The 57,671-nt window shown below is 66.2% G+C and carries 49 protein-coding genes and 1 tRNA gene (1 of these 50 running past the window's edge); 27 read left to right on the top strand and 23 right to left on the bottom strand.

The window, feature by feature from the left end:
• The 4 genes from Q0105_RS11465 to Q0105_RS11450 form a co-directional block, all read left to right on the top strand.
• Positions 1-2,120 carry the 3' portion of a TonB-dependent siderophore receptor gene (locus Q0105_RS11465; RefSeq protein ID WP_298211826.1) on the top strand. Its footprint begins 61 nt before the window's first position, so only the last 2,120 of its 2,181 coding nucleotides appear in the window; the start codon falls outside the window, past its left edge; the stop codon is at positions 2,118-2,120.
• Positions 2,121-2,318: 198 nt separating this feature from the next.
• Entirely contained in the window at positions 2,319-2,963 is a 645-nt protein-coding gene (locus Q0105_RS11460; RefSeq protein ID WP_298211825.1) for a trimeric intracellular cation channel family protein, read from the top strand.
• 84 nt (positions 2,964-3,047) lie between these two features.
• Positions 3,048-3,734 carry a transglutaminase family protein gene (locus Q0105_RS11455; protein ID WP_298211824.1) on the top strand — a complete coding sequence of 229 codons (687 nt, stop codon included), beginning with the start codon at positions 3,048-3,050 and terminating at the stop codon, positions 3,732-3,734.
• Positions 3,734-4,192 carry a PaaI family thioesterase gene (locus tag Q0105_RS11450; RefSeq protein ID WP_298211823.1) on the top strand — a complete coding sequence of 153 codons (459 nt, stop codon included), beginning with the start codon at positions 3,734-3,736 and terminating at the stop codon, positions 4,190-4,192. Before Q0105_RS11455 ends, Q0105_RS11450 begins: the two co-directional genes overlap by 1 nt.
• A gap of 52 nt (positions 4,193-4,244) precedes the next feature.
• Here Q0105_RS11450 and Q0105_RS11445 read toward each other — a convergent pair whose 3' ends face one another.
• Entirely contained in the window at positions 4,245-5,132 is an 888-nt protein-coding gene (locus tag Q0105_RS11445) for a LysR family transcriptional regulator (RefSeq protein ID WP_298211822.1), read from the bottom strand.
• A gap of 110 nt (positions 5,133-5,242) precedes the next feature.
• Between Q0105_RS11445 and Q0105_RS11440 the strand changes: the two genes are divergently transcribed.
• Complete coding sequence (locus tag Q0105_RS11440) at positions 5,243-5,845, top strand: short chain dehydrogenase (protein WP_298211821.1); 603 nt, start codon at positions 5,243-5,245, stop codon at positions 5,843-5,845.
• A 98-nt stretch (positions 5,846-5,943) separates the two neighbouring features.
• Here Q0105_RS11440 and Q0105_RS11435 read toward each other — a convergent pair whose 3' ends face one another.
• The 5 genes from Q0105_RS11435 to Q0105_RS11415 all read right to left on the bottom strand — a co-directional run bounded on the left by Q0105_RS11435 (position 5,944) and on the right by Q0105_RS11415 (position 10,570).
• Positions 5,944-6,945: a tripartite tricarboxylate transporter substrate binding protein gene (locus Q0105_RS11435; RefSeq protein ID WP_298211820.1), complete on the bottom strand. Its 1,002-nt coding sequence runs from the start codon at positions 6,943-6,945 to the stop codon at positions 5,944-5,946.
• A gap of 135 nt (positions 6,946-7,080) precedes the next feature.
• Complete coding sequence (locus Q0105_RS11430) at positions 7,081-7,824, bottom strand: SDR family oxidoreductase (RefSeq protein ID WP_298211819.1); 744 nt, start codon at positions 7,822-7,824, stop codon at positions 7,081-7,083.
• Positions 7,821-9,029 carry a 3-oxoadipyl-CoA thiolase gene (gene pcaF, locus Q0105_RS11425; protein ID WP_298211818.1) on the bottom strand — a complete coding sequence of 403 codons (1,209 nt, stop codon included), beginning with the start codon at positions 9,027-9,029 and terminating at the stop codon, positions 7,821-7,823. Before pcaF ends, Q0105_RS11430 begins: the two co-directional genes overlap by 4 nt.
• A gap of 138 nt (positions 9,030-9,167) precedes the next feature.
• A complete protein-coding gene (locus Q0105_RS11420) occupies positions 9,168-9,824 on the bottom strand; it encodes a 3-oxoacid CoA-transferase subunit B (protein WP_298211856.1) in 657 nt (218 codons plus the stop codon).
• 29 nt (positions 9,825-9,853) lie between these two features.
• On the bottom strand, positions 9,854-10,570 hold the full coding sequence (locus tag Q0105_RS11415; RefSeq protein ID WP_298211817.1) for a 3-oxoacid CoA-transferase subunit A: 717 nt from the start codon (positions 10,568-10,570) through the stop codon (positions 9,854-9,856).
• A 91-nt stretch (positions 10,571-10,661) separates the two neighbouring features.
• Between Q0105_RS11415 and Q0105_RS11410 the strand changes: the two genes are divergently transcribed.
• Positions 10,662-11,462 (top strand): IclR family transcriptional regulator C-terminal domain-containing protein, encoded by an 801-nt coding sequence (locus Q0105_RS11410; protein WP_298211816.1) that lies wholly within the window; start codon positions 10,662-10,664, stop codon positions 11,460-11,462.
• Positions 11,463-11,527: 65 nt separating this feature from the next.
• On the opposite strand, the gene Q0105_RS11405 is transcribed toward Q0105_RS11410, so the two are convergent.
• Positions 11,528-11,749, bottom strand: coding sequence for a hypothetical protein (locus Q0105_RS11405; protein ID WP_298211815.1), 222 nt, complete (start codon positions 11,747-11,749; stop codon positions 11,528-11,530).
• Positions 11,750-11,940: 191 nt separating this feature from the next.
• Between Q0105_RS11405 and Q0105_RS11400 the strand changes: the two genes are divergently transcribed.
• Positions 11,941-12,375 (top strand): DUF1841 family protein, encoded by a 435-nt coding sequence (locus Q0105_RS11400; protein WP_063458898.1) that lies wholly within the window; start codon positions 11,941-11,943, stop codon positions 12,373-12,375.
• Positions 12,376-12,391: 16 nt separating this feature from the next.
• On the opposite strand, the gene Q0105_RS11395 is transcribed toward Q0105_RS11400, so the two are convergent.
• A complete protein-coding gene (locus Q0105_RS11395; RefSeq protein WP_298211814.1) occupies positions 12,392-13,654 on the bottom strand; it encodes a putative Na+/H+ antiporter in 1,263 nt (420 codons plus the stop codon).
• 211 nt (positions 13,655-13,865) lie between these two features.
• Entirely contained in the window at positions 13,866-14,528 is a 663-nt protein-coding gene (locus Q0105_RS11390) for a c-type cytochrome (RefSeq protein ID WP_298211813.1), read from the bottom strand.
• 106 nt (positions 14,529-14,634) lie between these two features.
• Between Q0105_RS11390 and Q0105_RS11385 the strand changes: the two genes are divergently transcribed.
• The 7 genes from Q0105_RS11385 (at position 14,635) to Q0105_RS11355 (ending at position 24,068) form a co-directional block, all read left to right on the top strand.
• Positions 14,635-15,489, top strand: a complete 855-nt coding sequence (locus Q0105_RS11385) for a MoxR family ATPase (RefSeq protein ID WP_298211812.1) — start codon at positions 14,635-14,637, stop codon at positions 15,487-15,489.
• A gap of 13 nt (positions 15,490-15,502) precedes the next feature.
• A complete protein-coding gene (locus tag Q0105_RS11380; RefSeq protein WP_298211811.1) occupies positions 15,503-15,739 on the top strand; it encodes a hypothetical protein in 237 nt (78 codons plus the stop codon).
• Between the two features lie 14 nt (positions 15,740-15,753).
• Positions 15,754-16,353 carry a GNAT family N-acetyltransferase gene (locus tag Q0105_RS11375; protein WP_298211810.1) on the top strand — a complete coding sequence of 200 codons (600 nt, stop codon included), beginning with the start codon at positions 15,754-15,756 and terminating at the stop codon, positions 16,351-16,353.
• 21 nt (positions 16,354-16,374) lie between these two features.
• On the top strand, positions 16,375-17,562 hold the full coding sequence (locus tag Q0105_RS11370) for a VWA domain-containing protein (RefSeq protein ID WP_298211808.1): 1,188 nt from the start codon (positions 16,375-16,377) through the stop codon (positions 17,560-17,562).
• A 273-nt stretch (positions 17,563-17,835) separates the two neighbouring features.
• Positions 17,836-19,686, top strand: coding sequence for a BamA/TamA family outer membrane protein (locus Q0105_RS11365; RefSeq protein WP_298211854.1), 1,851 nt, complete (start codon positions 17,836-17,838; stop codon positions 19,684-19,686).
• A gap of 5 nt (positions 19,687-19,691) precedes the next feature.
• Positions 19,692-23,939, top strand: a complete 4,248-nt coding sequence (locus Q0105_RS11360; protein ID WP_298211807.1) for a translocation/assembly module TamB domain-containing protein — start codon at positions 19,692-19,694, stop codon at positions 23,937-23,939.
• Positions 23,940-23,993: 54 nt separating this feature from the next.
• Positions 23,994-24,068: transfer RNA gene (locus tag Q0105_RS11355), tRNA-Arg, on the top strand.
• 145 nt (positions 24,069-24,213) lie between these two features.
• Here Q0105_RS11355 and Q0105_RS11350 read toward each other — a convergent pair.
• Entirely contained in the window at positions 24,214-25,104 is an 891-nt protein-coding gene (locus Q0105_RS11350; protein WP_298211804.1) for an EamA family transporter, read from the bottom strand.
• 87 nt (positions 25,105-25,191) lie between these two features.
• On the opposite strand from Q0105_RS11350, the gene Q0105_RS11345 reads away from it, so the two are divergent.
• Positions 25,192-25,683, top strand: coding sequence for an Lrp/AsnC family transcriptional regulator (locus tag Q0105_RS11345; protein WP_298211803.1), 492 nt, complete (start codon positions 25,192-25,194; stop codon positions 25,681-25,683).
• Here the strand turns inward: Q0105_RS11345 and Q0105_RS11340 are convergent, their stop codons facing one another.
• Genes Q0105_RS11340 through Q0105_RS11325 form a run of 4 tightly spaced genes read right to left on the bottom strand, consistent with a single transcriptional unit; the run spans position 25,684 to position 30,192 of the window.
• On the bottom strand, positions 25,684-26,676 hold the full coding sequence (locus Q0105_RS11340; RefSeq protein ID WP_298211802.1) for a 2-dehydropantoate 2-reductase: 993 nt from the start codon (positions 26,674-26,676) through the stop codon (positions 25,684-25,686).
• A gap of 44 nt (positions 26,677-26,720) precedes the next feature.
• Entirely contained in the window at positions 26,721-28,151 is a 1,431-nt protein-coding gene (locus Q0105_RS11335; protein ID WP_298211801.1) for a phospholipase D-like domain-containing protein, read from the bottom strand.
• Entirely contained in the window at positions 28,148-29,536 is a 1,389-nt protein-coding gene (locus Q0105_RS11330; protein WP_298211800.1) for an ATP-binding protein, read from the bottom strand. Before Q0105_RS11330 ends, Q0105_RS11335 begins: the two co-directional genes overlap by 4 nt.
• Positions 29,533-30,192 carry a response regulator transcription factor gene (locus Q0105_RS11325; RefSeq protein WP_298211799.1) on the bottom strand — a complete coding sequence of 220 codons (660 nt, stop codon included), beginning with the start codon at positions 30,190-30,192 and terminating at the stop codon, positions 29,533-29,535. The genes Q0105_RS11330 and Q0105_RS11325 overlap by 4 nt, the downstream gene beginning before the upstream one ends.
• A gap of 312 nt (positions 30,193-30,504) precedes the next feature.
• Here Q0105_RS11325 and Q0105_RS11320 point away from each other — a divergent pair, with 312 nt between their 5' ends.
• Positions 30,505-31,632: an ABC transporter substrate-binding protein gene (locus Q0105_RS11320; RefSeq protein ID WP_298211798.1), complete on the top strand. Its 1,128-nt coding sequence runs from the start codon at positions 30,505-30,507 to the stop codon at positions 31,630-31,632.
• A 32-nt stretch (positions 31,633-31,664) separates the two neighbouring features.
• Here the strand turns inward: Q0105_RS11320 and Q0105_RS11315 are convergent, their stop codons facing one another.
• The 8 genes from Q0105_RS11315 to Q0105_RS11280 form a co-directional block, all read right to left on the bottom strand.
• Positions 31,665-33,179 carry a DegQ family serine endoprotease gene (locus tag Q0105_RS11315; RefSeq protein ID WP_298211797.1) on the bottom strand — a complete coding sequence of 505 codons (1,515 nt, stop codon included), beginning with the start codon at positions 33,177-33,179 and terminating at the stop codon, positions 31,665-31,667.
• A gap of 119 nt (positions 33,180-33,298) precedes the next feature.
• Entirely contained in the window at positions 33,299-34,288 is a 990-nt protein-coding gene (locus Q0105_RS11310) for a catalase (RefSeq protein ID WP_298211796.1), read from the bottom strand.
• A gap of 74 nt (positions 34,289-34,362) precedes the next feature.
• Positions 34,363-35,937 carry a galactarate dehydratase gene (garD, locus tag Q0105_RS11305; protein WP_298211795.1) on the bottom strand — a complete coding sequence of 525 codons (1,575 nt, stop codon included), beginning with the start codon at positions 35,935-35,937 and terminating at the stop codon, positions 34,363-34,365.
• 44 nt (positions 35,938-35,981) lie between these two features.
• Positions 35,982-37,274, bottom strand: a complete 1,293-nt coding sequence (locus Q0105_RS11300) for a TRAP transporter large permease (protein ID WP_298211794.1) — start codon at positions 37,272-37,274, stop codon at positions 35,982-35,984.
• 58 nt (positions 37,275-37,332) lie between these two features.
• Positions 37,333-37,821, bottom strand: coding sequence for a TRAP transporter small permease (locus tag Q0105_RS11295; protein ID WP_298211793.1), 489 nt, complete (start codon positions 37,819-37,821; stop codon positions 37,333-37,335).
• 81 nt (positions 37,822-37,902) lie between these two features.
• On the bottom strand, positions 37,903-38,880 hold the full coding sequence (locus Q0105_RS11290) for a TRAP transporter substrate-binding protein (RefSeq protein ID WP_298211792.1): 978 nt from the start codon (positions 38,878-38,880) through the stop codon (positions 37,903-37,905).
• 43 nt (positions 38,881-38,923) lie between these two features.
• Positions 38,924-39,805: an SMP-30/gluconolactonase/LRE family protein gene (locus tag Q0105_RS11285; RefSeq protein WP_298211852.1), complete on the bottom strand. Its 882-nt coding sequence runs from the start codon at positions 39,803-39,805 to the stop codon at positions 38,924-38,926.
• A gap of 11 nt (positions 39,806-39,816) precedes the next feature.
• A complete protein-coding gene (locus tag Q0105_RS11280; RefSeq protein ID WP_298211791.1) occupies positions 39,817-40,635 on the bottom strand; it encodes an NAD(P)-dependent oxidoreductase in 819 nt (272 codons plus the stop codon).
• A gap of 120 nt (positions 40,636-40,755) precedes the next feature.
• On the opposite strand from Q0105_RS11280, the gene Q0105_RS11275 reads away from it, so the two are divergent.
• The 10 genes from Q0105_RS11275 to Q0105_RS11230 all read left to right on the top strand — a co-directional run bounded on the left by Q0105_RS11275 (position 40,756) and on the right by Q0105_RS11230 (position 55,334).
• Positions 40,756-41,484: a FadR/GntR family transcriptional regulator gene (locus Q0105_RS11275; RefSeq protein ID WP_298211790.1), complete on the top strand. Its 729-nt coding sequence runs from the start codon at positions 40,756-40,758 to the stop codon at positions 41,482-41,484.
• A 280-nt stretch (positions 41,485-41,764) separates the two neighbouring features.
• Positions 41,765-43,204 carry an aldehyde dehydrogenase family protein gene (locus Q0105_RS11270; protein ID WP_298211789.1) on the top strand — a complete coding sequence of 480 codons (1,440 nt, stop codon included), beginning with the start codon at positions 41,765-41,767 and terminating at the stop codon, positions 43,202-43,204.
• 148 nt (positions 43,205-43,352) lie between these two features.
• On the top strand, positions 43,353-44,711 hold the full coding sequence (locus tag Q0105_RS11265; RefSeq protein WP_298211787.1) for an SWIM zinc finger family protein: 1,359 nt from the start codon (positions 43,353-43,355) through the stop codon (positions 44,709-44,711).
• Complete coding sequence (locus Q0105_RS11260) at positions 44,708-46,276, top strand: DUF5691 domain-containing protein (RefSeq protein ID WP_298211785.1); 1,569 nt, start codon at positions 44,708-44,710, stop codon at positions 46,274-46,276. The genes Q0105_RS11265 and Q0105_RS11260 overlap by 4 nt, the downstream gene beginning before the upstream one ends.
• Complete coding sequence (locus tag Q0105_RS11255) at positions 46,273-47,364, top strand: AAA family ATPase (RefSeq protein WP_298211783.1); 1,092 nt, start codon at positions 46,273-46,275, stop codon at positions 47,362-47,364. The genes Q0105_RS11260 and Q0105_RS11255 overlap by 4 nt, the downstream gene beginning before the upstream one ends.
• Before the next feature lie 13 nt (positions 47,365-47,377).
• Positions 47,378-49,714: a DUF5682 family protein gene (locus Q0105_RS11250; protein ID WP_298211780.1), complete on the top strand. Its 2,337-nt coding sequence runs from the start codon at positions 47,378-47,380 to the stop codon at positions 49,712-49,714.
• Complete coding sequence (locus tag Q0105_RS11245; RefSeq protein ID WP_298211778.1) at positions 49,711-50,937, top strand: VWA domain-containing protein; 1,227 nt, start codon at positions 49,711-49,713, stop codon at positions 50,935-50,937. The genes Q0105_RS11250 and Q0105_RS11245 overlap by 4 nt, the downstream gene beginning before the upstream one ends.
• A gap of 139 nt (positions 50,938-51,076) precedes the next feature.
• Positions 51,077-51,436, top strand: coding sequence for a DUF2946 family protein (locus Q0105_RS11240; RefSeq protein ID WP_298211776.1), 360 nt, complete (start codon positions 51,077-51,079; stop codon positions 51,434-51,436).
• A gap of 116 nt (positions 51,437-51,552) precedes the next feature.
• Positions 51,553-53,787 carry a TonB-dependent receptor gene (locus Q0105_RS11235; RefSeq protein WP_298211774.1) on the top strand — a complete coding sequence of 745 codons (2,235 nt, stop codon included), beginning with the start codon at positions 51,553-51,555 and terminating at the stop codon, positions 53,785-53,787.
• Between the two features lie 17 nt (positions 53,788-53,804).
• Entirely contained in the window at positions 53,805-55,334 is a 1,530-nt protein-coding gene (locus Q0105_RS11230; protein ID WP_298211772.1) for a PepSY-associated TM helix domain-containing protein, read from the top strand.
• 59 nt (positions 55,335-55,393) lie between these two features.
• On the opposite strand, the gene Q0105_RS11225 is transcribed toward Q0105_RS11230, so the two are convergent.
• The gene (locus Q0105_RS11225; protein WP_298211770.1) at positions 55,394-57,028 is read right to left on the bottom strand and encodes an iron ABC transporter permease; all 1,635 of its coding nucleotides are present in this window, start codon (positions 57,026-57,028) and stop codon (positions 55,394-55,396) included.
• A 123-nt stretch (positions 57,029-57,151) separates the two neighbouring features.
• Between Q0105_RS11225 and Q0105_RS11220 the strand changes: the two genes are divergently transcribed.
• Positions 57,152-57,671, top strand: a 520-nt coding sequence (locus Q0105_RS11220; RefSeq protein WP_298211768.1) for an ATP-binding cassette domain-containing protein, incomplete at its 3' end; no start/stop codon positions are given.

Raw genomic sequence — 57,671 nt, 5'->3', positions numbered from 1 at the left:
TCGCCCCCTCGTCCACCCACAAAGTCAGCCTGTTCGCCCTGACACCATTGGCTCTGTGCCTCACGCAAGCCGCCCTGGCGCAACAAACCGGCGCTCCGGCCTCCGACGCCACAGCCCCCCAACTCCAAGAAATCCGCATCAACGCCAGCACCGAAAAGGACATGGGCTTTGCGCCCGTCGAGGCGCAGACGGCGGGCAAGGCACCTATGCGGCGGCTGGAGACGCCGCAGTCCATCAGCGTGGTCACGCGCGAGCAGATGGAGTCGCGCCAGATCGTGAACGTGCAGCAGGCGCTGCAGACCGTGGCGGGTGTGAGCCCCGTCAACTTTGGGCGCCGGGGGTTTGATGACCTCAACATCCGGGGCTTTCGCTCGACCGAATCCATCCTGGTCGATGGCCTGGTGCAAAGCCCTGGCATGTGGGCAAAGCTGCAGCCCTATGGCTATGAGCGCTTTGAGGTGCTCAAGGGCTCGGCTTCGGTACTCTATGGCCAGGTGCAGCCGGGCGGCATCGTCAACGCCATCAGCAAGCGGCCCAAAAAGGAAGCACTGAACGAAGTCGGCGTGGAGGTGGGCAGCTTTGGACAGCGCACGCTGCAGGCCGACTTCAACCGCCCGCTGTCTGAATCGGGTAAGACGGCGCTGCGCATTAACGCCATGGTGTCCAACAGCGACGACCCCACGCAGTTCGTATACCGCAAAGACCGCTGGTTCGCCCCATCGCTCTCCATCGACATGGGCCGCGACACCGATCTGGTGCTGTTTGCCACCTACAGCCGCAGTGAGTGGCTGCGCCAGCAGGGCATCACGCCCTATGGCACGGTGCTGCCCAACCGCAATGGCAAGCTGCCCGTCACGATGTTCACCGGCGACCCGGCCTTTGGTGTGTATGACGTGGAGAGCACCACGGTCGGCTACGCGCTGGAGCACCGGTTGTCGCAGGCCATGAGCCTGCGACAGAACGTGCGCTACGAGACCGAGAAGGGCACGGGCAACTTCGTGTCCAACCAGGCGCTTCAGGCCAACCAGCGGCTGCAAAACCGCCAAGCGTCGCGCCAGTACATGGATTTTGACCTGCTGGCCACCGACACCTCGCTGCTCTCGCGCTTCGAGGCACTGGGCGCCCAACACCAATTGGTAACGGGCCTGGACCTGCGCAGCGGCCATAGCCTGCAGGCCAGCCGCACCTGCCGCATCGGCGCGCTGGACCTGTTCAAGCCGGTCTATGGAACGCAGGCCACATGCCCCGAAGCGCTGACCAACAACGCCCCCGCCAAGCTCACCGTGGCAGGCCTTTATGCGCAGGACCAGATCAAGTTCGGCCAGGGCTGGACGGCCTTGGTGGGCCTGCGGCGCGACTGGTCCACCAACAACATCGACAATCGAGTGAGCGGCAAGCAAACACAGCAAAAAAACAGCGCCACCACCTTGTCGGCCGGCTTGGTGTACGAGTTCAAGCCCGGCTGGGCCGCCTACGGCAGCTACGGTGAATCCTTCCTGCCCGTGTCGGGTGTCAGCTTTGGCGGCACGCCCTTTGTGCCCGAGACCGGCAAACAGTGGGAGACCGGCGTGAAATACGAGGCCCCCGGCGGCCAGTTCACCGGCGCGCTTGCCCTGTTCGACCTGACCCGCCAGAACGTGAGCACCGCCGACCCGGTGAACACCGGATTCAGCGTGCAGACCGGCGAGCAGCGCGCACGTGGCCTGGAGCTGGAGCTGGGCGCAGACCTGAAAAACGGCTGGAAACTCACCAGCGCCTACACCTACACGCAGACCGAGGTCACGCGCGACAACAACGCCGCCATCGTAGGCCAGCCGCTCAACCTCACGCCGCGCCACACGCTCACGGCCTGGGCCACCTACAAGCTGCCGCAGTACCAGCGCGTCACACTGGGCCTGGGCGGGCGCTACGTGAGCGAGCAAATCGGCTCATACCCCTTCACGCTGCCTTCGTACTTCGTGGCCGATGCATCCGTCAGCTACGCGGGCGACAGCTACCGCATCACGGCGGGTGTGAAGAACCTGTTCAACAAGGCCTACTACGACGGCGCCATCAACGCCAATGTGGTGTCGCCCGCCATGCCGCGCAGCTTCAGCGTGGGGTTGACCTACTTCTTCTGATGCTCTGCCGCTCTGCCGCGCCGCCGCGCTACTGGCAATAGCTAACCCCAGGGGTTCTTGCGAACCCCTGGGGAAAAACCATTCATCAAATCTGGCCCTAGCGCTTTAAATACAAGCACAATAAGCTATTCATTTAATAGCAAAATAGCCTGAACCCGTTGCCACCACAGCCCTGCGCGCCACGGCACAATCGCGCCCATGGACCAGTTGCTTGACGCCCCTTGGGTGCACACCCTGCGCTTCCTGCTGGAAGTGGCCGCCACCATCGCCTTCGCGCTGTCGGGCATCATCGCCGCCGCGCACAAGCGGCTCGACGCCGTGGGCGTGTGCGTGGTGGCGTTCGTGGCCGCCTTTGGCGGCGGCACGCTGCGTGATCTGCTGCTGGACCAGCGGCCCTTTTTCTGGATACGCCACACCAGCTTTGTCTGGGGCATCCTGGCCCTCAGCCTGGGTGCGATGCTGTTCATGCGCCAACGCCACTTTCAGCCCACCGAACGCGCCATGCTGCTGCCCGACGCCATTGGCCTCGGGCTGTTCGCGGCGGTGGGTGTGGACATCGCCACCGCCATCGGCATGCCGCCCATCATCAGCGTGATGATGGGCGTGATCACCGGCGTCTTTGGCGGCGTGCTGCGCGATGTGCTGTGCAACGAGGTGCCCCAGGCCTTCAGCGACCACCGCCCCTACGCACTGTGCGCCTTCGCGGGCGGCTGGGCTGACGTGGCACTGCGCCACCTGCACGCACCCGACTGGGCGCCACTGCTCGCCTGCGTGGCGCTCACCGCCGGGCTGCGCGGCATTGCGCTGTGGCGCAACTGGCAATTGCCCGCCTGGCGGGTGTGAATCAAAGAACACAGCACCGGGTGGCGCCACCGTGACAGCCTTGTGCCGGGGCCGCCTGCACACTGGGTCCACAGGAGAGCCCTCATGACCGACCGCCCCACCCCCGCCCACCTGAGTACCACCACGCTCATCGACAGCAACGCGCCCACTGTCCAGGCATTCGCCGCCGAACACGCGCGCGGCAGCGATGACCGCGAACGCGCCGTGGCCCTGTACCTGGCAGTGCGCGACGGCTTTCGCTACGACCCTTATCGCATCGACCTTTCGTCCCACGGCATGACGGCCAGCACCGTGCTGGCCAATGGCCACGGCTGGTGCGTTCCCAAGGCCGCGCTGCTCACCGCCGTGTGCCGTGCGGCAGGCATCCCGGCGCGCATGGGTTTTGCCGACGTGCGTAATCACCTATCCACTGAACGCATGCGCGAGACCATGAAAACCGACCTCTTCATCTGGCACGGCTACGCCGATATCTGGCTGGACGGCGCCTGGCGCAAGGCCACGCCAGCGTTCAACATCGAGCTGTGCGACCGCTTTGGCCTGCTGCCACTCACGTTTGATGGTGTCGCAGATTCGATCTACCACCCGTTCGACAAGACCGGCCAGCGCCACATGGAATACGTGCACCAGCGCGGCGCCTTTGACGACATGCCGCTCGACCAGATCGTGGCCGACTTTCGCACCGTGTACGGCGGCTGGCTGGCGGGCGACGCCACCCGCAGCAGCCTGCAAGATGCCAGCTTTGCCCACGACATTGAAAAGGAAGCCCGCTGATGCAAGCCGCCGAAAAGCCCATCGCCACCGTCATCCCCGCAGGCTTTGCCGCCCTGCAGGCCGGTGGCCCCTACATCCAGCACAACGGCCCGCTGTATCTGCTGCACCAGGGCGAGGTGGTGAAGTTCGGCTTTCGTGTGGAGCGGCGGCACACCAACCCCATGGGCAATCTGCACGGCGGCATGATGGCCACCTTTTGCGACATGCTGCTGCCCCTGTCGGTGCACCGCAAAAACGCCCAGGTGGCCGACCGCTTCTTGCCCACCATCAGCCTTCAGATCGACTACCTGGCCCCCGCCCCGCTGGGCGCCTGGGTGGAGGGCGAAGCCGAGCCGCTGCGCGTCACGCGCTCACTGGTGTTTGCGCAGGGGCTGGTCACGGCCGATGGCGTGCCGTGCGCGCGGGTCAGCGGGGTGTTCAAGATCGGGCCGGAAGTGCCCCGCGATGCCGTGGAATGACGGACGGGCCGCCTTGCCCGCATTGATCGCATTAATTGCACTGAGCGAGATGCTATGGCGCGCCCAACGCCCCCACCACATGCTCCACAAACCGCGCCAACTTAGGCAACTGCCGCCTATCAGGCGCATAAACCAGGTGCATGGGCCGTGACGCGGGCAGGCACTGCGGCATCACGGGCACCAGGGCGCCGCTGGCCAGGTCTTCGGCCAATAGCACCTCGGGCTGCATGACCAAGCCCAGGCCGCGCAGCGCGGCCTGGCGCAGGCCGTCGCCCTGGTTGCACACAAAACGGGCTTGCTCGGGCCAGTAGAACTCTTGGTTGCCGTCGCGCAGCGTCCACTCCACGCGGCGCTGCCACACCGAATGGCTCAGGCACTGGTGGCGCGCCAGGTCGGCCGCACGCTCTGGCGTGCCGTGGCGCTGCAGGTAGGCGGGTGCGGCGGCAATCACCATGCGGTAGGGGCGCAGCGGGCGGGCCACCAGGCCCTCATCCACTACACCGCCAATGCGCACGGCTGCATCAAAGCCCTCGCCTGCCAGGTCCACCACGCTGTCGGTGAGCTGCAGGTCCACACGCACCTGCTCATGGCGCTGCAGAAATTCAGCCACCAACGGGGCGATCACATGGCTGCCCATCGTGAAGGGCGCACTCACGCGCAGCAGGCCCTGGGGCGTGGCACGGCTGCGCTCTACCGCTGACTCGGCCCAGCGCACCTGCTCCAGCACACGTTTGCTGTCCTCGTAAAACGCCGCACCCACCTCCGTCAGGCTGCTGCGGCGCGTGCTGCGCTGGAGCAGGCTTGCGCCCAGGTGGGTTTCGAGCTGCTGGATGTGCTTGCCCACCATCACCGCCGAGATGTCGAGCTGGCGCGCAGCGGCGGCAAAGCTGCCCGCCTCGACCACGGCCACCATGACCTCCATGCTGCGCAGCTTGTCCATGGCAATTCCTAATCAATGGTTATCACCAAAAGAACTTCAATGTACTTTATGCATTGATCGATTAGCAAAAGAATCAAGGCTCATCGATTCTTCAACCCAAGGAAAACACCATGTCCAAGATTCTTCTCATCGGCGCCAGCGGCACCATCGGCCAGGCCGTGCTGGCCAACTTGGGCGCCCGCCATGATGTGATCACCGTGGGCCGCAACAGCGGCATGCACCAGGCCGACCTCGCCCAACCCGCCTCGCTGGCCGCGCTGTTTGCGGCCGTTGGCAAGGTCGATGCCATCGTGAGCACGGCGGGCAATGTGCATTTCGGCCCCCTGGCCGACATGACACCCGCGCAGTTCAACCTGGGCCTGCAGGACAAGCTGCTGGGCCAGGTGCAGCTGGCGCTGCTGGGCCAACAGCACTTGAACGACGGCGGCTCCATCACGCTGATCAGCGGCATCCTGAGCACCGAGCCCATCCGCAACGGCGCCAGCGCCAGCGCCGTGAATGCGGCCATTGAGGGCTTTGTGGCCGCCGCCGCCATCGAGCTGCCACGCGGCCTGCGCATCAACGCCGTCAGCCCCACGGTGCTCACCGAATCGATGGGCAGCTACGCCCCCTTCTTCCCGGGCTTTGAACCCGTGCCCGCCGCACGTGCGGCCCTGGCCTACCAGCGCAGCGTGGAAGGCGCGCAGACGGGGCGGGTGTACCGCGTGCAGTGAGCGCAGCCCACCAGGGTTTAAGAAAAATAGCTGCTACCGCTTGTATATCAAGCGGTAGCAGCTATTAATTTAATAGCACCAACGAGCTGCAGCGGAGATCAATCCAAACTTGCCCCAGACTCCTTGACCACCTTGCCCCACTTCACCGATTCGGCCTGGATGAAGGCAGCGAACTGCTCGGGCGTTTCGCTGTAGGTCTCGGCGCCCTGCTCGTTGATCTTTTTCTTCACGTCGGCCTGGTTCAGCACCTTGACCAGCGCGGTGTTGAGCTTGGCCAGCACCGGCGCGGGCGTGCCCGCAGGCGCGAACATACCGAACCAGGAGGTGGCCTCGTAGCCGGGCACACCGGCTTCGGCAATAGTGGGAACGTTGGGCAGCTCGGGCGAGCGCTTGGCCGTGGTCACGGCAATCGGCACCAGCTTGCCGCTGCGCACATGCTGGATGGCCGAGGGCATGTTGTCGAACATGATGCCGATCTGGTTGCCCAGCAGATCGGTGACAGCCGGGGCGCTGCCCTTGTAAGGCACGTGCACCATGTCCACCTTGGCCAAGCTCTTGAACAGCTCGCCCGACAGGTGGATGGAGCTGCCGTTGCCCGAGGAGCCGAAGTCCACCTTGCCGGGGTTGGCCTTGGCGTAGGCGATCAGCTCTTTTACGCTTTTGTAGGGCCTGGCGGGGTTGGCCACCAGCAGGTTGGGCACGTTGGCCACGCGCGTGAGGGGCGCGAAGTCTTTGACCGGATCGAAGGGCATCTTCTTGTACAGGCTGGCGTTGATGGCGTGTGTGCCCACCGTGCCCATGAAGAGCGTGTAGCCGTCAGCAGTCGCTTTGGCCGCCAGCGCGCCGCCGATGTTGCCGCCTGCGCCCGCGCGGTTGTCCACGATGACGGATTGGCCCAGCTCGCTTGTGAGCGCCTGGCCGATGATGCGCGCCAGGATGTCGGTGGTGCCACCAGCCGCAAACGGCACGATGATGGTGACGGTTTTGCTGGGATAGGCCTGGGCCATGGCCGGTGCACCGGCCAGCAGGCCCGCGCCCAGAGCGGCAGCCGAGGCGATGGTGCCCAGGGCGAAGCGGCGGGTGGAGTGGGAATGTGGCATGGGGGTCTCCTTCAAAGATGGGGGTTGATTGAAATAGTGCACGGTGCGGGACGGCGCACGAGACTGGCGCAGCGCAAGCGCGGGACGCCGAGGAAGGGCCGCCCCGCACCGAGGGCGACTCAGGGGGTTGTCATCTCACACAGGAGCAATGCCCAGCGTGGTGCCGCCGCACACATACAGCACCTGCCCGGTCACAAAACCGTTGTCAGGCGAGAGGAAAAACAGCGCCGCGCGCGCCACGTCTTCGGGCGTGCCCATGCGGCCCACGGCAATGCTGCTGAGAATGCGCTGCGTTTGCGGCGCGCCCTCGGGGTTGCTCTGGCGGAAGAGTTCGGTAGCAATGGGGCCGGGGCCGATGGCGTTGACGGTGATGCCGTCACGCCCCAGTTCCATGGCCAGCGTGCGTGTCAAACCGATCATTCCGGCCTTGGTGGCCGAGTACACGATGCGCTCGCCTTTGCCCAAAGCGGCGCGTGACGACATGTTGACGATGCGCCCCTGGCCGCTGGCACGCAGCGTGGGCAAAAACGCCTGCACCAGCAGCATGGGCGCACGCAGGTGCAGGCCCACCACGTCATCCAGCTGCTGCGTGGTGGCGGTGTCGATGGTGCCGGGGCGCGTGGCGCCCGCGTTGTTCACCAGGGCCGTCACGTTGTGTTTGGCGGCGATCTCGGCGGCGCGTTCGCGGGTCGATGCCTCGTCGGTCAGGTCGCCCTGGTACGAGATGAGGCGTGGGTGGCTCCAGCTGGGCAGCACATAGTCCAGGTTGACCACCGCATGGCCCTGGGCCAACACGGCTTCGGCAATCGCGCGGCCAATGCCATTGCTGGCGCCGGTGATGACGGCGACCGGGGTGGGGTTGCGTTCCGTCACCGTCACACGCGCTCCAGAATGATGGCAATGCCCTGCCCCACGCCGATGCACATGGTGCACAGCGCGTACTGGCCCGCATGCTCGTGCAAGCGGTTCACGGCGGTGGTGACCAGGCGCGCACCGCTGGCACCCAGCGGGTGGCCCAGCGCAATGGCGCCGCCCCAGGCGTTGACGCGTGCGTCGTCGTCCTTCAAACCCAGCGCGCGCAGCACGGCCAGGCCCTGCGCGGCAAAGGCTTCGTTGAGTTCGATCACGTCCATGTGGTCGATGGTCAGGCCCGTTTGCGCCAGCACCTTCTGCGTGGCGGGCGTGGGGCCAAAGCCCATGATGCGCGGTGCCACGCCCGCCACGGCCATGCCCACCACGCGGGCGCGGGGCTTGAGGCCATATTTGGCGGCGTTGGCTTCGTCGGCCAACAGCAGCGCGCAGGCGCCGTCGTTCACGCCGCTGGCGTTGCCTGCTGTCACCGTGCCATCGGGCCGCACCACGCCCTTGAGCTTGGCCAGCGCTTCCAGGCTGGTCTCGCGCGGGTGTTCGTCCTGGCTCACCACGATGGCATCGCCCTTCTTTTGCGGGATGTGCACGGGCACGATCTCGCGCGCTAGGTGGCCCGCCTTGATGGCCGCCACGGCATTGAGCTGGCTGGCCAGGGCCATGCGGTCTTGCGCGGCGCGCTCGATGCCGAAGTCGGTGGCCACGTTCTCGGCGGTTTCGGGCATGGAATCGACGCCGTACTTTTCCTTCATCAGCTTGTTGATGAAGCGCCAGCCGATGGTGGTGTCATACACCGCGTTGTTGCGGCTGAAGGCGCTCTCGGCCTTGGGCATGACAAAAGGCGCGCGGCTCATGCTCTCCACGCCGCCCGCGATCATCAAGCCCGCCTCGCCCGCCTTGATGGCACGCGCCGCCGTGCCCACGGCATCGAGCCCCGAACCGCACAGGCGGTTGATGGTGGCGCCCGCGACGTCGATGGGCAGGCCCGCCAGCAGGCTGCTCATGTGGGCCACGTTGCGGTTGTCTTCACCGGCCTGGTTGGCGCAGCCGTAGAGCACGTCGGTCACTGCGGCCCAGTCCACGCCGGGGTTGCGGTCCATCAACGCCTTGATGGGGATGGCGCCCAGGTCGTCGGTGCGCACGCTGCTCAATGCGCCGCCGTAGCGGCCGAAGGGGGTGCGGATGGCGTCACAGATAAAGGCTTGGCGTGTGGTCATGGGGTTGTCTCCTCGGTTTCTACTCAGTGGAAATAGCGAGCCCCGCCGTTCGCCCTGAGCCTGTCGAAGGGCTGCTTGCGCAGCGCCCTGGCTTCGACAGGCTCAGCCCGAACGGGTGGGGCCTGGTGGCGAAATGACTCATTCAACAGCCGCAGCACGGATGGGCAGGCCCACCATTTGCTCCAGCTCGGCATGTGTGATGCCGGGCACGGCGTCGATCAGTTGCAGCCCGGTGGGCGTGCAGGCCAGCGTGCACAGGTCGGTGTAGATGCGCTTCACGCAGGCCACGCCAGTCAGTGGGTAGGTGCAGCGCTCAACGATCTTGCTGGCGCCCTGTTTGGTCAGCAGATCCATCATCACCCAGGTCTGCTTGGCACCGATGGCCAGGTCCATGGCACCGCCCACGGCCGGGATGGCACCGGGCTCGCCGGTGCTCCAGTTGGCGAGGTCGCCGGTGGCGCTGACCTGGAAGGCGCCCAGCACACAAATGTCGAGGTGGCCGCCGCGCATCATCGCGAAGCTGTCGGCATGGTGAAAGTAGGCGCCGCCGGACAGCAAGGTCACGGGCTGTTTTCCGGCGTTGATGAGGTCGTAGTCTTCCAGCCCTGCAGCCGGTGCCGGGCCCATGCCCAGGATGCCGTTTTCGCTTTGCAGGATGACTTCGCGCCCTGCCGGGATGTGGTTGGCCACCAGGGTGGGCTGGCCGATGCCCAGGTTGACGTAGGCGCCGTCGTGGATGTCCTGCGCCACGCGGCGGGCCAGTTCGTCTTTACTACGTTTTTGATAGCTGCTCACGCTTGATAGTTGTGCGCTAGATGGCATTTTTACTCCGATCTCTTGAAACCACCCGCCTGCGTGGCCGTGCGCCCGATCTTCACGACGTGGCTCACGTAGATGCCAGGGGTAACGATGGATTCGGGGTCCAGCGTGCCCAGATCCACTACCTCGTGCACGGTGGCGACGGTGGTCTTGGCGGCGGTGGCCATCACGGGGCCGAAGTTGCGCGCCGACATGCGGTAGGTGAGGTTGCCCCAGCGGTCGCCCTTCTCGGCCTTGATGAGCGCCACGTCGCCGTGGATGGGGTACTCGAGCACGTAGTGTTTGCCGTTGATCTCGCGCGTCTCCTTGCTGGACCCGTCTGCGTTGCGGGCCAGCTCGGTGCCATGGCCCGTGGGGCAGAAAAAGGCGCCAATGCCCGCGCCCGCTGCGCGCAGGCGTTCGGCCAGGTTGCCCTGGGGCACGAGTTCGAGCTCCAGCTTGCCGCTGCGGTACAGCTCGTCGAACACGTAGCTATCGGTCTGGCGCGGAAAGCTGCAGATGATCTTGCGCACCTGACCCGCCTTGAGCAGCGCGGCCAGGCCCTGGTCGGCGTTGCCTGCGTTGTTGTTCACCACGGTGAGGTCGCGCGCGCCGTGGGCGATGAGCCCGTCGATGAGCTCGCCGGGGATGCCGGCTGTGCCGAAACCCCCAATCAACACCGTGGCACCATCCTTCACTCCCAAAAGGGCCTGGGCCACCGAGTCCGCCAATTTGTTGATCATCGAAACGCTTTCGTGATGTCTCAGATTTCGGGTTAGAATTTGTTCGCTTATAGAACAAATGTTCGCATAAAGAATTATAGAGGGCCGCCGCATGAATCCCGAAACGCTCCCCACCAAAGACCCCAAACCCAGCGACAGCTATGTGCAGTCGTTCGCGCGTGGGCTGGAGGTAATCCGCTCGTTCAGCGCCAGCGCGCCGCAGCAAACGCTGAGCGAGGTGGCTGCGCGCACGGGCCTCACGCGGGCAGGGGCGCGGCGCATCCTGCTCACGCTGCAGACGCTGGGGTATGTAGAGACGGACGGCAAGCTATTTCGCCTGAGCCCGCGCATCCTGGACCTGGGGTTTGCCTACCTCTCGTCGCTGCCGATCTGGAACCTGGCCGAGCCGGTGATGGAAGACCTGGTGGAAGAGGTGCGCGAGTCGTCATCGGCCGCCGTGCTCGACGGCCTCGATATCGTCTATGTGCTGCGCGTGCCCACGCACAAGATCATGCGCACCAACCTGGGCGTGGGCTCGCGCCTGCCCGCCCCCTGGACGTCGATGGGCCGCGTGCTGCTGGCCGGGCTGCCCGATGAGGAATTGCAGGCGCGCCTGGCAGAGCACCCGCTCACGCGCCACACCGAGCACACGGCCACCGACCTGCCCACGCTGCTGGCACGCATCCGCGCTGCGCGCCAGCAAGGCTGGTGCCTGGTGAACCAGGAGCTGGAAGAGGGATTGATCTCGATCGCCGCGCCGCTGGCCGACCGCACAGGGCGCACCGTGGCCGCGCTCAACATCAGCGGCCAGGCCAACCGCACCAGCGCGGCCATGATGCAGGAGACGCTGCTGCCCGCCCTGCTGCGCGCGGCCAAGACCATCTCGCGCATGATGGGTGCGCCACGGGGTTGAGGGCGAACACTCAAAAAAAAGAAAAGACGAAGGGCGCATTCAGCGCCCTTCGTCTTTCATTCATGTCAGCGCTTGCGAAAGCCCAGCACCAGCACTACGCCACCCAGCACCATGGCGCCCAGGCTGATCCACTGCGGGATGTTGACGGATTCCTTCTCCTTCACCGTCAGCTCCAGCGGGCCCAACTTGGCCTGCGTGGTCTCCTTGGTGAAGCTAAAACCCCCGGTCAAAAAGCCCGCCAGGCCCAACACCAGCAGCAAGGCCCCGACGATTCGCATTGCAGTCATGACACATCTCCCACATGCCGGGTGGTTCGTAAAGAATCGGCAGAGCGGACCCGGCTTCCTCTGCGCACCGCCACTGTAGGAGCACCCAGGCCCCGCGCGCGTAGGACGCCGCCGCAGCACCACGTAGCGCAAGGTAGCGCAACCGTCCCCGCAGGCCATGGGCCCATGGCCTGCGTGCTAACCTTCCCGCCATGTTCAGCCCCTCTCAAGCCGACGTGCGCCGCTTTCTCTGCGGTGTGCACGCCAAGACCCAGAGCGGCGCTCCCATGGAGGCCATCGAGACGCTGGCCAGCCTGTGGATCGCCGAGCACCCCGAATACCACGCCGACCTGTCCGACGCCGACGCGGCCGTGGCGCGCAATTACGACGAAACACCTGGCCAGACCAACCCGTTTTTGCACCTGTCCATGCACCTGTCGATCAGCGAGCAGTGCAGCATCGACCAGCCCCGTGGCATCCGCCAGGCGGTGGAACTGCTGACGGCGCGCCTGGATTCGTTGCACGACGCGCACCACGCGGCCATGGACTGCCTGGGCGAAATGCTGTGGGAGAGCCAGCGCGCAGGCCGCCCACCCGACGGCGAGGCCTACATCGCCTGCGTGCAGCGGCGCGCTACGCGGGACTGACGCCCCGCGCACGGCGTCACAACAGCTTGAACGCCAGCACCGCCACCAAGGTGGGTGGCAGCGCCCCCAGCAGCAGGCCCAGGGGGTTGATGGCGCTGTCGGTGAACTTCTCCTTCAAGATCGCCGCCCCGGCAGGGTTCGGCGCATTGGCGATCACCGTCAACCCACCGCCCGTCACCGCACCAGCCACCAGCGCCACCTTGAACTCGTGGCTCAAGCCCTCGACCAGGGAGCCCAGGTAGGTGAGCGCCGCGTTGTCGGTAAACGCCGTCAACGCAGCGGCACCAAAGAACACCGCATTGGCGTCCATCTTCATCAGGATGGGCTGCAGCCACCACTGCTGCAGCCCCCCCAGCACCACCAACCCCGCCAGGAAGAAGGCCACCAGCAGGGCCTCGCGCAGGATCAGCGGGTTTTGATGGCGCTGGTAGGCCGTGGTGAACCCCAGGAAAAACAGGAAAAGCCCCATGAACACCGCAGGGTGGTGCGCAAACAGCACCACCAGCGCCAGAAACACCAGGTGCACCACGATGACCGACAGTGGCACGGGCGAATCCTCCACCGCCACCTTGCGGCCCATGTGCCCGACCTGCTTGCGAAACAGCAGGGTGGCAATGGTGGCATTGACGATCACGGCGATGGCGGCTTTCCAGCCGAAGTTGGAAATCATGAACCACAGGTCCCAGTCCCACTGGGCGGCCACCATCAGCACGGGCGGCGCGGCAAAAGGCGTCAAAGTGCCGCCGATCGAGATGTTGACGAACAACACGCCGATGGTCGAATACTTGAGCTTGCTCGACAGGGGCTGAGAAAACAGGATGTCGCGCAGCATCAGCGCGGCCAGCGTCATCGCGGCGGGCTCGGTGATGAACGAGCCGAGTAAGGGCACCACCGACAACACCAAGAAGTACATGGCCGTGCCGCGCTGAAAAGGCATGCACTTCGCCAACCCGCGCACCACCGCACCCGACAGTTGCAGGATGGGCCGCGTGGCCGCAATCACCATGATGGCAAACACAAAAAGCGGCTCGGTGAAATTGCGGCTGTCCAGATAGTCCGTGGCCTGCTGTTTTCCGCTGATGGCGAACATGAACAGCATCAGGATCAAGGCCCAGAAGCCGAAGACCACTTCCACCTCACCCAGCAAATGCCAAATGCCCGCATGCCGTGGCCGCGTGTGGGCCAGGTGCGTGAAATACTTGGTGGAGAAAGTGTGCAGGATCGCCAGTCCGAACAGGATAGCGCCGATCGCCTGGATCAGGGTGGGGGAAGATTGCATCAGTGGTCGCAGTCAAGCCGCGAGGCGGCCCGACCAGCGCATGAACCTGCCGAATCACCATGACTGCGACACCCACGCCAATTGTAGGGGCTCCCCCCAGAGCCCCTTGTAGGAGCAAGGCGCATTCGTGCCAGCGCGGACAAAGAAACGCAACGCCCACAAAAAAGCCCGCCAATGGCGGGCTCTGGGTTTTTGGCGCGATGCCGCCCGGTCAGCGGAAACGCGACTGGGGCACCGTGTGCAGATCGCTTTCCAGGCTGCCCAAGTAGTTGGACAGCGCCTTCAACTCGGCGTTGGTGAACTGCTTGGCCACACCACCCATGATGGCGTTGCTGCGGCCCACGTTGGTGTTCTTCTCCACCTTGTAGGACTTGAGGGCCACGAACAGGTAGTCCGCATGCTGGCCCGCGATCTTGGGGTAAGAAGGATCGATGGGCTTGGCGAAGTTGTCGCCGTGGCAGGACACACAAGCGCCCTTCTTGAGCAGCTCGGCCACTTGCACGCTCGGCTCGCGGGTGGGCTTGGCAGGCAGTTCGGCGCCGGTCTTGCCGTGCTGCTCGTAGTAGGCAGACACATCGGCGATGTCTTTTTCGCTCAGCGACTCCGCAATGCCACGCATGGTGGGGTGCTTGCGTTCGCCCTTTTGGTAAGCCACCAGGGCTGCTGCGATGTACTTGGCGCTCTGGCCAGAGATCATCGGCACCTTGTGCACCTCAGGAAAGCTGGCCTGGTAGCCAACAATGCCGTGGCAGCCAATACACATGGCAATCTTTTGCTTGCCGGCTTCCACGTCGCCTTTGGCTTCCTGGGCGTGGGACAAGGCGGTCACGGAAGCGACAGCCAGGGCAAATAGCGTGGTCAACGTTTTGTTCATTTTGCGCGCACAATCTCGTGGAAGTTCAGCTCTGGGCTCTGATCAGCCGCCGATTATAGCCAGCGCCCTGTCAAGCCCATCCATCAACGATCCGGTGTTTTCCCCCATGAAATTCCAAGGCTCCCAGAACTACGTCGCCACCCAAGACCTGATGCTCGCCGTTAATGCCGCCATCACACTGCAGCGGCCGCTGCTGATCAAGGGGGAGCCCGGCACGGGCAAGACGATGCTGGCCGAGGAAGTGGCCCAGGCCCTGGACATGCCCCTGCTGCAGTGGCACATCAAGTCCACCACCAAGGCGCAGCAGGGCCTGTATGAATACGACGCGGTGAGCCGCCTGCGCGACAGCCAGCTCAATGATGGCGACAGCGCCGAACGCGTGAAGAATATCCGCAACTACATCATCCAGGGCGTACTGTGGCAGGCCTTCACGGCCGACCGCCCCGTGGCGCTGCTGATCGACGAGATCGACAAGGCCGACATCGAGTTCCCGAACGACCTGCTGCGCGAAATCGACCGCATGGAGTTCTACTGCTACGAAACACGCGAACTCATCAAGGCCAAGCACCGCCCGCTGGTGTTCATCACGTCGAACAACGAAAAGGAACTGCCCGACGCCTTCCTGCGCCGCTGTTTCTTCCACTTCATCAAGTTCCCCGAGGCCGACACGATGCGCCAGATCGTGAACGTGCACTTCCCCACGCTCAAGGCCGACCTGCTGGGCGTGGCGATGAAGACCTTCTACGATGTGCGCAACCTGCCAGGCCTCAAGAAGAAGCCCTCCACCAGCGAACTGCTCGACTGGCTCAAGCTGCTGGTGGCCGAGGACATCCCGCTCACCGCCCTGCAAAGCGCCGACAACAAGGTGTCCGTGCCGCCGCTGGTGGGCGCGCTGCTCAAGAACGAGCAGGACGTGAGCCTGTTCGAAAAGCTGGTGTTCATGAACCAACGGAACCGATAAGTAGTCCCCCGCAATGACCCAACCCACAACCCCTTCCCTGGCCGACGGCATCGCCGACGCCGTTGGCTTTGTCGGCGGTGCCCTGGCCGGTTTCTGGCTGGGCCAGTGGCTGGGCCTGGACATCTTTGCACCGGGCTACGGCAACACAACCCTGATAGGTATCGCCCTGGTAGGCCTGGGCGGTGGCCTGGGCCTGCATGCCGCCAAACGCTGGCAGGCCAGCCGCCGCGGCAAACCCTCCAAAGACTGAAGAGACCCGAGACCATGGCCTTTGTAGAACCCGTCATCCTGAGCAACCGGGGCGTGCGCCTCGAACCCTTGGCGCTCTCGCACGAAAAAGGCCTGGCCGCCGCTGCGGCGGATGGCGAGCTGTGGAAGCTGCGCATCACTTCCGTGCCCGAGCCAGAGGACACCCGCGCCTACATCGAGACCGCACTGAAAGGCCGGGAAGAAGGCCACCGTTTTGCGTTCGCCGTGGTGGATGAGGCCACTGGCAAGGTGCTGGGCAGCAGCAGCTACCACGACATCCTGCCCGCCGTGCGTCGCGTGGAGATTGGCTACACCTGGTACTGCCAGAGCGTGCAACGCACGCACGTCAACACCACCTGCAAACTGCTGATGATGGGCCACGCCTTCGACACCCTGGGTTGCCACGTGGTGGGCTGGCGCACCGACAACTACAACTTTGCCTCGCAAAAGGCCATCGAGCGCCTGGGCGCCCAAAAGGATGGCGTGATCCGAGGCCACGCGCTGCGCCGCGACGGCACCATCCGCGACACGGTGATGTACAGCATGCGCTCGGGCGAATGGCCCGAGGCCAAAGCACAGTTGCTATATCTTTTAGAGCGGAATACGCACATCTGATAAGCGCCAGAGGCCAAAACCATGCTCATCGACTTCTTCTACACCCTGCGCTCGGCCAAGTTGCCGGTGTCCGTGAAGGAATACCTCACGCTGCTCGAAGCCCTGCAGGCTGGCGTGGTCGGCCCCAAGTCCGATGACGCATGGAGCCTGGACGATTTCTACAACCTCTCGCGCCTGACGCTGGTCAAGGACGAAAAACACTACGACAAGTTCGACAGAGCCTTCGGCGCCTACTTCAAGGGTGTGGAGATGGTGGCCGACTTCACCAAAGAGATCCCCGCCGACTGGCTGCGCAAGATCCTGGAAAACGAACTCACGCCCGAGCAGAAGGCGGCCATCGAGAAGATGGGCTGGGACGAGCTCATGGAGACGCTCAAGAAGCGCCTTGAAGAACAAAAAGAGCGCCACGAAGGCGGCAACCGCTGGATCGGCACGGGCGGCACCAGCCCATTCGGCCACGGCGGCTACAACCCGCAGGGCATCCGCATCGGCGGCGCGGGCAAGAACAAGAGTGCCGTGAAGGTGTGGGAGCAGCGCGCCTACAAGGACTACGACGACCAGCAGGAACTGGGCACGCGCAACATCAAGGTGGCGCTGCGCCGCCTGCGCAAGTTCGCGCGCGAAGGCCATGAGCTGGAGCTGGACCTGCCCGACACCATCCGCAGCACGGCGGCCAATGCGGGCTACCTCGATATCAAGATGGTGCCCGAGCGGCACAACAACGTGAAGGTGCTGCTGTTGATGGACGTGGGCGGCACCATGGACGAACACATCCAGCGCGTGGAAGAACTCTTTTCCGCCGTCAAAACCGAGTTCAAGCACCTGGAGTTCTACTACTTCCACAACTGCGTGTACGACTTCATGTGGAAGAACAACCGCCGCCGCTTCGCGGAGAAATTCCCCACCTGGGACATCATCCGCAAGTACAACAAGGACTACAAGCTGATCTTCGTGGGCGACGCCACCATGAGCCCCTACGAGATCCTGCAGCCCGGCGGCAGTGTGGAATACAACAATGAAGAAGCGGGCGCCGAGTGGATACAGCGCCTCACCCACGCCTTCCCCAAACATGCGTGGATCAACCCCGAGCCCCAGGGCGTGTGGCAATACCGACAGAGCATCAGCATCATCCAGCAACTGGTGGGCAACCGCATGCACCCGCTGTCGCTCAAAGGGCTCGAAGAGACGATGCGGCTGCTGTCAAAATAGGCCACTCCATCTCCTGCCAGTGGCTTGGGGCCCATGCAGACACCGGCATGGCAAAAAACCGGACGGATTGAGTGACTTTGTCTGACAGGCGGTCTGCGATTTTCCGGGCATAGTGTGGCGACGTGGTGGCAGGCGCCACCGCGCGCCCCTCTTTCTTATTTCTTTGTTGCCAGGCCCTTCATCCTCCCTTCTACCGTGATTTTTCGCGCCCTGAGTTCTATCGCCATCCTCCCAACGCCGGCCCGATGGTCGGCGTTGCTGCTTTTCGGCGCGATGGGCCTTCAGGGCTGCAGCCTGCTGCCTTTGGGGAACAACAACAAGGATTTGGCGAGCGAAGAATCCGGCGCTACCACCTCCGAGCCCGCATCCCCATCGTTTGCCGTGGACGTGCGCGCGCCCAACAAGGCCGTGCGCGAACTGCTGGAGCGCCACCTGGAGCTGCTGCGTTTTCGGAATCTGCCCGATCTGCAGGCCAGCGAGTTGCAGCGCCTGCTGGGCGCCACCGACGCCAACGCCCGCGAGCTGCTGGGCACCCTGGGCTACTTCGCGCCCACCATCACGGTGGAGCTGACCGAAACGCCTGAAAACACCACCACCCCACGCACCGTCACGGTGACCGTGGAACCCGGTCCGCAGACCCACATCGCCAGCGCCGACATCACCGTGGCCGACCCCGCCGCCACATCCACATCCACCACCGATGCGGACGCAGCCAGCCACGCACGCCAGCAGCAGCGCGTGCAGCGCAACTGGTCGCTCGCCCCCGGACAGCCCTTCACCCAGTCTGCCTGGGACGACGCCAAGGCCGACGGCCTGCGTCGGCTGCAAGCGCGGCGCTACCCCACGGCGCGCATTGCCCACAGCCGGGCCGAGGTCGATGCCGATAAGCACCAGGCACAGCTCAGCGTGGACTACGACCCCGGCCCCGTTTACCGCTTCGGCCCGCTGCGTGTGGAAGGCAGCCAGCGCTACGACAGCGATGGCGCGCGGCGCCTGGCGCGCCTGCCCACGGGCGCCGTGTACGACGAGGCCGAGATGCTGGACGCCCAACTGCGCCTTGCCAGCAGCGGTTACTACGACTCCGTGTTCCTCACGCTCGACACCGAAGGCACCGAGCCACTGGCCGCGCCCGTGGTCGCCCAGGTGCGCGAGGCGCAGTTGCAAAAGCTGGTGTTCGGGCCTGGCTTCTCCACCGACAGCGGCGCGCGCCTGTCGCTGGAGCACATCCACAACCAGATGCCGGGCCTGGGCTGGCGCGCCGTCACCAAGCTCGCGCTCGACCGCGAAACCAAACTGGCCAGCACCGAGTGGACCGATCTGCCCAACAACAACGGCTGGCGCTGGTTCGCGGGCGGCCAGATGCAGCGCGAAGCCACCGGCGACTACGACGTCAACAGCGCCCGCCTGCGCGCGGGCCGCAGTAAAACCACCAAGAGCATCGACCGCAACTACTTCCTGCAGTACGACTACGCCAACAGCCAGGGGGTGGATGCCCCCGTCACCAGCACCGCGGTGAGCGTGAACTACGGGTGGACCGGCCGCTACTTCAACAACCCCACCGCCCCCACGCGCGGCCATGGCCTGGCCGTGGAGCTGGGACTGGGCACCACGCTGCGGCCCGAGCGCGACCCCTTTGTGCGCACCCTGCTGCGCTGGCAGTCCTTCATCCCTGCCGGGCGCGTGGTGGACGACGCAGGCACAGGCCGCAACGCCCGCATTTCGCTGCGCGCCGAGACAGGCGCCGTGTTCGCCCGCGAAGGCGCGGAAATCCCCGTGACGCAGCTCTTTCTGACCGGCGGCGACACCACCGTGCGCGGCTATGGCTACCGCAGCATCGGCGCGCGCACCAACAACGGCCAGCTCTACGGCGGCCGCTACATGGCGGTGGGCAGCGTGGAATGGCAGCGCCCCATCGTCTATGGCGGCGCGATGACCGACTGGGAAAGCACGCTGTTCATCGACGCGGGCGCGGTGGCCGACCGCACCGGCGACCTGAGCCCGCGCGTGGGCGTGGGCGCTGGCGTGCGCTGGCGCAGCCCCGTGGGCCCGCTGCAGGCCGATCTGGCCTACGGTATCAAGACCCAAGAGGTGCGCCTGCACCTGCGCCTGGGGTTCAGCTTCTGATGGCGATGAACACACCGACCCCGCCCACCAGGCCCCGCCCCCGCGCGTCGGATTTCAGCGCCGGGTCGTCGTCGGCCCGGCGCCCGCCACCACCACAACGCCCACGGGCCACCCGCGTGCTGCGTGCCCTGGGCAGGCTGCTGCTGGTGCTGGCCGTGCTGCTCATCACCGCTGCAGCGCTGCTGTGGTGGTGGACGGGCAGCAATACATCGCTGGCCACCGTGCTCGCCAAAGCCGCGCAGGCCCTGCCCGCAGAGCAAAAGCTCGAAAGCCGCGACACCACAGGTTCGCTGCGCAGCGGCGGACGCATTGGCTGGCTGCGCTGGAGCAGCCCCAGCCTGACGGTGGAAGTGACCGACCTGCGCCTGGGCTGGCAACTGGCCCTGCCTGCCCTGCTGCAGCGCCGCCTGGAGCTTGGCGAAGTGCATGCAGCACGCGTGCAACTCACCCCCCTGCCCACCACCGAACCCTCGCCCCCCCCCACGCCCCTCACCGAGCTGGTGCTGCCGCTGCAACTGAGCGTGCCGTTTCGCGTGGACCAGTTGCAATGGGCCGGGCCGCCTGCCGTAGAGGCCCTGGGCCTGGAGGGCGACTACCGGTTCGACGGCCGCCAGCACCGGCTGAACATCGGCGGTGTGGAGCTGGCCCAGGGCCGCTACAGCGCGCATGCCGCGCTGGACGCCCTGGCCCCTATGGCCCTGAACGTTACCGTGAACGGAGACATCCACACCGCTGTCCCCGGCGGCGGCGCAGACCTGCACCTCGGCGCGCAGGCCACGTTGCAAGGCACGCTGGCCACGGCCGATGCGCAACTGCAGCTACAGGCCCAGGTCACCCCTGCGCCCTCCGCCAACGATTCCATGCAAGCCCAGGTGCAAGCCGCGCTGGCCCCCTGGGCGCCGCAGCCCCTGCAGTCGGCCAGCGCCACGCTGCAAGCCGTCAATCTGGCTGCGCTGTGGCCGCAGGCCCCCGCCACGCAACTGCACGGCACGGTGCAGGCCGGGCCCACGCCGGGCACGGCCGCAGGCTGGAGCCTGCAGGCACAGTTGCGCAACAACCTGCCCGGCCCCTGGGACCAGGCACGCCTGCCCCTCACCGCCCTGCAGGCCAGCGCCCACTACGACGGCACGCGCTGGACAGTGCCCAGCGCCACGCTGCAGGTCGGCGCGGGCAGCATCACGGCCCAGGGCCACTACACCCCCGCCACCCACGCTCTGGACGGCCAAGCCGAACTGCGCGCCTTGCGGCCCGATGCCCTGCACACCCTGCTGGCCGCCGCCCCGCTCTCGGGCCGCCTCAGCGCCCAAACGCAGGGCGATGGCGTGCGCTTCAGTGCCGATGTACGCGCCGCCGCGCCTGCAACCACCGAGAACGCTAAGCGCACGGCCCCGCTGCGCATCAATGCCTTCAGCACACAAGGCACATGGCAGGCCCCCGCCGGTGGCACCGTGCAGCTGGACCGCCTGCTGCTCGACGCCCTGCAGGCCCGCGTGGAGGCCACCGGCCTGCGCGTAGCGCTGGGCAATCAATCCGCTCAGGGCAAGATCAGCGTGACCGTGCCCGGAGCCACCGCACAGGCCCAAGGCACGCTGGCGGCCCAGACCGGTGCGGGCGACCTGCAATTGCAGTGGAGCGACCCCCAACGCACCCAGCGCTGGCTCACGGGCCTGCCGCTGGTCGGCGCGGACCTGCAGCGCACGCTGCAAGGCGCCAGCGCCCAGGGCGCGGCACAGCTCAGCGCCCGCTGGAAGGGCGGCTGGCAAACGCTGGCCCAGCAGTTGCAAGCCGCCAGCACTGGCAACGCGCTGCCCCGCAGCCAAAACACGTTCGAGCTGCAGGCCACGCTGAATGCGCCACAACTGGACCTGGCACTGCCCACCACCACCACGGAAGGCGGCGTGGCCAGCGGGACCGCCGCGCAAACCTTGCAATTGCGCGCCATCAAAGCCGAACTCTCGGGCAGCCTGGCCCAGGCCAGCCTCGCGCTATCGGGCGAACTGCGCACCCCCGCCCCCCAGGCCGCGCACGCCACGCTGCAGACCCGCATCTCTGGATCCCTGGCAGCCGCAGGGCAGTGGCAGGCGCAAATCCAGACACTGCGCCTGCAGGCGCAAGCGGCCCAGCGTCCAGGCCCCTGGGCCTTGCAACTGTCCGAACCCTTGAGCATGACGGTGCGCACCACATTCGCATCCGCCAGCCCCACCTCACCCGCCCTCAGCCTGCAGACATCGGCAGGCCAGGCGCGCCTCACCGGGCCCCTGCCCGGCACCGTGGCGCTACGCTGGTTGCCCGTGCGTTGGTCCCCTGCCGCCACGGGAGGCACACTGCCCCGGCTGCAGACCCAGGGCACGCTGCAGGGCCTGCCCACGGCCTGGGTTGATGCGCTGGGCCTGGGCGAAGAAACGCCCGCAACCTCCAGCAACGCAGGCCGCCGTCCCACCCAGCCGCTGCTGGCGCGCATGGGGTTGGCCAGCAGCATCGTGATCGACGGGCAATGGAGCGTGGACACCATGGGCGACACCCTGCGCGCCAGCGCCAGCCTGCGCCGCGCCAGTGGCGACCTGCGCATCCTGGCGGGCGACGCCACGGCCGTCACCGCCGTGCAGAGCCGGGGCCAGGGCACCGGCGCGGGAGCCACCACCGCCGTGGCCACAGAAACAAGCCAGGCCAGCACCCCAGGCACCCCGGCGGGCGTGCGCCAGGCGGAAATCTCTGTCGAAGCCGAAGGCGACGCTGTGCGCGCCCGCCTGGTCTGGGCCAGCGACCGCGCAGGAGAGATCGACGCCAGCGCCAACACCCGCGTCAGCATGCTCCCCGCCGCCGGTGCGGACCCCTGGGCCGCCAACGCCCCCCTGGCTGGCACCCTGCGCGCACGCCTGCCCGATGTGGGCGTGTGGTCAGCCCTGGCACCGCCCGGCTGGCGCGTGCGTGGCACGCTCGACGCCAGCGCCACACTGTCGGGCACGCGCGACGCCCCTCGCTGGGCGGGCACGCTGGGGGCCGACGACATGGCCCTGCGCTCGGTGGTCGATGGCGTGGACCTGCAGGGCGGCCGCCTGCGCGCCACGCTGCAGGGCAACCAGCTCAATATCACCGAGTTCCGCCTGCAGGGCGGGCACGGCAGCCGCGCACGCATCACAGGCTTCAGCGGCAACCGCACGGCAGCGCCGCAGGACGGCGGCACGCTCACCGCCACAGGCCGCATCACCTGGGGCGACAGCAGCGCAGCAGCGCGCACGGGGCAGTCGGGCATCGCCATGTCGCTGCAGGCCGAGGCCAAGGCCCTGCAGGTGCTGGTACGCGCCGACCGCCAGGTCAGCGTGTCGGGCAAATTGCAGGCGCAATTGCAGCAGGGGCAGATCAGCCTGCGCGGCCAGCTCACCACCGACCGCGCCACCATCATCCTGCCCGACGAATCGGCCCCCAGCCTGGGCGCGGACGTGGTGGTGCGCTCGGCCGTCAAAGACCGTGAAGCACAGGCCAAGGCCCAGGCAGCAGCCCAGGCCAACCAAGCTGCCGCCCAGGCAGAAACCGCCAAGCCCCCCGACATTGCCATCACCCTGAACCTGGGGCAGGACTTTGCGCTGCAGGGCCAAGGCATCACCACCCGCCTGACCGGCGAGCTGGACATTCGCAGCAGCGCCGTGCCCGGCGCCCCACCCCGCGTAACAGGCGAGGTGCGCACCGACCAGGGCCGCTACCGCGCCTGGGGCCAGGTGCTTGACGTGGAGACGGGCCTGATCCGCTTCAACGGCCCCTACAACAACCCCTCGCTCGACATCCTGGCGCTGCGCCCCAACATCAGCGTGCGCGCCGGGGTGCAAGTCACCGGCAGCGCACAGGCGCCGCGCGTCAAGCTCTACTCCGACCCCGACCTGCCTGACGCCGAAAAGCTCTCATGGGTGGTTTTGGGCCGCAGTGCATCTGCGGGCGGAGCCGAAGGCGCCATGCTGCAACAGGCCGCGCTCGCCCTGCTGGGCCGCAACGGCAGCAAAAACCCCACCGCCAACGCCGCCAGCCGCCTGGGCCTCGATGAAATCGGCTTCCGCGGCGCCGGTGACGACGCCAGCGCCGCCGCCCTCACCTTCGGCAAGCGCCTGTCCTCGGACCTGTACGTGACCTACGAACGCAGCTTGTCGGGCACGCTGGGCACGCTGTACATCTTCTACGACCTCTCACGCCGCATCACCCTGCGCGGGCAAACCGGCGAGAAGAGCGCGGTGGACATCATCTACACCGTGAAGTACGACTGAGGCCCACACCCCGGAAGGCATCCGCACCACCACTACAATGCCCGGCTGTCTCGCCTCCTCGTAGTTCAATGGATAGAACGAGTGCCTCCTAAGCGCTAGATACAGGTTCGATTCCTGTCGAGGGGACCAGATTCATGGTCAAAAAGGCCTCTAGCGCTTTATATACAAGCGCAAGCAGCTATAAAAAAAGTAGCGCTATCGCTACAAGGCTTCCGCGTTCAGATAGGCCGTCACCCAAAGGCCCGGGCACCATGGCCTTCCGTCCAGCATCCCATCATGCCGCCTGCGGCTGCTGCGCCCCCGCCGCCACTGGCCGCCCTGCAGTCATGGCGCTGCCCATCGACGCTGCCACGATGCATCCAATGGCCAGCCATTGGATGGCGCTCAGGTGCTCGCCCAGCAGGCCCATGGCCAGCACGGCGGCCACGGCGGGTTCCATGCTGATCATGATGCCGAAGGCCTCCTTGGGCAGGCGCTTCAGGGCCATCATTTCGAGCGATATCGGGATGGCGCTAGAGACCGCCGCCACCGCCATGCCGATGAGCAGCACAGCTGGCGACAGCAGTGCTGCGCCTGCGTGCACCACGCCCACGGGCACCACCACCAGGGCCGCCACCAACAAGCCCAGCGACACCGTATGCCCTGCGTGCAAATGCCCGGCGCGCTTGCCGAACACGATGTACAGCGCCCAGAACACGGCAGCGCCCAACGCGTACATCACGCCCACAGGGTCGAGCATGCTGCCGTTCAGGCCCAACGGCAACAGCATGCCCAGCCCGGCCATGGCCAACGCCACCCACACAAAGTCCACCGCGCGGCGCGACGACCAGATAGCCACAGCCAGCGGGCCCGAGAACTCAATGGCTACGGCCAGGCCAAACGGCAAGGTGCGCAGCGACAGGTAGAACATGAGGTTCATGCCCCCCAGCGCCGCGCCATACAGCGCGATGGCGCGGGCATCGGCCCGCGACAGGTGCCAACGCCAGGGCCGCCACAGCAACAGCACCAGCAGGGCTGCAAACCCCACCCGCACGGCCGTGGTGCCCTGTGCACCCACCAATGGAAACAGCCAGTGCTTGGCCCAGGAGGTGCCAATGCCCAGCGCGGTCACAGAGCCCAGGACGGCGAGGAAGGGGATAAAACGGTGGAATCGTGAAGCGCTCATGCATGAAAATATAGTGCGATCAGCGCATGCTTTTTGCTCGATTTTCAAGGTGTATGTGCAACTTTCGCTCACCTTACCGGAGTCCCTATGGCTGCTCCTTCTGCGCTCGACCACTTTGACCTCGCCATCCTGGACATCCTGCAGGCTGACAACACCACGCCCCAGCGCTTGATCGCGCAGGCGGTCAACCTGTCGGCGCCCGCTGTGCAGCGGCGCATCCAACGACTGAAAGACAGTGGCGTGATCCGGGCCAACGTGGCTGTTCTCGACCCGGTGAAGGTGGGTATGCCGTTGACCATCGTGCTCGAAATCCATCTGGAAAACGAGCGCCCCGACCGCACGGCGCCGCTGCGCGCGCGCATTGCGGCCGAAGACGCCGTGCAGCAGTGCTACAGCGTAACGGGCGAAGCGGACTATCTGCTGGTGGTGACCGTGGCGTCGATGGAAGACTACGAGGCGCTGACGCAGCGTTTGTTCGAGAGCGATGACAACGTGCGACGGTTTCGCACCTCGGTGGCGTTGGGCTGCCTCAAGACCGGGCTGCGCGTGCCGCTGGGCAAGGCTTTGCCAGCCGCCTGATCACAGCCCCAGCGCCTGGCGCATCTGCGTGCCCGACAGCCGCTGGCGCGGGCCGCCCAGCAGCTCGCACATGCGTGTGTTGAGCGGTGCGGCCATGGTGTGCTGCTGCGCCAGCCGCACCACCGCGCCACTGAGTGCATCGATTTCGGTCACGCGCCCGGCCTCCAGGTCGTCCCACATCGACGAGCGGGCCTGGGCATCGATCTGCAGCATGCGCTTTGCCAGGCGCATGAATAGCCAGTTGGGCAGCCGCAGCACATGGGGCATGAGCGTGGGCGAGACGGCCGTGACCTTGGCGGGCGTGATGCCCGCGCGTGCCATCACGCACAGGGCTTCGGACTGCAGTGCGGCGAAAACACGACGGTAGTCGCGGTCGAGCAGCTCTTGGCGCAAGGGCAAATCCGACAATGCATTGACAGGGTTGTTGAGATTGAGCAGCAGCTTGCCCCATTGCACGGCGCGCATGTCAGCAGGCAACACGGTGGCAAGGCCTGCGGCGTCGAGCAGCGGCGCGATGCGCTCTGTAACGGCATCACGCTGCAGCTGCAAGTGGCCAGCGGTGGCGCGGTGTACATGGGCGCCACGCAGCACCACGTTGTACGGCACCATGCCCGCCAGCACATTCAGGTCCGGTGCCAATGCCGCAACGCGGGCCACGTTGTCTACGCCATTCTGCAGCGAGATGACAGGCGTGCCAGACGCACAAACCGCTGCCAGCTCGCGCGCTGCGGCTTCTGTGGCGCCGCTTTTGACACAAAGCAGCACCACACTGCCAGGCGGGAGCTCGACCTCTGCCAAGGTGGCGGCCAATTGCAAGGCGCTGGGCGGCACCTGCTGATCAAACCCATCCAGGTCCGTCACCCGCAGGCCTTCTTGTGCGATGGACGCCAGCACGCGGGGTCGCCCCACCAGGCACACGGGATTCCCTTGCGCGGCCAGGCGCCCGCCCACATAGCAGCCAATGGCGCCTGCCCCCACGACGATGAAGTTCATGTGATGGTTCCCTGCACGGTGCTCATGGCATGCCGAACGGCCATCTATAGCTGAAAGCCCACGGACCGCACGATCCCTTCCCCCACATCGCGCATCCATGAGGGTTTGCGCGCCTGGAAAGGCTGGGCCTGTGCGATCTGCCCGTCACACCAGTGCGAGAGCCAGTCCAGCTCATCCTCACCATAAAACGCCGCCATGACCTCGTAGTTCAGGAACAGGCTGCGCGCATCCAGGTTCAGCGAACCCGAAAGCGCCAGGTCATCGTCGATGATCACGGCCTTGGCGTGCACCATTCCGGGTGCAAGCCACACCTGGGCGCCCGCCGCCGCCAGTTCGCGCAACGCACGCTCGCGCGCCCAATCGGCCAGACGGTGGTTGGACTGCCGGGGTACCAGCAGGCGAACCTGCACACCACGGCGGCAGGCCAGGCACCAGGCCTCCAGCAAGGCATCGTCAGGCACAAAATAAGGCGTGACGGCCACGATACGCCGCTGCGCCTGATAAGCGCCAGCCAGCAAAAGTGTGTGCACGGTGTCATCGGCATGGTCGGGCCCGCTGGGCACCCACTGGGCCCACGCATGCCCGGCGCCGCTGCTGGAGGCGAGCAGATTGTCGGGTGCCGGCGCTTGGGGCGCCGTCTCGGCCGCTGGGCCCGTGGGTCGGCCGCTGGCGGCCAGCCAGTCACCGGTGAACTGCGCTGCCGCCATCTCTGCCAGGGGGCCATGGACCTCATAGCTCAAGTCAACCCACGCAGGCCGTCCGGGCTTGCTGATGAAATACTCGACCGCCAGATTCCGCCCTCCACTCCACAGATACTGCCGGTCGGCAATCGCCAGCTTGCGGTGGTTGCGCAGGTTGGTGCGCCCCCGCATGGGATTGTGGAACAAGGGCATGAAGCGCTGAACCTGCACGCCGCCCTCCTGCAGTTGCCGCAGCATGCTTTGGGGCACATGCATGCTGCCCACCGCATCCACCAGCAGGCGCACCACCACACGCCGCTCTACAGCACGCAGCAGCGCCTTTGCCACCTGGTTGCCGATCTCGTCGTTGGCAAACACGAAGGTGCAGACGTCCAGGCTGTGCGATGCCGAATCGATGGTGCGCATGAGTCCGAGCAGTGCGGCAGCCCCATCGGCATGCCATCGGATGGATTGGTTGGGCACGGCGGGCGCCAGCTCCATGCATGCGAGAAGCTGGGTGGCCCACACCGCACTGGTGAAGGTCTCCCGGTCTGGAGAGGGCGCGGCCACGGCACCACGAGGGCGCCGCAAAGGGCGCACGAACTTCCGCGTGCCGATGAGCAGAAACAACGGCAGCGCCACATACGGAAACCCGACCATGGCCACCACCCAACCGAGCGCCGCAGATGGGTGCCTGCGCTGGTGCCCGATCCGCGTGGCCAGCACATACACCAGCAGGCCCGCCGTGGCCAAAACCGCATGCCCCAGGCCAGAGAGCACGGCAAACCAGGTCATACCGCAGCACCTCCTTCAAAACGTACTTCGACCCGCAATCCGCCCAGGCGGTGGGACGTGCCAAGCACCACCGTGGCCCCATGGGCCTGGGCAATGGTCTGCACGATGGCCAGCCCCAAGCCGCTGCCCGTGGCTCCGTCAGCCGTCTCCCGCACAAAACGCTGCATCACACGGGCGCGGTGCGCCTCGGCAATGCCGGGGCCGCTGTCTTCCACGGTCAGCAGCGCGCCCTGTGCGCCCTTGCCGCCAGCTTCATCTGTGCGCCGGATTTGCAGATCCACCTGGCCTCCTGGCGGTGTGTACTTGATCGCATTGTCGAGCAGGTTGCGCACCAGCATGCGCAAGGCTTCCGCATTGCCAGGCACCGAAACCGGGTCGGATTCGAGCAGCCCCAGGTCCATGGATCGTGTCTGTGCCGCAGGGGCCGCGTCGGCCAACGCAAGCCGTGCCACGGCCTGCAGGTCCACCGGCTCCATGCGCGCGGTGGGGCTGCCCACACTGGCCTCCTGGCGCGCCAGGGTCAAGAGCTGCTCCACCAGCCGCGTGGCCCGGTCGATGCCGGCCGACAAGCGGTCGATGGCTGCGGCGCGCGCGGCGCTGTCACCTGCACGCTGCAGGCCCTGCAATTGCAGACGCAGCGCGGCCAGGGGCGAGCGCAGTTCGTGGGCGGCATCGGCCACGAAGTGCTGCTGCGCATCAAAGGCACGCTGCACGCGCTCGAACAGCAGATTGAGCTCGCTCACCAGGGGCTGTACTTCGTCGGGCAACTGCGCATCACTCACGGGCGACAGGTCGTCGGCCTGGCGCTGTGCCAGTTGGCGGCGCACACGCTCTACCGGGGCCAGCGAGCGGCTCACGCCCCACCACACGGCCAACACCAGCAACGGCGCCATAAAGGCCAGCGGCGCCAGCGTGCGCAGCGCCAGGCTGCGGGCCATGTCGCGCCGCACGGCCATGTTTTGCGCCACCTGAATGACCTGCGAGCGCGTCTGCATCGAAAACACACGGTAAGTGCCGCCGCGCGCCTGCACGTTGGTAAAACCCAGCACGGCGATCTGCGGCAAGGCCGCACCCACAGCGGATTCGAAAATGCGCAGGCCCTCATTGGTCCAGACTTGCACGATGAATTCGTGGTTTTCGTCCTCGGGCGCGGGCGCAGTGCCGATGCCCTGCGCATCTGCGGGCAAGCCTGCGCGCAGGGCCAGCGCGGTTTGCTGCATGTGGTAGTCGAACAGCACATCGGCCTCGGCCAGCGCGCCGCGATAGGCCAGAGCACCCTGCACAGCCCCCGCGAGCACGATGGCCGCGAGCAGAAACACCAGCAGCCGCATGCGCAGGGAGCGCGGCAGCAGCGCACGCAGGGTCTGAATACGTCGTACCGTCATGCCTTCGGCACCAGGTAACCCACACCACGCACGTTGAGCAGCACCTCCGCCCCCAGTTTCTTGCGCAGGCCATGGACATAGACCTCCACTGCATTGCTGCTGACTTCATCGCCCCAGCCGTAGAGCTTGTCTTCGAGCTGCTGGCGCGACAGCACCATGCCGGGCCTGGCGATCAGCGGCTCCAGCACCGCCCATTCGCGCGCCGACAGCACCACCGGCACGCCTTGCACCGTGGCCTCGCGCGTGGCGGGGTTGATGCACACACCCTTGTGCTCGTACACCGGCTCGGCCCGGCCCGCAGCACGGCGCAGCAAGGCGCGGATACGGGCCAGCAGTTCATCGAGGTCGTAGGGCTTGAGTACATAGTCGTCAGCCCCTGCATCCAGCCCCTCGATGCGCTGGGCCACGGCATCGCGGGCAGTGGCGACCAGCACAGGGGTGCGGTCCTTGCGGGTGCGCAGGTCGCGCAGCACGGCCAAACCATCGCGTTTGGGCAGGCCCAGGTCGAGCAGCACGAGATCGTAAGACTGGGTGCGCAGCGCTGTGTCGGCCGCGTCGCCGTCGCGCGCCCAGTCCACAGCGTAATGTTCGGCGCGCAGCAGGTCTTGCACAGCTTCGCCGATCATGGGGTCATCTTCAACTAACAACAGGCGCATGGCTGCCAAGCATAGCCAATGGTGAGGTGGTGCGCCCAGCGGGAGACAGCCATCCTCCAAACTCGAAAGTCATGGGGTTGCCAAGCCTCATAGCAGGTTTTGAACCGTGCAGATCAGCAACGGTTGCTAGCGAACAACGCCGCATATTTCTGTCACCCAAGTGACACCTTAAATGATAGGGTCTCGCTCATCAAAACTTGTGCGAAATCAAATAACCCGCAGATTTTCCGGGGTGAGCTCACGCCTCAACCATGGGAAATGCGCGATTTGGCTCCGCTTGACAAGAAAAAGTAACAACAAAAGGAGCACTCCATGATCAATCGCCGTCTCTGGTGCCAAGGCGCCGCCGCCACCGTAGGCCTGTCGTCCCCCTTGCTTGCCGCCGCTGCGGATGAGTGGGTGGTGGCGCAGATCGGGCCGTTCACGGGTATTCCGGTGAAGGATGCCAGCCAGCTCTACGAAGGCGCCCAGGCCTGCTTTGCACAGATCAACGCACGCGGCGGTATCGGCGGGCGGCGCATTCGCTTCTTCTCGCTGGACGACGGCTACACCACTGACGGCTTCGCGCAGCGTTTTCGCGAAGCCGTGCAGCAAAAGGCTGTGGCGCTGCTCAGCCCCGTGGGGTCGATCCTCATCAAGCACATGCTGACCGAGAAACTGCTGGACCAGACCGACCTGCTGGTGCTCAATGCCGTGCCGGGTGCCGAGAGCTTTCGCGAGCCCGGACACCCGCAACTGATGCACGTGCGCGCGGGCGACCGCCAGCAGATCGAAAAGGTTTTTGCCCACGTCAAGACCGTGGGCCAGGTCCGGGTGACGGTGCTGCACCAGAACATCCCCACCGGCATCTCCGGCCTGGCCATGGCCAAGGCGGCGGCGGAACGCGCTGGCGTGACCATTGAGGCCGTCGAGGCATCGGAAGAACCCGCATCGCTGAAAGCTGGCGCCGCCAAGGTGCGCGGCCTCAACTCCCAAGCCACGCTGGTGCTGGGCGCGCCCTGGTTCATGGCCAATGGCATCGCCCAGTTGCGCAGCGCGGGCGTCACGCATTCGCTGTTTGCGCTGTCGTATGCATCCCCCGCACTGGTCAACAAGGCCACCGAGCAAAACGGCCGTGGCGTGGCCCTGGTGCAGACCTTTCCCAACGCCACGGGCATCGTGCTGCCTTTGCAACGCGACTTCCAGGCCGCCATGCTCAGCGCGCATCCCAAAATCACCGAGTACGCTCAATTTCACCTCGAGGGCTACGTGGTGGCCCGCGTGTTCGCCGAAGCGGCCCGCCGCGCAGCCAACCCCAGCGGCCCCGCCTTGGCCAAGGCGCTGCGCGCTGCCGGGCCCCTGGACATTGGCGGCTTCGCGGTCGATTTTTCACGCGGGAACACGGGTGGCACGTATGTGGACATCGGCATCCTGGATTCGCGCGGACGGCTGAAGTATTGATGGTGGGCGCCCGCTCGGCCCCACCATCTCACTCAACCCAGGCGCACCGGCACAAAGATCTTGTCGCCATTGCGCTCGATAAGCAGCGCCACCGATTTGCCCGCCTTGGCCATGGCTGAGCGCACCTGCTCGATGTCCTTGGCAGGGGCTCCGTTGATGGCCAGCAGCACATCGCCTGGCTGCACGCCAGCCGCTGCGGCGGGGCCGCGCGCCTGCTCGATCACCAGGCCTTCGCTCACACCTGCGTCGCGACGCTCCTGAGGCTCCAGCGGCCGCAGTGACAGGCCCAGCTGCCCCTTGCCCACGGCATCGTCATTGCGGGCCTGTTTGGTGGCCTTGTCGCTGGCATCGCCCAGGGTGGCGGTCAACTCCAGAGGCTTGCCCTGGCGCCACACCGACAGGCGAGCCTGCTGCCCCGGCAGAGCCTGGCCCACCCAGGCGGGCAGATCGCCAGACGCGACGATGGGCTGACCATCCACCTGGCGGATCACGTCGCCGGGCTGCAGGCCCGCTTTTTCGGCAGGACTGCCCTTGGTAACGCTGGCTACCAGCGCGCCTTCGGGCTTGTCGAGCTTGAACGACTCGGCAAAGGCCTGGTTGACCTCTTGCACAGCCACGCCCAGTTGTGCATGCCGCACCGTGCCCGTGGCCACAATCTGGTCCTTGATCTTGGCGGCCAGTTCAATGGGGATAGCAAACGACACGCCCTGGTAGCCGCCCGAACGGCTGTAGATCTGCGAGTTGATGCCCACCACCTCGCCACGGGCATTGAACAGCGGCCCGCCCGAATTGCCGGGGTTCACGGCCACGTCGGTCTGGATGAAGGGAACCAGGCTGTCGTCGGGCAACGAGCGGCCCTTGGCGCTGACCACACCGGCCGTCACGCTGTTTTCAAAGCCAAAGGGCGAACCGATGGCCAGCACCCACTCGCCCACCTGCAGGTCACGTGTGCTGCCCAAACGCACGGTGGGCAAGTCCTTGGCGTCGATCTTGAGCACGGCCACGTCGGTCTTGGGGTCGGAGCCCAGCACCTTGGCGCGGAACTCGCGCCGGTCGGTGAGCTTGACAGTGACATCGCTCGCGCCCTTGACCACATGGGCGTTGGTCAGCACCAGGCCGTCCGCGCTCACGATGAAGCCGGAGCCCTGGCCGTGCGTCGGCACGTTGGGCTGGCCCTGCACGCCCGCGCCGGGGATTCCGAATTGGCGGAAAAATTCGTAGAACGGGTCGCTCGGGTCCATTTGCGGGCCCCGGCGCTGGCGGGTGGCGGGCTGTCCCTCACCGTCCTCGTCGTCACCAGCCATGGCTGTCTTGCTGCTGCCCGTGACGCTGATGTTGACCACGGCCGCGCCGTTCTGCGCAGTGATCTGCGCAAAGCTGGGCAGCGCGGCGGCCGGGGCCATGGCTGCCTGCGTTGCGACGGGGGTAGAAGACGCAGACGCCAGTGCCGGGTGCCCGGCAATCAGACCGGCGCCCGTAGCGCCCACGGCCCCTGCGGCCACCAGGGCCAGGATCAAGCGGCGGGGGGTGGATGTGAGTGTGTTCATGAGGTTCTGCTTTCCAGTCAGTGGATGATGGAAAGCAGTGTGGGCGCCAACACTTAGACGAAACTTAGGTGCGCAATTGGGACGCGAGGGGCAGTTCCCCAGGTAAAAGAGGCACTGGGCTACGCCGCTCCGCGCCCCTGCTGGCTTTCAAAATACACCACCTTGCGGGCGCGCATCACATCGCCCAGCGGGCGGTGCGCCGCCAGCGCCTGCCAGGGATCGAACACAGCGGCCTCTACCCGTGCAGCCAGCGCCGGGTCGGCTGCAGTGTCTTGCACAGGCAAGGTCAGCCGCGCCACGGTGGTGTAGGGCGTGGGCCAATCCACACTGGCGTCTTCGATGGGGGTGGTGGCTTCGTCCACAAAGGGCTGCAACTGCAGATCCCACTGCAGGTCGTTCTGGCGCAGACGGCCCGAGAACTCTGCGCCCCAATCGTCCTGCGCCTGGGCCACTGGCGCGCCGTTGGATGCATGGGGTGCCAGGCGCACCCGCACCGCATAGGGCCCACACGCAATGGGCGCTGCGCTGTGCATGGCGTAGGCTGCAAAGCCACCAAAAGGCCGGCTGAAAGTCTTCGCCGCCTTGCCGATCTGCTTGAGAGCGCCCACCACCCCGTGGCGCTGAACCAGGAGCTTGAGCAGCGCGCCGCTGCCATGCGACGCCGCCACGACAAAGTCCACGAACTCGGCGCTCTGCGGGAAAGCAAATTTCTCCTGGTTGATGAGCGCGAAATCCTGGCTCTTGGCGGGCCCGTTGCCCAAAGCAGAGTCGCCCTGCACACCCAGAACACTGAAGGAAAAGCCCCGGATGTCGGGTTTGCGGTCAGGGGCGTCGTCCATGCCTCCGTTACTCAGGCGGACCAGCACATCGTGCTGCCCCGGCCGTGCAAACAGCCCGTGGGCCGCAAACGCAGGCAGGCCCTTCAGCACCTGCAACTGGCCGCGTGCGGCGGTGAGTTGCTTGCGATGCAAGGCCCTTCCCTTGCCATAGATCTGCGACTTGCGCGCTTGGAGTTCGGCAAACTGGCGTGCATACCCGGCAAAACGCTGTGCTTCGTCGGGGGCGACAACTTCTTTCCAATCGGTGCTCGGTGCGTGGGATATATCCATGGGTCACCTCCGTTGAATGCTGGTACGGCGACAGACCGGTAAAGCGGGTGCGCCAGCCCTCCGGCCAGCGCGCTTCAGGTCACCGGCGCGGGGTTGAACAACACCAACGCGTTGTGCAGCTTCCAGTGCTCGGCCCAGGTCTTCTTGCGGCCGCTGGCCACGTCGAGCAGCAGGTGGAACATCTCCCAGCCCAATTGCTCAATGCTGGCTTCGCCGTCGGCGATTTTGCCAGCGTTGATGTCCATCAGGTCATGCCAACGGCGGGCCAGGTCACTGCGCGTGGCGACCTTGACCACGGGGCATTCGGCCAGGCCGTAGGGCGTGCCCCGGCCGGTGGTGAACACATGCAGGTTCATGCCAGCGGCCAGTTGCAATGTGCCGCAGATGAAGTCGCTGGCGGGCGTGGCGGCATAGACCAGGCCGCGCTGATCGGGGCGCAGCTTCTCACCCGGTGCCAGCACATGCGAGATGGGCGCGGTGCCGCTCTTGATGATGGATCCCATGGCCTTCTCGGCGATGTTGGACAACCCCCCGGCCTTGTTGCCCGGTGTGGTGTTGGCGGCCCGGTCCACGCGGCCCCGGTCGAGATACTGGTCGTACCAGCCCAGTTCACGCACTATTGACTCTGCCACTTCGGACGTGGCGGCGCGGCTGGTGAGCTGCTCGACCGCATCGCGCACCTCGGTGTTCTCGCTGAACATCACCGTGGCGCCCGCACGCACCAGCAGGTCGGCGCAAAAACCCACGGCCGGGTTGGCCGTGACACCCGAGAAAGCATCGCTGCCGCCACACTGCACGCCCAACACCAGCTCGCTGGCAGGCAAGGTCTCACGGCGGCGGGCGTTCAGGCGCTCCAAATGTGGGCGAGCGCTTTGTACGATGTCATCCAGCATGGACATGAAGCCCACATGGTGGTCGGCCTGCAGGCACACCGTCTCGGGGCCAAGCGCTGCGTCGCGCTCGTCGGTGATTGGGAAGCTGTCCGGCGGCAACAAGCGGTCGGGCTGCAGTTTTTCACAGCCCAGGCTCACCACCATCACCTCGCCACCAAAGTTGGGGTTGAGGCTGATGTTGCGCAGGGTGCGGATGGGAATGATGGCGCCAGGCGCATCAATGGCCACGCCGCAGCCATAGGTGTGCTCCAGGCCGATCACGTCGTCCACCTGCTGGTACAGGGGCAGCAGCTCAGCCTTGATGCGGCGCACCGCCAGGGCCACCACACCCGCCACACATTGCACGGTGGTGGTGATAGCCAGGATGTTGCGCGTGCCCACCGAGCCGTCGGCATTGCGGTAGCCCTCGAAGGTGTAGCCCGTGAGCGGCTCCAGCACGGGCGGCTTGACGGTTGCCATGGGCAAGCCCTCCAGCGCGCGGGCTGAGGGTATTTGCAGCAGGCGTTCGTGCACCCAACTGCCTGCCGGTATGTCTTTCAGCGCGTAGCCGATGGGCACGTTGTAGCGGCGCACCACGCCGCCCTCGGCGATGTCTTGCAGTGCAACCTTGTGGCCCTGGGGCACCTTGTCGCGCAAGGTGACGCCCGCGCCCGGCACGCCTTCGGGTAGCACCGTGCCAACCGTCAAGCCGCCGTCGTTGGCAACAATGGCGACGTTGTCCTGCACATGCATGCGGATGGTGAGAGGTTCTCGCATCGGGTCGTTCACTTCATTTTCACTTCGGGTGTTGCACCGCATGATCATCCACCAGACCTAAGTACCAGGTCGGGCAGCCACATGGAGAACTGCGGCACGTAGGTCACAAGCATCAGCGCCACTATGAGCGCGCTGTAAAACGGCCAGATGGTCTTCATTACCTCGCCGACGGAGATACCGCCAATGGTGCAGCCGATGAACTGTGTAGTGCCAACGGGCGGCGTGTTCAGGCCCAGCGCGCAGTTGATCAGAATCACAATGCCGAATTGCTCAGTGCTCATACCGAACTGCTGACAGATGGGCAGGAAGATCGGCGTGCAGATCAGGATGGTGGCCGCCATGTCGAGGAACGTGCCCAGGATGAATAGGATGATGTTCACACACAGGAAGATGACCCAAGGCGAGGTGCTCATGGACTTGAGGGTTTCGCCGGTCAGTTCTGCCACGCCGTACAGCCCGATGAGGTAGCCAAACATGGACGAGATGCCGATCAGCAACAGTACGGTACCCGTGGTCTTGACGGCCTTGGACGCGGCCTTGAGGAACTGCTCGCGCGTGAGCTTCTTGTAGACGAAGACCGAGAGCAACAACGCCCAGACCACCGCCACTGAGGCTGACTCTGTGGCCGTGAAGGCCCCCGAAAGAATGCCTGCAATGATGATGACCACCACGGCCAGGCCGGGGACCGATGCCCGAAATGAGATCCACACGATCTCCCAGCCGGGGAAGGTGCCCGCGGGGTAGCCGCGTTTGACAGCCACCAGGTAGGCAGCCAGTAGGTTACACACCGTGAGCAGCAGCGCGGGCACGATGCCGGCGAGGATCAACGCCGCGATGCTCACCTTGCCGCCGGCGGCCAGCGTAAAGATGATGAGGTTGTGCGAAGTGGGCATGAGCGCACCAACCAGCGAGGCGTGGGTCGTCACGTTCACTGCGTAGTCCGCATGGTAGCCCTCTTTCTTCATCTGCGGGATGAGCACAGCGCCCATGGCAGACACGTCGGCCACGGGCGATCCCGAGACGCCGCCGAACAGAGTGCAGGCGAGCACGTTGCTCATGCCAAGGCCGCCACGCACGTGGCCAGCCACACTCTTGGCGAAGACCACGATGCGGTCGGCGATGCCGCCGTACATCATGATTTCCCCCGCAAAGATGAAGAACGGAATCGCCAAGAACGAGAACGGGTTCATGCCCGAAATCATCTGCTGGAAGCCCACGGCCAGCGGCAGACCTTCGTAGAGGATGGTGGCCAGCGACGACAGACCGATCGAAAAGGCCACGGGTACGCCCAGCAGCAGCAAAAGCGTGAAGGTCACGCAGAGGATGGTCAACGCCATGATGGTGGAATCTTTGTGAGGACGTTAGGGTGGGGAAGTCAGGCAGGCACGGAAACGCTCAATGCCAGGCCGGTTCGACCTCAACGCCGCGCAGGATGGCGATGATGTGCTCCAGTGAGAACATGGCCACCAGCACTCCAGCCATCGCAGGCGGAACGTACTTGAAGGCTTCGGAGATACCGAGCGTAGGGATCTTGTAAGGCGCGACCGATTCGGCCAGGACGCCGCAGTTCCAGGCCATGACAATGCCGAACAACAGCACCAGCGCATGAATCAGCAGTTCGAGCTTGACGCGCAGCCAGTCGGGCGCCAACACCAGGAAAGATTCGAGTCCGATGTGGCCTGCGTCACGCACCCCCACCGCCATGCCCAACATCGTCACGTAGAGCACAAGCAGCACGGCGCCGCTCTCAGCCCAAGTCGGCGTGTCGTTAAACACGTAGCGACCGATGACCTGGTAGAGCACCGCGCAAACCAGCAAAACGAGCCCCCCTACCCCAAGTTGCAGGCAGGAGCGCGCAATGAAAGCGCAGAGTCGCGTATACATAGTGGACATTCAAAAAACAGGAGATGGGAAGACGGCGGGCTACGTCCTGTGTGGTGCCTACCCCTGGGAACATCGTTCTTATTACTTCACCGCGTCAATCCGCTTGACCATGTCTTGCAGCTTGGGGTCTTTCAAGAACTTTTCATACACGGGCTTCATGGCGGCCTTGAACGCGACCTTGTCGACCTCCACGATCTGTGCACCGGCAGCCTTCACGGTGGCCAAGGATTTTTCTTCACGCTCGTCCCAGATCTTGCGCATGAAACCCACCGACTCCTTGGCTGCAGCACGGATGGCCTTTTGCTCGTCGGCGCTCAGGGTGTCCCATACGCGCTTGGAGAACATCAGGATCTCGGGCGCCATCGAATGCTCGGTTTTGTTGAAGTACTTGGCAACTTCAAAATGGCGTGAGCTCTCGTAGCTGGGATAGTTGTTTTCGGCGGCATCTACCAAGCCGGTCTTGAGCGCTGTGTAAACCTCACCAAAGGGCATCGGGGTGGCGTTAGCACCCATGGCTTCGAGCAGCGACACCCACAGGTCGCTCTGCTGCACGCGCACCTTCATACCCTTGACATCGGTCAGTGTCTTGACGGGCTTCTTGACGGTGTAGATCGAGCGTGCGCCACTGTCGTAGAAAGCCAGGCCCACGAAACCTTGCGATTCGCAATCCTTCAGGATCTCGTCGCCGATGGCGCCGTCCAGCACCTTGCGCATATGTTCCTTGTCGCGGAACAGGAAGGGCATGGTAGGCACCATGGTGGCGGGGCAGATGTTGTTCATGGGCGCAACGTTGACACGCGTCATGGCAATGGCGCCCAGTTTGGTCTGTTCGATGGTGTCCTTCTCGATGCCCAGGGAGCCCTTGGCATAGACCTTGATGCTGTGCTTTCCACCCGTGGCCTTGGACAGCGTCTCGCCCATGTGACGCACGGCCAGCACTGTGGGGTAGTCCTCGGGATGGATATCGGACGAGCGGAACTCGGTGGCCTGTGCGGCCAGACTGCTAAACAGTACGCTGGCAGCGATTGCCACGCGGCCAAAGAGGTGTGGAACGTTCATGGTGCTTTGTCTCCTGGGTTGAATGGAGGGTGGGGCGTCGCACTCAGGCGGGCCGGTACGGGACCTCTGCGAGCCCCTGTGCGCCAGGGCGGGTCACGAAGACCGCGCCGCCATGCGCTATGTCATTGCCCTGCGGCTGGCCGGGGCGGATGGAAGTGATGAACAGCAGGCTGAGGTCGGGCCCGCCGAAGCTGCACATCGAAGGCTTGCTGACCGGCACGGTGAGCGAGCGGTCGAGTACGCCTTCGGGCGAGAAGCGGTGCACCAAGCCAGCGTCATTGCCGCAGACCCAGTAGCAGCCGTCGGTGTCGATGGCGGCGCCATCGGGCCGGCCGGGCAGCTCGCGCATGTCTACGAACAGCCGGCGTGAGCCCAGGCTGCCGTCGTCGTGCAGGTCCAGTGACCAGATCTTCTGCACGCTCGGGTGACTATCGCTCAGGTACATAGTGGTGCCGTCGGAGCTGAAGGCCAGACCGTTCTGCGTTACCAGGCCTTCGACCTGGGGCACGGAAAGGCCGCGCGCGTCCTGCCGGTACAGGCCGCCCGCTGGCTGGGCGAGCGCCATGTCGCGCACCATGGTGCCGGCCCAGAAGCGCCCTCGGCGATCGCAGCGCCCGTCGTTGAAGCGCATGCCCTCCTCAGGGTGCCGCACGGCCGATATGAGCGTGCTGGCCAGTGTGCCGTCGTCGGCCGGGTGCAGGTGAAAAAGGCCACTGTCCATGCCAGCGATGAGCCCGCCACCGGCATGCAGCCCGATGCAGGCCAGCCGCTCGGGCGTAGCCCAGCTCGTGAGTTGCCGGTCGGTCCAGCGCAGACGGCGCAGGGCGCGGCCTTCGATGTCCACCCAGTACAGGGCTTGCTCGGCAGGGCTCCACAGCGGGCTTTCGCCCACCTGATCGCGGTGGTCGGGCAACAGCAGATCCACGGCGCCGTCGCTCACTCGAAGGGCCCCGTGCGCACGAAGGGACCGCCTTGGTAGATCACGGCGGGGTCGGCCATATCGGGCGCGGGGTCGGCCGCCTCCACCTTGGCGCGAAATTGTTCCGAGCTGTCCTGTGGGCGGTAGCCGATGTGGCGGGCCAGCGTGTTGTCCCACCAAGTGGTCGTGTTGTCGCCCATGCCGTAGATGATGCTGTGGCCCACCACCGGCGCAGTGAGGCTGGCAACCACCAGGCGCTCCAGATCGTCGTAGCTCATCCAGGTGGCCAGCATGCGGCGGTTGCGCGGCTCGGGAAAGGAGGATCCGATGCGCAGGCACACGGTCTCGATGCCGTAGCGATCGAAGTAAAAGCGCGAGAGATCTTCGCCGAAGGCCTTGGAAACGCCGTACAGGCCGTCGGGCCGGACGGGGTCCTTGAGGCCAACGACTTCATCCTGCCGGTAGAAGCCCGTGACATGGTTGCTGCTGGCGAACACCACGCGCCGCACGCCCTGCTTGCGCGCAGCCTCGTACAGGTTGTACACGCCGATGATGTTGGCCGGCAGGATGGCGTCCCAGGGCTGCTCAGTGGAGACACCGCCCAGGTGCACCACGGCGTCCACACCAACCAGCAGGCCGTGGATGGCGGCAGCGTCTTCCAACTGGGCGTGGCGCACCTCCTCGCCTGCGGCCTCGGCACCCAAGTCGGCGATGTCAGACAGGCGCAGGGTGGTGCAGTAGGCCTTCAAGCGAGCACGCAGCTCCCGCCCCAAACCACCGGCAGCGCCGGTGAGCAGCAGACGATTGAAACGGATCGGGGTCGGATGGCTGGGCATGGCAATCGAGAATGTTCTTGGTACAGTGTGGAGCACACAGTTGCATGTCATCGGTTGTCATACAACGAAAACAATGTACTCCCAAGAACCCCCTGGATCACATAGGGATAACACCAAGAAATGAACACCGCCGTCGCCCTCCGCCGCAAGCCCCGCACCCTGGCCCTGGAACTGGTCGAATCTTTGGGCGACCGCATCCGCGATGGCCGACTGGGACTGGGCGACAAGCTGCCCACCGAGGCGGCCATCATGGCGGAGTTCGAAGTGAGCCGAACCGTGGTACGCGAGGCCATCTCCAAGCTTCAGGCCTCGGGGCTGGTGGAGACGCGCCATGGCATCGGCACCTTCGTGCTGGGCCTGGGCCAGGCACCGGGCTTCAAAATCACGGCCGACCAGTTCAGCACCTTGCGCGACGTGATCGCGGTGCTGGAGTTGCGCATCGGCGTCGAGACCGAGGCCGCCGCGCTGGCAGCCCAACGCCGCACCGACGCCAACATCGCCGCCATGCGTGCGGCGCTCGACGCCGTGGCGAAGGCCGTGGACGAGGGGCGCGATGCCGTATCAGCGGACTTTCAGTTTCACCTGGAGGTGGCGCGCGCCACGCAGAACAGCCACTTTGCCGAACTCATGGGCACCCTGGGCAGCATGATCATTCCGCGCGCCCGGCTGAACACCGGCGATGGCACCCACGATGACCTGCGCCGGTACCTGCTTCGCGTGAACGGCGAGCACGAAAGCATCTACGACGCCATCGTGGGCCAAGACCCCGACGCCGCCCGCGCCGCCATGCGCACCCACCTGGCCAACAGCCGCGAACGCCGCCGCCGCGCCCAGGCCGAAGCAGGCTGAGCCAAACCCCCACCGGCGAGCCCGCAACACCGAACGGCCAGGGCTGCGGGCGAAGCGCCTGCACAGCGCTCCCCTGCCCGCTGCATCTACCGGGCCAACAAAATGGTCTGGATAGATTTCTATATATGTTGTACGATGACATACAACATTTGTTCATTTTTTGAAGAACGAGGAACGCTGGATTCATCCCACGGGCCATGCGCATGCGCCCAGAACCCTGCCCCATTCCTCCCTGGCTTCTTTCATCTTTCAGCCACCTACCTTTCCCGAGCACACACCCATGCATGCAAACCTGATTGGCGGCGCCTGGACCGACGGCGTCCGCACCTACCAGAACACCAACCCGTCCGACACGCGCGACGTGATCGGCGACTACGCCGTAGCCAGCCGCGAGCAGGCGCTGACTGCCGTAGCGGCAGCGCACGCGGCCTTCCCGGCCTGGAGCCTGTCCACACCCCAGCAGCGTTTTGACATTCTGGACGCCGTGGGCAACGAAATCATCGCGCGCAAGGCCGAGCTGGGCGACCTGCTGGCCCGCGAAGAGGGCAAGACCTTGCCCGAAGCCATTGGCGAAGTGGGCCGCGCGGCCGCCATCTTCAAGTTCTTCGCGGGCGAGGCGCTGCGCCCCGGTGGCGAGCTGCTGCCCTCGGTGCGCCCCGGCGTGGGTATCGAGATCACGCGCGAGCCCCTGGGCACCATCGGCATCATCACGCCGTGGAACTTCCCCATCGCCATCCCGGCCTGGAAGATCGCTCCCGCCCTGGCCTACGGCAACTGCGTGGTCTTCAAGCCCGCCGAGGTGGTGCCCGGCTCTGCCTGGGCGCTGGCCGACATCCTGCACCGCGCGGGCTTGCCCGCTGGCGTGTTCAACCTGGTGATGGGCCGTGGCTCGGACGTGGGCCAGGTGCTGCTCGAAGACGAGCGCATTGCGGGTGTGAGCTTCACCGGATCGGTGAGCACCGGCCAACGCGTGGCAGCAGCCTGCGTGCCACGCGGCGCCAAGGTGCAGCTCGAGATGGGCGGCAAAAACCCGTTTGTGGTGCTCGACGATGCCGACCTGAACGTAGCCGTGGGCGCGGCCATCAACAGCGGCTTCTTCTCCACCGGCCAGCGCTGCACCGCCAGCAGCCGCGTGATCGTGACCGAAGGTATCCACGACCGCTTTGTGGCCGCCATGGTCGAGAAGATGAAGACCCTGAAGGTAGATGACGCCCGCAAGGCCGGCACCGACATCGGCCCCGTGGTGGACGACCGCCAGCTCGCGCAGGACCTGGAGTACATCGCCATCGGCCAGCAGGAAGGCGCCCAGCTCGCCTACGGCGGCGAAGCGCTGGAGAAAAACACCGACGGCGCGCCCGGCTTCTACCTGCGCCCCGCCCTGTTCACCGAAACCACGCCCGGCATGCGCATCAACCGCGAAGAGATCTTCGGCCCCGTGGTGAGCGTACAGCGCGTGAAGAACTACGACGAGGCCCTGGCCCTGGCCAACGACACCCCCTTCGGCCTGGCCAGCGGCATCGCCACCACCAGCCTCAAACACGCCACCCACTTCAAGCGCCACGCCCAGGCCGGCATGGTGATGGTGAATCTGCCCACCGCTGGCGTGGACTACCACGTGCCGTTCGGCGGCCGCAAGGGCAGCAGCTACGGCCCGCGCGAGCAAGGCCGCTATGCGGCGGAGTTCTACACCACGGTGAAGACGGCCTACACGCAGGCGTGAAGCTGCAGGGGGGGATTGCCCAGCCCTTCTGAAATTGAAACAGGATGCATCAATCCGCGCCCTCCCAGGCAGCAAGCGCCTGTCCCGCTTATGATTTCCCGCGCTTTGACAAGGCGTATGACAACAACATGGGAGGGCGGGTAATGGCATGGATCTGACACTGGAAGCGGTGGCTGCACTGGCGCCCGACGACGCCTCGGCCAAAGCGGCCAAAGGGCTCACCTCGGCCGCCAAGTGGCCCACCCTGGGCGCCAACGATCAGGGCGTCTGGGGCGAATGCCAGGGTAGCGGTTCCAAGCCCTACCAGGCACAGGTGGACCTCTCGGGCCCTGCGTTCAAATGTTCTTGCCCTAGCCGCAAGTTCCCCTGCAAACACGGCCTGGCCTTGCTGATGCTGCAGGCCCAAAGCCCTGCTCTTTTCACTGCTTCTGATGCCCCCGCTTGGGTGACTGAATGGATTGCATCACGCTCCGAGAAAGCCCAGAAGAAAGAGGAGCGCCAGGCAGAAAAAGCTGCAGCCCCCGCGGACGAACAAGCGCAGATCCGCCGCGAGGCCCAGCGCTGGCAGCGCATCGAGATTGCTGCGGAGGAACTGCAACGCTGGCTGAGCGACCAGATACGCCAGGGCCTGGGCGCCCTCACCGATGAGGTGCTGAAAACCTGGCAAACCATGGCCGCACGTATGGTGGACGCCCAAGCGCCCGGCCTGGCCCAGCGCGTCCGCGCTGCCGCCGCGGGCGTGCGCCAAGGGGAGAGCTGGCCCGAGCGTACCCTCCACCGACTGGGGCTGTTACAACTCGCCTGTGAAGCGCTACAGCGCCGAGATCACCTCGCATCCGACTTGCAAGCCGAGCTGCGGGCCGTGGCGGGCTGGCCTCTCGACAAGGCCGAGGTGCTGATCCGCGGCGAGCAGGTAGAGGATGCCTGGACGGTGCTGGGCTGCTCCACGGAAGAACGCGACGATAAGCTTACCGAACGCCGCGTGTGGCTGCACGGCCACCGCAGCGGGCGCCGTGCCTGGCTGTGGGACCACGCTTTCGGCGGCAAGGGATTTGAGCAGGCCTGGATCCCCGGCACCAGCGTCAACGCCACACTGGCGTACTTCCCCGGCACCACAGGCCTGCGCGCCCAAACCGTGAACGTGCACAGCGCCCCGGCGGCGCCTGTGTGGCCTCGCAGCACCGCCGCAGACGAGTGGGATGCTGTTGCACGCCGCACCGCAGCCTGCCCCTGGGTGGGCTGGCACCCTGTGGTGCTGCCACAAGCCGTCGTGCACACCTTGGACGCACAACCCGGACTGCTCTGTAACGGCCACTGGCTGCCCATGCAAATCACCAACGAAGACCTGTGGACGCTGACCGCCGCCTCCGGCGGACACCCCCTGAGCGTGGTGGGCGAATGGGATGGCCAAAACTTTGCGCCACTCACCGCCTGGCATGGCGCAAAGGCCACGCCGCCCGCCGCCAGCAACTGCACGGCGCCCGTATGGCAAAGGGGCCAGGCATGAGCGCATCGGCCACCTGGGGCGCCCTGCTCCCCGCCGCCATGGTGGGCACCGAGCGCCTGGCCCTGCCCGCCACCCCTACCCTGCAAGGCCCGGTGGGCGACTTGATCGCCGCAGCCACGGCGCAAAGCACCGACAACGCCACGGCCCTGCTGCGCGCCGCCGGTATCGTGGCAGCATGCAGTCTGGCGGGAGTCCAGGGGCAATCCGCCACCAGCGCACGGGTTTCGCCAGCCCCGGCCGACCTGCGCCCTCCGCTGGCGGCGGGCCCACTGCTGGCCCAATTGCCGTGGGTGATAGCCGAGGGGCCGCACCGGCTGCACCAGGCCGTGTTCCAGGGCCTGGACCGCGCGGGCCTGCAATTGCCGCCGCGTTTTCTGCCTGCGGCACTGGAGCTGGGCCGCCGCTCTGTGGCGTTGCGCCCCTGGCTGGCGCCTGTGCTGGGCGAGCGGGGCCACTGGCTGGCCGCGCAGCGCGAAGAGTGGCGCTACGCCACCGGCGCCAGCGATACCGCGCCGCCTGAAACCCTTTGGAGCGAAGGCAACCTGGAGCAGCGCAAAGCCTTCCTGCGCAGCGAGCGCACGCACGCTGCTGACACCGCGCGCCAGCGCCTAAGCGATGTCCTGCCCGAACTACCCGCGCGGGAGCGGGCCGAGCTGGCCGCCACACTGACCGAGGGCCTGAGCTTGGCCGACGAACCCTTGCTGGACCGCTTGCGCCAAGACCGCAGTCGCGAGGTGCGCTCCGCCGCCCTGGCTCTTCTGCTGCGCCTGCAGCAAGCCGCATTCACCCAGCGCGCAACCACCCGCATAGCGGCGCTGCTCAAGCATGAACGCGCTCTGCCTCTGCTACGCAAGCGGTGGACCATCGACGCGCCCACGGCCCTGCCACCGGATGCCAAGACCGACCACCTGGATGCCTCTCGCCCACAGAACGACAAGCTGGGCGAACGGGCCTGGTGGCTCTACCAATGCGTGGGCCAGGTGCCCCTGGCTTGGTGGCAGCAGCACCTGGAGTCCAGTCCCACCGACCTGCTGGCCTGGGCGCAAAGCACCGAATGGGCGCAGGCCCTGTTGCGCGGCTGGCGCGATGTGCTGCTCAGCACCGCTGACCCGCAGTGGTGCCTGGCCTTCCTGCAGGCCCCGGCAGCCGCACGGCAACTCACAGACACCGACACACTGGTGGCGCTGCTACCTCGCACTGAGCGCGAAGCCTGGTGGAAACAGCAACTGGAGCGCGGTGCAGCAACGCACCTGGGCTCCTTCGCATCGCAGATGCTCGCGGGCTGCCCAGCGGGTGAGACCCTGTCGCAACCCTTGTCGCTGACGGTGGCAGTGCTGCTGCGCGAGCGTGCCCAACACAACACGCTGGCCGACGACTATGGCGTTAGGCAGTTGCTGGGTGAGCTGCTGTGCATCATGCACCCCGAAGCGCTGCACACGCTGGACCCATGGCCCCGCCACGCGGACGAAACCCCTTCCTTTGCCGCCATTGTGCTCGGACTGACTCAGGTCATTGCCACGCAGCGCGCCCTTGTTCAACTATCCACTTCATCTGCCACGCCATGAGCCAATCCGCCACCTCCGTGATGCGCCAGCACGCCGAACAACAGTACGCCGAAGAGCTGGCAGAACTAAAAAAACACGACCAGCGCCAGCGGCCCGAAAACTGGGCGCTTTCGCCTTGGGCCGTGGTGCAGTACCTGATGGGCGCCACGCTGGACAACGGTTTTCAGGTCAGCGCCAAATACATCGGTAGTTCCCGCCTCATGGAGATTGCTGTGGCCACCCTGGCCACCGACCGGGGTCTGCTGCTGTACGGCGTTCCCGGCACCGCCAAGTCCTGGGTGTCCGAGCACCTGGCCGCAGCCATCAGCGGCGACTCCACCCTGCTCATCCAGGGTACAGCTGGCACCAGCGAAGAGCAATTGCGCTACGGCTGGAACTACGCGCAGCTGCTGGCCAACGGCCCCTCTGAAAAAGCCCTCGTGCCCAGCCCGCTGATGCAGGCCATGCGCGCGGGCAAGATCGCCCGCGTGGAAGAGCTCACCCGCATTCCGGCCGATGTGCAGGACAGTCTGATCACCGTGCTGTCAGAAAAAACCCTGCCCATCCCCGAGCTGGGCAGCGAGGTGCAGGCCGTGCGCGGTTTTAGCGTGATCGCCACCGCCAACAACCGCGACAAAGGTGTGAACGAGTTGTCGGCCGCGCTCAAGCGGCGCTTCAACACCGTAGTGCTGCCCGTGCCGGGCAACGAAGACGACGAGGTGGCCATCGTCGTCAAGCGCGTGTCTGAGATGGGCCACGCCCTACAATTACCCGCCGAGCCCCCTGCACTCAAGGAAGTGCGGCGCATCGTACAGATCTTCCGCGAGCTGCGCAGCGGCAAGACCGAAGACGGCAAGACGCAGGTCAAATCGCCCACGGCCACGTTGTCCACCGCCGAGGCTATCTCGGTTATCAACAACGGCATGGCGCTGGCTGGGCATTTTGGCGACGGCGTGCTGCGGCCGCTGGACATGGCCTCGGGCCTGATCGGCGCTGTGGTGAAAGACCCCATACAAGACCAGGTCGTGTGGAACGAATACCTGGAAACCGTGGTGAAGGAACGCGCCGAGTGGAAGGACCTGTACCGCGCCTTCCGCGAGCTGAACTGACGCCCTTGCGCCCATGAGCGAACCCCACTACTTTGGCGTGCGCCACCACGGGCCCGGCTGCGCACGCAGTCTGGTCCGCGCTTTCGAGGCGCTACGCCCCGACTGCGTGCTGATCGAAGGCCCGCCCGAGGGCGACAGCCTCTTGCCCCTGATCGCCCACGCAGGCATGCAGCCGCCCGTGGCGCTGCTGAGCCACGTGCCTGACGAAACCGGTCTCGCCGTTTACCACCCCTTCGCCGTGTTCTCTCCCGAGTGGCAGGCTGCCCGCTGGGCCGTGAGCGCGCAGGTGCCGGTGCGCTTCATCGACCTGCCTGTGGCCCACAGCCTGGCCTTAGAGAAAGCCCGGCGCGAGACCCTGCAGACGAATGACAACGAAACAGCCGCCCCCGGAGATACGCCTGAAGACACTGCCTCACCCGCCGCCGAGACGGCAGTCGAAGAAAGCAACGCAGACACCACCGAAACCCTGCAACAAGCACCCGCCGACGACCCGTTGACCTGGCTGGCCCAGGCCGCAGGCTATGCCGACGGCGAAGCCTGGTGGAACCACATGGTAGAAGAGCGCGGCGATGGCGAAGAGCTGTTTGCCGCCATCTCCGAAGCCATGCTGGCGCTGCGCACCGAAGCAGGCGAACGCCACCGCAGCCCCGAAAGCGACCGGCGCGAAGCACAGCGCGAGGCCCACATGCGACAGTGCATCCGCGCGGCGCAGAAGGAAGGCTTTGAACGCATCGCCGTCGTCTGCGGCGCGTGGCACCTGGGCGGCCTGCAGGCCGCCAAAACCACGGTCAGGGCAGACCAGGCATTGCTCAAGGGGTTGCCCAAGCTCAAGGTGCAAAGCACCTGGGTACCCTGGACCTACCGGCACTTGGCCAGCGCCAGTGGCTACGGGGCGGGAATTGACTTCCCTGGCTGGTACGAACACCTGTGGCTGAGTCACGAAAGCCGCCAGCCCCGCGCCATTGGCTGGCTAGCGCGCGTGGCGCGCCTAATGCGCGAGCGCGACCTGGACTGCTCCAGCGCCCACCTGATCGAAGCCGCCCGCCTGGCCGATGCGCTGGCCGCACTGCGCCAGCGCCCAGCCCCCGGACTGGAGGAGTTGCACGAGGCCAGTCGCACCGTGCTGACCATGGGCGACGAATCAGTGCTGCGCTTCATTGAGGATGCCCTGGTCGTCGGTGACCGCCTGGGCGCCGTGCCGCCCGACGTGCCCACCGTGCCGCTGCAGCGCGATGTGGAACAGTTGCAGAAAAGCCTGCGCCTCAAGCCCGAGGCCACGCACAAGACCCTGGACCTGGACCTGCGCAGCGCCAACGACCTGGCTCGCAGCCACCTGCTGCACCGCCTGAACCTGCTGGAAGTGCCCTGGGGCATGCTGGCCAAGGTAGGCCGGTCGTCACGCGGCACTTTCCATGAGGTGTGGAACCTGCAGTGGCAGCCCGAATTTGTGCTGCGCCTCATTGAGGCCAGCCAGTGGGGCCAGACCGTGGCACAGGCCGCCACGGCGCGCGCCATCGACCAAGGCAAGCAGTCCGAGGACCTGGCCGAACTGTCGGCACTGGTAGATCGCGTGCTACTGGCCGACCTGGCCCCGGCCGTCACCGCCGTCACTCATGCGCTGGAGGGGCGCGCAGCCCTCACCGGTGATGCGCTGCAGTTGCTGGCCGCCCTGCCTCCGCTTAGCAACGTGTTCCGCTACGGCAATGTGCGCCAGACCGACGCCGCCCAAGTGGGGCATGTGCTCGACAGCCTGATCGCGCGCGCAGCCATCAGTCTGCCACTGGCCTGCAGCGCACTGAACGACGATGCCGCAGAGACCCTGCGCGAAAAACTGCTGGCGGCCCACGCCGCCGTGGGCCTGCGCCAGGGCGCCGGGCAGACCGAGGCCTGGCAGCACGCCCTGACGCAGGTAGCGCACCAGCCCAGCGCGCACGAGCTTCTGCAAGGCGTGGCCGTGCGCCTGCTGCTGGACGAAGGAGTCTGGCCGACGGACGAAGTGGCCAACGCCCTGTCACTGCATCTGTCGGCCGGGGCAGAGCTCGCGCGCGCCGCTGCATGGCTCGATGGTTTCTTGAACCGCAACGCCGTGGTGCTGCTGCACGACGCCCATGTATGGCGCCTGGTGGACCGGTGGCTGGCCGGTCTGAACGAAGAGCACTTCGTGCGCGTGCTGCCACTGGTGCGCCGCACCTTCAGCGCCTTTGGCAGCAGCGAGCGGCGCGACCTGGCACAACGTGCCAGCCAGGGCGCCCGGGCCGCCCCCGCCCAGGCGACCAGCCCCACCTGGGACGAGGCCCGCGCCGCCTTGCCCTTGCCGCTGCTGCGCGAAATCATGGGACTGACAGCATGACCCCCGACTCCATCGAACCCGCAGCCCAGACCGAACCCATGGCGCAGCTCTCCCCGGAGGACCGCTTGCGCCGCTGGCGCCTGGTGCTGGGCAGCGAGGCCGCTGCAAGCTGCGGCGCCCTTACCGGCCGCGCAGCCGAACTCGACCAAGCCCTGGCCGCGCTGTACGAGGCCGATGGCCCGGGCGGACTGCAATCGCGCGAACGACGCGGCGGACGGGGCGGCTCGTCACCCAGCGTGGCACGCTGGCTGGGCGACATCCGCAAGTACTTCCCGAGCTCGGTAGTGCAGGTGCTGCAGCGCGACGCCATGGAGCGTCTGAACCTACGCGACATGCTGCTGCAGCCCGAGATGCTGGAGAGCGTGCAGCCCGACGTGCACCTGGTGGCCAACCTGATGGCACTGTCGCACGTGATTCCCGCAGGCACCAAGAACACCGCCCGCATGGTGGTGCGCCGCGTGGTGGACGATCTGATGAAACGGCTGGAAGACCCCATGCGCTCTGCCGTGAGCGGCGCGCTGGACCGCAGCCAGCGCAATCGCCGCCCGCGCCACGCCGAGATCGACTGGAACCGCACCATCCGCGCTAACCTGCGGCACTGGCAGCCCGACCTGCGCACCGTGGTGCCCGAGACCCTGGTGGGCTTTGGCCGCAAGGCACGTCGCCCTCAGCGCGAGGTGGTGCTATGCATCGACCAAAGCGGCTCCATGGCCAATTCGGTGGTGTATGCCAGCATCTTCGGCGCCGTGCTGGCCAGTCTGCCCGCCGTGGCCACCAAGCTCGTGGTGTTCGACACCGCCATCGTGGACCTGACGGAACAACTCGACGACCCGGTGGACGTGCTCTTTGGCGTGCAACTGGGTGGAGGCACCGACATCAATGGCGCCGTGGGCTACTGCCAGTCGCTGATCAAGGAGCCGCGCAACACCATCTTCGTGCTGATATCAGACCTGTACGAAGGCGGCGTGGAGGCCAACCTGCTGCGCCGCGCGGCCGAGTTGGTGGACAGTGGCGTGCAGTTCATCACACTGCTGGCACTCAGCGACGAAGGCGCCCCCGCCTACGACCATGCCCTGGCCGCCAAGCTGGCCGCCCTGGGCGTGCCGTCGTTTGCCTGCACGCCCGACGCTTTCCCCCAGCTCATGGCCGCCGCCATCCGCCGCGACGACATCAACGCCTGGGCCGCCACCCAGGGCCTAGTGACCAGCGCCAAGGCTCGATGAAAAACATGTTTCGGTAAAAAATTTGAACCAACTTGGCCTCTATCGCTTGTCCAAAAAGCAGAATTAGCTATATTTTTAGGAGCAAAATCCCATCATTCCTCGGATTCAAGCCATCCTGGGACAGGTATCATCACGCCCCATGACCGCCCCCCGACGACCCTTCTCTGCGCTGCGCCTGTGGGTGCTCGCATGGTTCATGGCGTCGCTGGGTGTGGCCATCGCTTCGCCACTGGTTCACCCCCAGTCCTTCGAGGTGATCTGCTCGGGCACGGGCAGCATCAAGCTGCTGGTGCAGACCGACGATGGCACCGTGGAAATGGGCGCGATGGGCATGGACTGCCCTTTGTGCGCCACCCCTGGCGCACCGCCCCCGGCGCCTGCAGCAGCCTCGCTGTTGCCTCACCCGCTGGCGCATGCGCTGCAGCCGGTGGAGGCCGCCCGCATTGCTGCCGCCACGGCAGCCCCCTTGCCCGCACGCGGGCCCCCTGCACGCTCTTGAACTGACTCGCCATTGCAGCGCCCGGCACCTGGTGGGCAGGTGCTGCATTTCCCCCGTCTGTGTGAAAGACCGCGCGCCATTTTGCAGGCGCCGCTGTCCGTTCGAGAGCTTTTTTCATGTCCCGTTCCTCCTTGCGCCGCGCTGCGGCTGCGCACGCCTGCGCCCCCGGCCTGCGTCACCCTGCTTTTCCTTTGTCTCCCCTGTGCGCTGGCGTACTGGCCGCCCTGGCGCTGGCGCCCCTGGTGGCCCAGTCGCAAACCACCACAACGCCCACTTTGACAGCGGTGGACGTGGTAGATGCAGCCCCCGCCGCCAATGGCAAGCTGCGCCTTGACACCCCCATCGACACCGGCAGCCGCCTGGGCCTGACGGCGCGCGAAAACCCTGCATCCGTCACCGTGGTGGACCGCGCCACCATCGATGCGCGCGGTGCGCAGGACACGCAGGAGATCCTGCGCGCCATCCCCGGCGTTACGGCCCACAACGCACCCGGCTCCATGGCCGCCAGCTACCGGGGCTTTACCAGCAACTCGGTGGCCCAGCTCTACAACGGCATCAACCCACAATACGGCAGCGCCACGCGCGCGGTGGACAGCTGGATCTACGACCGCGTCGAGGCCATCGGCGGTGCGTCGAGCTTTCTGTTTGGATCGGGCGGCGTGGGCGGCTCGATCAACTACATCACCAAGACGGCCGAGCGCAGCGACTTTGCCGAAGGCCAGGTGCGCCTGGGCTCGTACGACCTGAAGGAAGTGTCCGTGGGCCTGAACCGGCGCATTGCCGGCGGCAACGGCAGCGCCGCGCCCGCCCACTACGCGCGCATCGACCTCAACCACCGCAACGAGGGCAGTTGGACCGAAGGCACCAAAACGCAGGCCACACAGCTGGCCACCTCGCTGTTGTCGGACCTGGGCAGCGGCTTCACCCACACACTGGCCTACGAATACCAGAAGGACCATGTGGACCGCCCCTACTGGGGCACGCCGGTGCTGAACCCCGCCGTGGGCGCGCTGACCATTGACCCGGCCACGCGCTTCAAAAACTACAACAGCGCCGACGGCATGTACGAGCACCGCGTGCAGTGGTTGCGCTCGGTGGCGCAGTGGCGCGTATCGGATGCGCTGCAGCTCAAGAACACGCTGTACGCCTACGACGCGCTGCGCGACTACCGCAATGTGGAGATCTACACCTTCAACGCCGCCAACACGGCCGTGACACGCACCGCGCCCTTTTTGCAGCGCCACGACCAACAACTGGTGGGCAACCGCCTGGAAGGCACCTACCAAGGGCAGATCGCAGGCCAAAGGAGCGACTGGGCATTTGGCCTGGACGTGAGTGTGAACAAACAGACGCGCTTCCCGCAGTCGTCCTCCGCCGTCGTGAGCACCGTCAACCCGTACCACTTTGGCACCGAGAATTTCTTCGACGTTCCCGGCATGTCGCCCGTTCTGAGCCCGGACAAGAACAACAAGATCACCACCACCGCGCTGTACGTCGAGAACCGCACGGCGGTAGCCTCGGGGGTGAACGTCATCACCGCGCTGCGCCACGAGTGGATTGACCTTGACCTGGTCAACCGCCGCGCCATCACGGCCACCGCGCCCGCCACCTTCAGCCGCAGCTACCACCCCACCACCGGCCGCATGGGCGTGGTGTGGAGCATTGCGCCCGGCGCCAACCTGTACGCGCAGGCCTCCAACGCGGCAGACCCGCCATCGGGCTCGCTGGCATCGGCCTCGTTTACCGATGTGCGCAACAACAGCGCGCTGACCACCGGCCGCCAGGTCGAGGTGGGCAGCAAGTTCGACTTCTGGGACGGCAAGGGCAGCGCCACCGTGGCTGCGTTTGAGATCCGCCGCAAGAACATCGCCACACAAAATCCGGCCAACCCCAACGTCATCGTGCTGGTGGGTGAACAGTCGTCCAAGGGCGTCGAGTTGTCGGCGGGTATCCGTCCCACGCCGCAATGGCAGTTGCAGGGCAACCTGTCGCTGATCCGCGCGCGGTATGAGAACTTTGTGCAAGGTGGTGTCTCGCGCGCGGGCAACGTGCCCCAGTTGGTGCCACAAACCGTCGCCAACCTGTGGGCCTCGTACGCCATCACGCCCACCGTCACCGCCAGCGCCGGGGTGCGCCATGTGGGCAAGGTGTATGCCAATGCGGCCAACTCCAAGTTCTGGCCCTCGTACACGCTGCTGGACCTGGGCCTGGCGTGGAAGGTCAACAAGACCACCACCCTCACCGGCCGCATCCGCAACGCCACCGACCGCATCTACGCCGCCGAGGCACGCGACCAGGTGTACCTGGGCGCGCCACGCACGCTGGACGTGACGCTGCACACCGCGTTCTGACGCCGGGAGACACAGGCATGCCACACGCCAAGCGCTGGCTGTACCTCGTCCACCGCTGGATGGGCGTGGTGCTGTGCGCCTTTTTTGCCATGTGGTTCCTCTCGGGCGTGGTGATGATGTACGTGGGCTACCCCAAGCTCACGCAGGCCGAGCGCCTGGCCCACCTGCCGCCGCTGCGCACGGCCCCGGTGGGGCTGGAGCCCGCGCAGGCCTTGCGCGCCGCAGGCATTGAAGGCCCGCTGGCGGACCTGCGGCTGGCCGTGGCCAGCGGTGGGAGTGCGGTGTACCTCGCCCTGCCGCAGCAGGAGGGCGGCCCGCGCAAGCGCACTGCGGCCACGGTGATCGACGCCCACACCGGCGAGGTGCTGCGCGGGGTGGATGCTGCGCACGCCACTGCATCGGCCCAGGCCTTTGCGAACGGCCCCGGCAACGCGCCGCAGTACCTGGGCCAGGCGATGGAAGACGCCTTCACCCACTCGCGCGCGCTCGACGCCCACCGCCCGCTGCACCGCCTGGCGCTGGGCGACGGCGCGGACACGGTGGTCTATGTCTCAGGCACCACCGGCGAGGTGGTGCGCGACGCCACCCGCACCGAGCGCGTGTGGAACTACGCCGGTGCCTGGATCCACTGGCTGTACCCGCTGCGGGGCGGCGCCCTGGACGCCTACTGGACCGACATCGTCAACTGGCTGTCCATCGCAGGCATTGCACTCACGCTGACCGGCACCGTGGTAGGCGTGCTGCGCTGGCGCTTCTCAGGCCGCTACAAAACCGGCGCCCGCACCCCCTACCGCAGCGCCATGATGCGCTGGCACCATGTGCTGGGCCTCTCGTTTGCGGTGATCGTGTTCACCTGGGTCTTCAGCGGCCTGATGTCGATGAACCCCTGGAAGATTTTTGACAGCGGCGCCGCGCCCCTGCGCCTGCAGGCCATGCACGGCGGCCCGCTGGCGCTGCCCGGCGATGCGGCCCCGGTGCAGGCGCTGCTGGCAGCCGCGTCACCCAACACCCGCGAGCTGCGCTGGGTGCGCACGGCGGGCCACACGCTGGTGCAGGCGCACAGCCCCACCGGCGCCCCCACGCTGCTGAATGCCACCACGGCAGCGCCCCACGCCTTTGGCCCCGTCGCGCTGGCCGAGGCCGCCACCCGGCTGCTACCCGCCCCGGTGGCGCGCACCGAAACCCTGCAGGCCTACGACCTGCACTACTACGACCGCGCAGCCCACTCCATGACCGGTGGCGGTGAAAAACCCTTGCCCGTGCTGCGCGTGGTGTTTGCCGACCCCGAGGCCACCTGGGTCCACATCGACCCGCACACCGGCGCCGTGCTGGGCCGCACCGACAGCCACCGTCGCACCAGCCGCTGGCTTTTTGGCATGCTGCACAGCTGGGACTGGCTGCCGCTGCTGGAGCGCCGACCGCTGTGGGACATCTTGCTCATCACCCTGAGCCTGGGGGGCGCCACCCTGAGCCTCTCTGGCGTGGTGATCGGCTGGCGCAGGCTGGGGCGCAAGCTTCGCCCTGAAAAGAAAATGCTACTTAATTAATAGCAAATAATGGGATGAATAAAGCGGCAGCCGCCTATTTCATCAAATCACTTGGTGCTTCAGCGGCTGCTGCGCAGCGTGCGGCTGAGCAAAATCACCGGCACCAGCCCCACCGCGACCAGCGCCAGCGAGGGCAGCGCCGCTTCGCCCAGGCGCTCGTCGCGCGCGAGCTGGTAGGCCACCACGGCCAGGGTATCGCTGTTGAAGGGGCGCAGCACCATGGTGGCGGGCAGCTCCTTCATCACGTCCACAAAAACCAGCAAGGCAGCAGCAGCGGTAGAACGCTTGAGCAACGGCCAATGCACCCGCGCCAGCAGCCCTGTGCTGCCCATGCCCAACATGCGGGCAGAATCATCCAGGCTGAGCGGTATGCGCGCATAGCCGCTTTGCATGGACTGCAGCGCCACCGCGCAAAAGCGCACCAGGTAGGCCCACACAATGCCGAATGCCGTGGCGGTGACCAACGCGCCCACACCCCATTGCGGCATGGCCGCCTGCAGCCAGCCCACGGGCAGCAGCAGCCCCACCACGATGACGGCGCCCGGCACGGCATAGCCCACACTGGCCAGTTGCACCACACCGCGCGTCACGGCGTCGGGCTGGCGGCGCACGGCAAAGGCCAGCGCCAGCGCAACGGCCACAGCCAGCGCAGCGGTCATGCCCGAGAGGCGCACGCTATGCCAGGCCCATTCCATAAAACGCTCCCAGGGCAGCACCGACCAGTCGGCCGCCAGCGGGCGCAGCATGAAGATCACCGGCGCCACAAAACCCATGAGCACCGGCACCGCGCACACCGCCCATGCGGCCCAGCGGCGCGCACCGTGCAGCGCCAGTGGCTGGGCTTCGGCCGAGCCTGCACGGCCACCACCCGTGGCAAAACGCATGCGTTTTTGCGCGCGCTGCTCCATGTGCAAAAGCGCCATCACCACCACCAGCAGCATGGTGGCCAACTGCGCGGCCGCCAGGCGGTTGTCCATGGACAGCCAGGCCTTGTAGATGCCGGTGGTGAAAGTCTGGATGCCGAAGTAGCTGGCCACACCGAAGTCGGCCAGCGTCTCCATCAGCACCAGCGCCACGCCCGCCGCCACCGCAGGGCGCGCCAGGGGCAGGGCCACGGCGCGGATGCGGCGGGACAGCGGCGCCCCCAGCAGGCGCGCAGCCTCCATGAGGTGCGCCGTGCGCTCGCCCAAGGCCGTGCGCGCCAGCAGATACACATACGGGTACAGCGAGAAGATGAACACCCACACGGCACCGCCCAGGCTGCGCACCTCGGGCAGCAGGCGGCCTTCTAGGCCGAAGGTGTTGCGTAGCCCCACCTGCAGCGGGCCGCTGAACTGCAAAAAGTCGGTGTACGCATACGCCGTCACATAGGCGGGCATGGCCAGCGGCAGCAGCAGCAGCCATTCAAAGGTGCGGCGACCGGGAAAGTCGAACAAGGTCACGGCGGCAGCGGTGACTGTGCCCACCAGGGCCGCGCCCAGGGCCACCAGCACGCTCAGCCACAAGGTGGTCCACACATAGCCGGGCAACACCGTGGCGGCCATCTCGCGCAGGATGGCGCCCGCCTGCGCATCGCCCTGCCCCGTGGGCGAAAACGGCAGCCACGAGGCCAGCACCGCCAACACAGGCAAGGCCAAAAAACCTGCGAACAGGACCAGGGGGATGGTGCGAAGGGCGAAAGGCGTGCGGCGCAAGGGGGTGGCTCGGCGAAAGGAGAGAAGGGAAAACGCACGCCCGCCCGGACGGCCACCGGACAACGCTCAGGAATGCAAATGCGAATTTTAAGCATTCGCTCCTGCCCCACCTAGAATGCTGGCATGTTTCTAGAGGTTTCCCAACTCGAAGTGCACTATGCGGGCCGCCCGCAGGCTGCGGTGCAAGGTGTCACGCTGGGCCTGCATGCGGGCGATATCGGTGTGCTGATCGGCCCCTCGGGCTGCGGCAAGACGACGCTGCTGCGCGCGGTGGCGGGGCTGGAGCCCGTGACGGGCGGCGAGATCCGCTTGACCAAAAACCTGGTCAGCAGCGCCAGCCTGAGCGTGCCGCCGGAAGAGCGGCGCATCGGCATGGTGTTCCAGGACTACGCGCTGTTTCCTCACCTGCCGGTAGGTCGCAACGTGGCCTTTGGCATCCACCAGTTGCCCAAGGCCGAGCAGGCTGCGCGTGTGGCCGAGGTGCTGCAACTCGTGGGCCTTGAGGGCAGCGAGAATCGTTTTCCGCACGAGCTATCGGGCGGCCAGCAGCAGCGCGTGGCACTGGCGCGCGCGCTGGCACCGCGCCCGCAGCTCATGCTGCTGGACGAGCCGTTTTCCAACCTCGACGTGGACCTGCGCGAGC

This window comes from Acidovorax sp., from assembly GCF_027492855.1.
Classification (GTDB): Bacteria; Pseudomonadota; Gammaproteobacteria; order Burkholderiales; family Burkholderiaceae_C; genus Acidovorax.
Note: the sequence above shows the minus strand (reverse complement) of the source record. Positions and strands in the feature narration are given on the sequence as shown.

Excerpts from the sequence above, each read along its gene's own strand:
- Q0105_RS11265 (WP_298211787.1), top strand. The coding sequence starts at position 43,353 with ATGGATCTGACACTGGAAGCGGTGGCTGCACTGGCGCCCGACGACGCC.
- Q0105_RS11230 (WP_298211772.1), top strand. The coding sequence starts at position 53,805 with ATGCCACACGCCAAGCGCTGGCTGTACCTCGTCCACCGCTGGATGGGC.
- Q0105_RS11345 (WP_298211803.1), top strand. The coding sequence starts at position 25,192 with ATGGCTGCTCCTTCTGCGCTCGACCACTTTGACCTCGCCATCCTGGAC.
- Q0105_RS11280 (WP_298211791.1), bottom strand. The coding sequence starts at position 40,635 with ATGCCCAGCCATCCGACCCCGATCCGTTTCAATCGTCTGCTGCTCACC.
- Q0105_RS11335 (WP_298211801.1), bottom strand. The coding sequence starts at position 28,151 with ATGACCTGGTTTGCCGTGCTCTCTGGCCTGGGGCATGCGGTTTTGGCC.
- Q0105_RS11250 (WP_298211780.1), top strand. The coding sequence starts at position 47,378 with ATGAGCGAACCCCACTACTTTGGCGTGCGCCACCACGGGCCCGGCTGC.
- Q0105_RS11330 (WP_298211800.1), bottom strand. The coding sequence starts at position 29,536 with ATGACGGTACGACGTATTCAGACCCTGCGTGCGCTGCTGCCGCGCTCC.
- pcaF (WP_298211818.1), bottom strand. The coding sequence starts at position 9,029 with ATGACCACACGCCAAGCCTTTATCTGTGACGCCATCCGCACCCCCTTC.
- Q0105_RS11260 (WP_298211785.1), top strand. The coding sequence starts at position 44,708 with ATGAGCGCATCGGCCACCTGGGGCGCCCTGCTCCCCGCCGCCATGGTG.
- Q0105_RS11435 (WP_298211820.1), bottom strand. The coding sequence starts at position 6,945 with ATGCCACATTCCCACTCCACCCGCCGCTTCGCCCTGGGCACCATCGCC.
- Q0105_RS11275 (WP_298211790.1), top strand. The coding sequence starts at position 40,756 with ATGAACACCGCCGTCGCCCTCCGCCGCAAGCCCCGCACCCTGGCCCTG.
- Q0105_RS11270 (WP_298211789.1), top strand. The coding sequence starts at position 41,765 with ATGCATGCAAACCTGATTGGCGGCGCCTGGACCGACGGCGTCCGCACC.
- Q0105_RS11255 (WP_298211783.1), top strand. The coding sequence starts at position 46,273 with ATGAGCCAATCCGCCACCTCCGTGATGCGCCAGCACGCCGAACAACAG.
- Q0105_RS11340 (WP_298211802.1), bottom strand. The coding sequence starts at position 26,676 with ATGAACTTCATCGTCGTGGGGGCAGGCGCCATTGGCTGCTATGTGGGC.
- Q0105_RS11320 (WP_298211798.1), top strand. The coding sequence starts at position 30,505 with ATGATCAATCGCCGTCTCTGGTGCCAAGGCGCCGCCGCCACCGTAGGC.
- Q0105_RS11395 (WP_298211814.1), bottom strand. The coding sequence starts at position 13,654 with ATGCAATCTTCCCCCACCCTGATCCAGGCGATCGGCGCTATCCTGTTC.
- Q0105_RS11310 (WP_298211796.1), bottom strand. The coding sequence starts at position 34,288 with ATGGATATATCCCACGCACCGAGCACCGATTGGAAAGAAGTTGTCGCC.
- Q0105_RS11240 (WP_298211776.1), top strand. The coding sequence starts at position 51,077 with ATGACCGCCCCCCGACGACCCTTCTCTGCGCTGCGCCTGTGGGTGCTC.
- Q0105_RS11445 (WP_298211822.1), bottom strand. The coding sequence starts at position 5,132 with ATGGACAAGCTGCGCAGCATGGAGGTCATGGTGGCCGTGGTCGAGGCG.
- Q0105_RS11380 (WP_298211811.1), top strand. The coding sequence starts at position 15,503 with ATGACCCAACCCACAACCCCTTCCCTGGCCGACGGCATCGCCGACGCC.
- Q0105_RS11350 (WP_298211804.1), bottom strand. The coding sequence starts at position 25,104 with ATGAGCGCTTCACGATTCCACCGTTTTATCCCCTTCCTCGCCGTCCTG.
- Q0105_RS11390 (WP_298211813.1), bottom strand. The coding sequence starts at position 14,528 with ATGAACAAAACGTTGACCACGCTATTTGCCCTGGCTGTCGCTTCCGTG.
- Q0105_RS11400 (WP_063458898.1), top strand. The coding sequence starts at position 11,941 with ATGTTCAGCCCCTCTCAAGCCGACGTGCGCCGCTTTCTCTGCGGTGTG.
- Q0105_RS11375 (WP_298211810.1), top strand. The coding sequence starts at position 15,754 with ATGGCCTTTGTAGAACCCGTCATCCTGAGCAACCGGGGCGTGCGCCTC.
- Q0105_RS11370 (WP_298211808.1), top strand. The coding sequence starts at position 16,375 with ATGCTCATCGACTTCTTCTACACCCTGCGCTCGGCCAAGTTGCCGGTG.
- Q0105_RS11415 (WP_298211817.1), bottom strand. The coding sequence starts at position 10,570 with ATGATCAACAAATTGGCGGACTCGGTGGCCCAGGCCCTTTTGGGAGTG.
- Q0105_RS11290 (WP_298211792.1), bottom strand. The coding sequence starts at position 38,880 with ATGAACGTTCCACACCTCTTTGGCCGCGTGGCAATCGCTGCCAGCGTA.
- Q0105_RS11300 (WP_298211794.1), bottom strand. The coding sequence starts at position 37,274 with ATGGCGTTGACCATCCTCTGCGTGACCTTCACGCTTTTGCTGCTGCTG.
- Q0105_RS11460 (WP_298211825.1), top strand. The coding sequence starts at position 2,319 with ATGGACCAGTTGCTTGACGCCCCTTGGGTGCACACCCTGCGCTTCCTG.
- garD (WP_298211795.1), bottom strand. The coding sequence starts at position 35,937 with ATGCGAGAACCTCTCACCATCCGCATGCATGTGCAGGACAACGTCGCC.
- Q0105_RS11365 (WP_298211854.1), top strand. The coding sequence starts at position 17,836 with ATGGGCCTTCAGGGCTGCAGCCTGCTGCCTTTGGGGAACAACAACAAG.
- Q0105_RS11295 (WP_298211793.1), bottom strand. The coding sequence starts at position 37,821 with ATGTATACGCGACTCTGCGCTTTCATTGCGCGCTCCTGCCTGCAACTT.
- Q0105_RS11235 (WP_298211774.1), top strand. The coding sequence starts at position 51,553 with ATGTCCCGTTCCTCCTTGCGCCGCGCTGCGGCTGCGCACGCCTGCGCC.
- Q0105_RS11315 (WP_298211797.1), bottom strand. The coding sequence starts at position 33,179 with ATGAACACACTCACATCCACCCCCCGCCGCTTGATCCTGGCCCTGGTG.
- Q0105_RS11245 (WP_298211778.1), top strand. The coding sequence starts at position 49,711 with ATGACCCCCGACTCCATCGAACCCGCAGCCCAGACCGAACCCATGGCG.
- Q0105_RS11410 (WP_298211816.1), top strand. The coding sequence starts at position 10,662 with ATGAATCCCGAAACGCTCCCCACCAAAGACCCCAAACCCAGCGACAGC.
- Q0105_RS11385 (WP_298211812.1), top strand. The coding sequence starts at position 14,635 with ATGAAATTCCAAGGCTCCCAGAACTACGTCGCCACCCAAGACCTGATG.
- Q0105_RS11405 (WP_298211815.1), bottom strand. The coding sequence starts at position 11,749 with ATGACTGCAATGCGAATCGTCGGGGCCTTGCTGCTGGTGTTGGGCCTG.
- Q0105_RS11325 (WP_298211799.1), bottom strand. The coding sequence starts at position 30,192 with ATGCGCCTGTTGTTAGTTGAAGATGACCCCATGATCGGCGAAGCTGTG.
- Q0105_RS11455 (WP_298211824.1), top strand. The coding sequence starts at position 3,048 with ATGACCGACCGCCCCACCCCCGCCCACCTGAGTACCACCACGCTCATC.
- Q0105_RS11440 (WP_298211821.1), top strand. The coding sequence starts at position 5,243 with ATGTCCAAGATTCTTCTCATCGGCGCCAGCGGCACCATCGGCCAGGCC.
- Q0105_RS11360 (WP_298211807.1), top strand. The coding sequence starts at position 19,692 with ATGAACACACCGACCCCGCCCACCAGGCCCCGCCCCCGCGCGTCGGAT.
- Q0105_RS11450 (WP_298211823.1), top strand. The coding sequence starts at position 3,734 with ATGCAAGCCGCCGAAAAGCCCATCGCCACCGTCATCCCCGCAGGCTTT.